This is a genomic window from Segatella copri (assembly GCF_026015295.1).
Lineage (GTDB): Bacteria > Bacteroidota > Bacteroidia > Bacteroidales > Bacteroidaceae > Prevotella > Prevotella copri_C.
On the sequence record NZ_JAPDUW010000001.1, the window covers coordinates 980413 to 1038083 of the forward strand.

At 46.0% G+C, this 57671-nt stretch carries 50 protein-coding genes (2 of these 50 only partly in view); 33 read left to right on the forward strand and 17 right to left on the reverse strand.

The features are described from left to right. The 9 genes from dcm to ONT18_RS04060 form a co-directional block, all read left to right on the forward strand. A protein-coding gene (gene dcm / locus ONT18_RS04020) for a DNA (cytosine-5-)-methyltransferase (RefSeq protein ID WP_217313937.1) crosses the window boundary here: on the forward strand, positions 1 to 1501 show its 3' portion. It extends 230 nt beyond the left edge of the window; only the last 1501 of its 1731 coding nucleotides appear in the window; its start codon lies beyond the left edge, outside the window; it ends in the stop codon at positions 1499 to 1501. Between the two features lie 68 nt (positions 1502 to 1569). Next, positions 1570 to 2559, forward strand: coding sequence for a hypothetical protein (locus ONT18_RS04025; RefSeq protein WP_264904207.1), 990 nt, complete (start codon positions 1570 to 1572; stop codon positions 2557 to 2559). Then, on the forward strand, positions 2525 to 3589 hold the full coding sequence (locus tag ONT18_RS04030) for a hypothetical protein (RefSeq protein WP_264904209.1): 1065 nt from the start codon (positions 2525 to 2527) through the stop codon (positions 3587 to 3589). Before ONT18_RS04025 ends, ONT18_RS04030 begins: the two co-directional genes overlap by 35 nt. Positions 3590 to 3862: 273 nt before the next feature. Beyond that, positions 3863 to 4228 carry a hypothetical protein gene (locus tag ONT18_RS04035; RefSeq protein WP_264904211.1) on the forward strand — a complete coding sequence of 122 codons (366 nt, stop codon included), beginning with the start codon at positions 3863 to 3865 and terminating at the stop codon, positions 4226 to 4228. Positions 4229 to 4519: 291 nt separating this feature from the next. Further along, positions 4520 to 5851, forward strand: coding sequence for a hypothetical protein (locus ONT18_RS04040; protein WP_118255290.1), 1332 nt, complete (start codon positions 4520 to 4522; stop codon positions 5849 to 5851). Continuing rightward, entirely contained in the window at positions 5848 to 6894 is a 1047-nt protein-coding gene (locus tag ONT18_RS04045) for a CHC2 zinc finger domain-containing protein (protein WP_264904214.1), read from the forward strand. Before ONT18_RS04040 ends, ONT18_RS04045 begins: the two co-directional genes overlap by 4 nt. Before the next feature lie 16 nt (positions 6895 to 6910). Continuing rightward, positions 6911 to 7132, forward strand: coding sequence for a DUF4248 domain-containing protein (locus tag ONT18_RS04050; protein WP_117586186.1), 222 nt, complete (start codon positions 6911 to 6913; stop codon positions 7130 to 7132). 341 nt (positions 7133 to 7473) lie between these two features. Further along, on the forward strand, positions 7474 to 7662 hold the full coding sequence (locus ONT18_RS04055) for a hypothetical protein (RefSeq protein ID WP_118065068.1): 189 nt from the start codon (positions 7474 to 7476) through the stop codon (positions 7660 to 7662). Positions 7663 to 7705: 43 nt separating this feature from the next. Beyond that, a complete protein-coding gene (locus ONT18_RS04060) occupies positions 7706 to 8257 on the forward strand; it encodes a hypothetical protein (RefSeq protein ID WP_006846604.1) in 552 nt (183 codons plus the stop codon). Between the two features lie 46 nt (positions 8258 to 8303). On the opposite strand, the gene ONT18_RS04065 is transcribed toward ONT18_RS04060, so the two are convergent. From ONT18_RS04065 to ONT18_RS04085, 5 genes are all read right to left on the reverse strand, one after another. Next, positions 8304 to 8891, reverse strand: a complete 588-nt coding sequence (locus ONT18_RS04065) for an AbgT family transporter (RefSeq protein WP_264904217.1) — start codon at positions 8889 to 8891, stop codon at positions 8304 to 8306. Between the two features lie 27 nt (positions 8892 to 8918). Then, a complete protein-coding gene (locus tag ONT18_RS04070; protein ID WP_264904219.1) occupies positions 8919 to 9644 on the reverse strand; it encodes a DUF5932 domain-containing protein in 726 nt (241 codons plus the stop codon). Between the two features lie 20 nt (positions 9645 to 9664). Next, the gene (locus ONT18_RS04075; protein WP_264904221.1) at positions 9665 to 13012 is read right to left on the reverse strand and encodes a DUF5112 domain-containing protein; all 3348 of its coding nucleotides are present in this window, start codon (positions 13010 to 13012) and stop codon (positions 9665 to 9667) included. A 50-nt stretch (positions 13013 to 13062) separates the two neighbouring features. After that, positions 13063 to 13734 carry a bifunctional 4-hydroxy-2-oxoglutarate aldolase/2-dehydro-3-deoxy-phosphogluconate aldolase gene (locus ONT18_RS04080; protein WP_022121226.1) on the reverse strand — a complete coding sequence of 224 codons (672 nt, stop codon included), beginning with the start codon at positions 13732 to 13734 and terminating at the stop codon, positions 13063 to 13065. A 99-nt stretch (positions 13735 to 13833) separates the two neighbouring features. Continuing rightward, the gene (locus ONT18_RS04085; protein WP_022121227.1) at positions 13834 to 14856 is read right to left on the reverse strand and encodes a sugar kinase; all 1023 of its coding nucleotides are present in this window, start codon (positions 14854 to 14856) and stop codon (positions 13834 to 13836) included. A 394-nt stretch (positions 14857 to 15250) separates the two neighbouring features. Between ONT18_RS04085 and ONT18_RS04090 the strand changes: the two genes are divergently transcribed. The 6 genes from ONT18_RS04090 to ONT18_RS04115 all read left to right on the forward strand — a co-directional run bounded on the left by ONT18_RS04090 (position 15251) and on the right by ONT18_RS04115 (position 22275). Further along, a complete protein-coding gene (locus ONT18_RS04090; protein ID WP_264904223.1) occupies positions 15251 to 16315 on the forward strand; it encodes a LacI family DNA-binding transcriptional regulator in 1065 nt (354 codons plus the stop codon). A 90-nt stretch (positions 16316 to 16405) separates the two neighbouring features. Beyond that, positions 16406 to 17902, forward strand: coding sequence for a UxaA family hydrolase (locus ONT18_RS04095; RefSeq protein WP_264904225.1), 1497 nt, complete (start codon positions 16406 to 16408; stop codon positions 17900 to 17902). A gap of 19 nt (positions 17903 to 17921) precedes the next feature. Further along, on the forward strand, positions 17922 to 19232 hold the full coding sequence (locus ONT18_RS04100) for a Na+/H+ antiporter NhaC family protein (protein WP_006846596.1): 1311 nt from the start codon (positions 17922 to 17924) through the stop codon (positions 19230 to 19232). 99 nt (positions 19233 to 19331) lie between these two features. Continuing rightward, complete coding sequence (locus tag ONT18_RS04105; RefSeq protein ID WP_118080082.1) at positions 19332 to 20027, forward strand: hypothetical protein; 696 nt, start codon at positions 19332 to 19334, stop codon at positions 20025 to 20027. Positions 20028 to 20143: 116 nt separating this feature from the next. Further along, the gene (locus ONT18_RS04110; protein WP_217326318.1) at positions 20144 to 20830 is read left to right on the forward strand and encodes a GH25 family lysozyme; all 687 of its coding nucleotides are present in this window, start codon (positions 20144 to 20146) and stop codon (positions 20828 to 20830) included. Between the two features lie 116 nt (positions 20831 to 20946). Then, the gene (locus ONT18_RS04115) at positions 20947 to 22275 is read left to right on the forward strand and encodes a zinc ribbon domain-containing protein (protein WP_264904229.1); all 1329 of its coding nucleotides are present in this window, start codon (positions 20947 to 20949) and stop codon (positions 22273 to 22275) included. A gap of 157 nt (positions 22276 to 22432) precedes the next feature. On the opposite strand, the gene ONT18_RS04120 is transcribed toward ONT18_RS04115, so the two are convergent. After that, the gene (locus tag ONT18_RS04120) at positions 22433 to 23248 is read right to left on the reverse strand and encodes a J domain-containing protein (RefSeq protein WP_006846592.1); all 816 of its coding nucleotides are present in this window, start codon (positions 23246 to 23248) and stop codon (positions 22433 to 22435) included. 148 nt (positions 23249 to 23396) lie between these two features. On the opposite strand from ONT18_RS04120, the gene ONT18_RS04125 reads away from it, so the two are divergent. The 3 genes from ONT18_RS04125 (at position 23397) to ONT18_RS04135 (ending at position 27226) form a co-directional block, all read left to right on the forward strand. Continuing rightward, on the forward strand, positions 23397 to 25160 hold the full coding sequence (locus tag ONT18_RS04125; protein WP_264904232.1) for a bifunctional metallophosphatase/5'-nucleotidase: 1764 nt from the start codon (positions 23397 to 23399) through the stop codon (positions 25158 to 25160). 72 nt (positions 25161 to 25232) lie between these two features. Next, a complete protein-coding gene (nudC, locus tag ONT18_RS04130) occupies positions 25233 to 26006 on the forward strand; it encodes an NAD(+) diphosphatase (protein ID WP_217313955.1) in 774 nt (257 codons plus the stop codon). Between the two features lie 41 nt (positions 26007 to 26047). Next, entirely contained in the window at positions 26048 to 27226 is a 1179-nt protein-coding gene (locus tag ONT18_RS04135; protein WP_117727804.1) for an MFS transporter, read from the forward strand. Positions 27227 to 27338: 112 nt separating this feature from the next. On the opposite strand, the gene ONT18_RS04140 is transcribed toward ONT18_RS04135, so the two are convergent. Further along, complete coding sequence (locus ONT18_RS04140) at positions 27339 to 27785, reverse strand: DUF3127 domain-containing protein (protein WP_264904235.1); 447 nt, start codon at positions 27783 to 27785, stop codon at positions 27339 to 27341. A 210-nt stretch (positions 27786 to 27995) separates the two neighbouring features. Between ONT18_RS04140 and dnaN the strand changes: the two genes are divergently transcribed. From dnaN to ONT18_RS04170, 6 genes are all read left to right on the forward strand, one after another. Next, complete coding sequence (gene dnaN / locus ONT18_RS04145) at positions 27996 to 29123, forward strand: DNA polymerase III subunit beta (protein WP_264904237.1); 1128 nt, start codon at positions 27996 to 27998, stop codon at positions 29121 to 29123. Positions 29124 to 29174: 51 nt separating this feature from the next. Continuing rightward, entirely contained in the window at positions 29175 to 30038 is an 864-nt protein-coding gene (locus ONT18_RS04150; RefSeq protein ID WP_117586197.1) for a 3'-5' exonuclease, read from the forward strand. 81 nt (positions 30039 to 30119) lie between these two features. Further along, complete coding sequence (locus ONT18_RS04155) at positions 30120 to 31376, forward strand: bifunctional phosphopantothenoylcysteine decarboxylase/phosphopantothenate synthase (protein WP_153080250.1); 1257 nt, start codon at positions 30120 to 30122, stop codon at positions 31374 to 31376. Continuing rightward, the gene (locus ONT18_RS04160; protein WP_082231212.1) at positions 31312 to 32241 is read left to right on the forward strand and encodes a DUF4835 family protein; all 930 of its coding nucleotides are present in this window, start codon (positions 31312 to 31314) and stop codon (positions 32239 to 32241) included. Before ONT18_RS04155 ends, ONT18_RS04160 begins: the two co-directional genes overlap by 65 nt. Before the next feature lie 98 nt (positions 32242 to 32339). Beyond that, positions 32340 to 34013 (forward strand): DNA repair protein RecN, encoded by a 1674-nt coding sequence (recN, locus tag ONT18_RS04165; protein ID WP_264904239.1) that lies wholly within the window; start codon positions 32340 to 32342, stop codon positions 34011 to 34013. A 4-nt stretch (positions 34014 to 34017) separates the two neighbouring features. After that, positions 34018 to 35664: a tetratricopeptide repeat protein gene (locus ONT18_RS04170; RefSeq protein WP_264904240.1), complete on the forward strand. Its 1647-nt coding sequence runs from the start codon at positions 34018 to 34020 to the stop codon at positions 35662 to 35664. A gap of 62 nt (positions 35665 to 35726) precedes the next feature. Here the strand turns inward: ONT18_RS04170 and ONT18_RS04175 are convergent, their stop codons facing one another. The 6 genes from ONT18_RS04175 to ONT18_RS04200 all read right to left on the reverse strand — a co-directional run bounded on the left by ONT18_RS04175 (position 35727) and on the right by ONT18_RS04200 (position 41926). Beyond that, positions 35727 to 36263, reverse strand: coding sequence for a hypothetical protein (locus ONT18_RS04175; protein WP_022120659.1), 537 nt, complete (start codon positions 36261 to 36263; stop codon positions 35727 to 35729). A gap of 25 nt (positions 36264 to 36288) precedes the next feature. Further along, entirely contained in the window at positions 36289 to 37149 is an 861-nt protein-coding gene (locus ONT18_RS04180; protein WP_264904243.1) for a DUF1460 domain-containing protein, read from the reverse strand. A gap of 18 nt (positions 37150 to 37167) precedes the next feature. Continuing rightward, entirely contained in the window at positions 37168 to 38241 is a 1074-nt protein-coding gene (locus tag ONT18_RS04185; protein WP_264906789.1) for a DUF4421 domain-containing protein, read from the reverse strand. Between the two features lie 155 nt (positions 38242 to 38396). Next, complete coding sequence (locus ONT18_RS04190) at positions 38397 to 39380, reverse strand: Gfo/Idh/MocA family protein (RefSeq protein ID WP_022120662.1); 984 nt, start codon at positions 39378 to 39380, stop codon at positions 38397 to 38399. Between the two features lie 29 nt (positions 39381 to 39409). After that, complete coding sequence (gene yihA, locus ONT18_RS04195) at positions 39410 to 40015, reverse strand: ribosome biogenesis GTP-binding protein YihA/YsxC (protein ID WP_022120663.1); 606 nt, start codon at positions 40013 to 40015, stop codon at positions 39410 to 39412. Positions 40016 to 40105: 90 nt separating this feature from the next. Next, a complete protein-coding gene (locus ONT18_RS04200; protein WP_264904244.1) occupies positions 40106 to 41926 on the reverse strand; it encodes an ABC-F family ATP-binding cassette domain-containing protein in 1821 nt (606 codons plus the stop codon). Between the two features lie 151 nt (positions 41927 to 42077). Between ONT18_RS04200 and rho the strand changes: the two genes are divergently transcribed. The 9 genes from rho to ONT18_RS04245 all read left to right on the forward strand — a co-directional run bounded on the left by rho (position 42078) and on the right by ONT18_RS04245 (position 53419). Beyond that, entirely contained in the window at positions 42078 to 44297 is a 2220-nt protein-coding gene (gene rho / locus ONT18_RS04205; protein WP_264904245.1) for a transcription termination factor Rho, read from the forward strand. Between the two features lie 260 nt (positions 44298 to 44557). Further along, on the forward strand, positions 44558 to 45430 hold the full coding sequence (locus ONT18_RS04210; protein ID WP_264904247.1) for a nucleoside phosphorylase: 873 nt from the start codon (positions 44558 to 44560) through the stop codon (positions 45428 to 45430). A gap of 123 nt (positions 45431 to 45553) precedes the next feature. After that, on the forward strand, positions 45554 to 46957 hold the full coding sequence (gene mnmE, locus ONT18_RS04215; protein WP_264904249.1) for a tRNA uridine-5-carboxymethylaminomethyl(34) synthesis GTPase MnmE: 1404 nt from the start codon (positions 45554 to 45556) through the stop codon (positions 46955 to 46957). Positions 46958 to 47268: 311 nt separating this feature from the next. Next, positions 47269 to 48201, forward strand: a complete 933-nt coding sequence (locus tag ONT18_RS04220; RefSeq protein ID WP_153082826.1) for a helix-turn-helix domain-containing protein — start codon at positions 47269 to 47271, stop codon at positions 48199 to 48201. A gap of 124 nt (positions 48202 to 48325) precedes the next feature. Further along, positions 48326 to 49432, forward strand: a complete 1107-nt coding sequence (locus ONT18_RS04225) for a site-specific integrase (RefSeq protein WP_089542642.1) — start codon at positions 48326 to 48328, stop codon at positions 49430 to 49432. A 163-nt stretch (positions 49433 to 49595) separates the two neighbouring features. Beyond that, entirely contained in the window at positions 49596 to 50390 is a 795-nt protein-coding gene (locus ONT18_RS04230) for a hypothetical protein (protein WP_264904254.1), read from the forward strand. A gap of 98 nt (positions 50391 to 50488) precedes the next feature. Then, positions 50489 to 50857, forward strand: a complete 369-nt coding sequence (locus ONT18_RS04235; RefSeq protein ID WP_153139956.1) for a helix-turn-helix domain-containing protein — start codon at positions 50489 to 50491, stop codon at positions 50855 to 50857. Positions 50858 to 50868: 11 nt separating this feature from the next. Further along, on the forward strand, positions 50869 to 52263 hold the full coding sequence (locus ONT18_RS04240; RefSeq protein ID WP_264904257.1) for a YfjI family protein: 1395 nt from the start codon (positions 50869 to 50871) through the stop codon (positions 52261 to 52263). Between the two features lie 85 nt (positions 52264 to 52348). Next, positions 52349 to 53419 (forward strand): DUF6371 domain-containing protein, encoded by a 1071-nt coding sequence (locus ONT18_RS04245; protein ID WP_264904259.1) that lies wholly within the window; start codon positions 52349 to 52351, stop codon positions 53417 to 53419. 294 nt (positions 53420 to 53713) lie between these two features. On the opposite strand, the gene ONT18_RS04250 is transcribed toward ONT18_RS04245, so the two are convergent. The 4 genes from ONT18_RS04250 to ONT18_RS04265 form a co-directional block, all read right to left on the reverse strand. Continuing rightward, positions 53714 to 54745, reverse strand: a complete 1032-nt coding sequence (locus ONT18_RS04250) for a hypothetical protein (RefSeq protein ID WP_147344237.1) — start codon at positions 54743 to 54745, stop codon at positions 53714 to 53716. 104 nt (positions 54746 to 54849) lie between these two features. Continuing rightward, positions 54850 to 55491, reverse strand: a complete 642-nt coding sequence (locus ONT18_RS04255; protein WP_264904263.1) for a hypothetical protein — start codon at positions 55489 to 55491, stop codon at positions 54850 to 54852. A 586-nt stretch (positions 55492 to 56077) separates the two neighbouring features. Then, on the reverse strand, positions 56078 to 56707 hold the full coding sequence (locus tag ONT18_RS04260) for an imm11 family protein (protein ID WP_264904265.1): 630 nt from the start codon (positions 56705 to 56707) through the stop codon (positions 56078 to 56080). A 354-nt stretch (positions 56708 to 57061) separates the two neighbouring features. Beyond that, positions 57062 to 57671 carry the 3' portion of an XAC2610-related protein gene (locus ONT18_RS04265; RefSeq protein WP_217326340.1) on the reverse strand. 83 nt of this gene lie beyond the right edge of the window, so 610 of the gene's 693 nt are visible here — the last part of the coding sequence; its start codon lies beyond the right edge, outside the window — the gene reads right to left on this strand; its stop codon occupies positions 57062 to 57064.

Sequence of the window (57671 nt, forward strand, 5' to 3'; positions counted from 1 at the left end):
GTTGGTAGGCGGCTTCCCCTGTCAAGATTATTCTGTAGCTTCAACTCTTAGCCGTTCTGGTGGAATTGAGGGTAAGAAGGGCGTGCTTTGGTGGCAAATCTATCGCATCTTAAACGAGAAGGGTGATAATCGTCCAAGCTACATTTTCTTTGAGAATGTCGACCGTTTGCTCGGTTCGCCTGCCAAGCAACGTGGACGTGATTTTGCAATCATTCTTGCTTCACTCGCAGATTTGGGCTATACGGTAGAATGGCGAGTAATCAACGCAGCAGAATACGGAATGCCTCAGCGCAGACGCCGTACTTATATTGTCGGTTACCGTGAGAATTCAAATGTTTCAAGGCAAGTACAAGAGTTGAAGGATTGGGTGCTTTATGAAGGCGTGCTGGCAAAGGCTTTTCCTTTTAAACCGAAGGACAAAACCCTCTCTGAATTTGAGATTAAAGGAACTATTAAGGAGGTTTCGGATAATTTCAACAAGGAAGGAAAAGACAGTCCATTTGGAAATGCCGGTATCATGCGCAACCGTTGCGTATATTCGGTAGATGCTGAGGCGGTTTATGATGGCCCAGTTATGACACTTGGCGGCAATATCGTTGATGAGTCCCTGGTACCAGAGGAGTTCTTTATTCCGCAAGATGAAGTTGCAAGATGGGAATACGAAAAGGGTGCAAAGAAAATAGAACGCACTACCAAGGAAGGTTTCAAGTATCTTTTCTCTGAGGGCGGAATGGCGTTCCCTGATTCCCTGGATAAGCCTTCACGTACAATCATTACAGGTGAAGGAGGGGCTGGTGCATCACGCTTCAAACATGTCATCAAGACTGCATCAGGTCGCTATCGCCGACTGATACCTATAGAATTGGAGCGTCTGAATATGTTCCCAGACAACCACACCTTGCATCCCGATGTTACGGATGCTCGTCGGGCCTTCCTGATGGGAAATGCTTTGGTGTGCGGAATCATTCAGCAGATTGGCAAGAGCCTTTACCGCTTCATCTATGAGAAGGAACCGGTTTCTACCCATCCGATAGATATTAAGCGTGACTCTCAACCAAAGCTGAATTTTGGCTTATTCTCAGAATTGAATCCTGAGTTGAAAATAAATAAGCCGAAGAAAAGCTACACCTTGGATATGAACAAAAGTCTCTTGGTAGGCTTTGTCAAGGAAGATAATACAGATTATTTCCTAGATGGTGGTCAGACAAAGATTTACTATACCGGTAAGACCAAGTCTTTCCCATCGACTGTTGCGCTCAACAAGCTTTACTATTTCATGCCTTATATCAAGGGCAAGGGTGTCAAGGATTTGTATCTCATCCGCATAGCTCGCATAGGCTGCAAGGCAGAGATTCATCCAGAGTCAAATGATAAAGACCCACGCCTTGTGTTCGAACTGGAATATTTAGAGAGCTTGCCAAACTACATGATGCTGAAGCCTAATATCTTCAACACCTATAGAAACACAGTTCTAGGAAGAGTGATGGGGGAAATAGAATAATTCTATCCCCTATCCTTCTTCAAGGAGAGATATTAATATATTGATAAAATCTTAAAATCTTAAAAAGAATGAGCGAATACATTATTCACAACATAGGTTTAACTGTCGTCCCACAGTTTGATTTTGATGAAAACGAAGAGAAAGATAAGCCAGTATCCTTGTTTCCTAACTTTTACCTGGGCAAAATCATTGGGAAAAAGGGAAGCGAATTGAGTATAAATAGAACCAGACGTGGAGAAGGAGAAGAACATATTCCCAATTGTGTTCTAAGAAACGAAAATGGTATTGCCTTAATAAGAATCCATAATAAGGAAAATCTTACAATCTATGATTTGCCTGATAGTACTGAGAAAGAAGTACAGGATTGTATTGGTACTTCTCAGTATAGTTATCCATATGCTTATGTAATCGTAGATTATCGCAATGAGAGATGCCAAATTGCCATTGAAAAATCATCGGCATGGGACGGAAACACAAAAACCATTAGGAATGGTCTAGAGATTTTTTTTAATGATAAATTATATAGCAGCATGGGCATACATACTACGATAAAAGAAAAAACTATAAGAACTCAATTTGAAGATTTTATTGATTGTAGAACTATTGATTACGGAGATATAATTGAAGAGTTTACATTCAAATATGTAAATACTAAACATTGTCCTACGACAAGAATTCCAAAAGAGTTGACGGAGGAGATGGAAATGCGCTCAAAGATATTAGAAACATATGGAGCTCTAAGTGCCACCACAACTATGAAATTAGGTACAGGCTCTAAAACTGATAAGCTGAAACAACTTTCTGCTGTAGTAGGTTATAGCAGCGATAATGCGTTTGATTTGGTTGTGAAATTTCGCAATTATGGCGAGTATACATGCAACGAAAATATCATAGCCAAATATCCGATGAATGATATAGTTATCAGCAATTATAAGGAATATATGACTCCAGAAATTGAAACTAGCGATTTTGATTTGACCAAATGGCTGGATGAGGTGTTTTACAAAGTAAAAGAAAGAAAAGATGACAAAGAGATTCCAACAAAACCAAAGAGATAAACTGAAAGAACATTTCAAAAATCATATCTTTTACAGGCTATGTCGTGAAGTTCGTGATGTGTTTCTTCAGCAATACCCTGCAATCATTATCTCTACCGAGAATTTGTTTGTTGATGCAGCAAAAGAACTAGACATAATACTAAGTGATGGCGATATCGACGCAGATTATTGTAAAGATATGTGGACCAATTCTTTAACTATTTATCGAGAACAAGATAATACTCTTGCCGAAGTCGCAACAAGTCAAGCAGAGGTTGCTATGTTATTATATACCATTATGTTTGGTATTAATGCTGTCAACCATTCTCATTATAGAGGAAAACTACAAAGGACTCTGCATGAAAGTATTCATAAAATGTGGAAATGTAATAACCAATCAACCTGTATTGCAATAGAAATCAAGTTGAAGGAGTCGGTAAATCAATATACAGAGGAGATGATGGGATGGATGAAAGAGTATTTCGTTTCGCAATCAAATCTAACAGAAGAAATTAATGAAACTTTATCGTCTAAGAAAAATAATCCCCCAAAGAAGAATTGTAAAAGTGCAGAAGAGTATCCTACGTTCCATTATAATTGTAAGAATCAAGAAACAAGAGTGAAACGGATAAATCTTGTTATGAGAAAAATGCAAGAGTGGAAATGGATAGAAGAGCCAAGATATGCAGAAGATTTCGAACATTTGTTTGATGGAGAAAATAGGAATTGTAACATTAGATGGATAGGGAAACCTTTGGCTATTCTAACTGAATTAACCAAGCGTATTCTCGAGCAATCTTATATGGATAAGCAGAAAGGCGTTTCGGCTTCATCTATCGTTAAAAAACAATTTGGGAAAAACCGTAGTAGCAACACCGACAGATTGGATGAGAGTACTGAAAGGAAAATCAATATTATTTTATTTATTTTAGATTACAATAAAGAACTACCAGTCCTACGAAAAGAAAATGATGAAGATATTGACATTAGAGATATAGCTCTTCAAGATGCGTATAAAAAAGAGTTGCGTATAAAAAAGAGTTGCATATAAAAAATCTTCGTAGAATATATAAATGAACAAGGTTACCATTTCGGTTACCATATCGATATTTTTTTTGTTTTTTTATCCCGGAATTCTGTGTGCGTCATACGGAGTTTCGGGTTTGTTTTTTTATGTTACCACTTTTTTGTTACCATTTTATAGTTTTTTGGTAACAAAATCGGCATTCTTTACCCCATTGTCAGAAGCTGAACAATTCAGTTTTTGACCATCTTACGCTATGGGCTAAGCAGATGGTCAAACCGCCCAAATTCTGATAAGCTTATGGCACAGAATTTTAATTTCTATAATTTCTACCCAAACACAGAATTGGGTATCAACCTCAAGTTGATGACTAAGGAGCCAGGGCGCATGGCTGTTGGCGAGTATCTGGATGGAGCCATTACGCACGACGGCGAAGACCACTTCACCTTTGTGCAGAATGACCAGGAGAAGAAACAGCAGAAGATGGTGCTGAGAAATCCGCACGTGTATGAAGGAAAGTACATCAACGTGAACCGCAAGAAAGACGGTACGCTCTACCCTACTTTCAACCGCCCGCAGTTCTCAGAGCGCTTCACCTTCCAGGACTTCTGCCAGGGTGCCGCCAACGAGCTGCGCATCATTAGCGGCAAGAGTGATGACAGATAAACGGAGTCGAGGCTTTCTAGAGGAAATGGGGACTCCGGGGATGCCGGTAACAGGATTATCCCTACCCTCATTTCCTCTTCAAAACAGTCTCAAATCTCAGTCTCAGTTAGGATAAATGTCACAATCCAACTTCAAACCCGCTTCTTAAGTCTTTATAACTTATTGATTATTAATTAGTTATATATAATATATATAGGAAGCGAGACCATAAAAAAACAACTGAGACTCTGAGACTGAGACTGCAAACAAGAAAAAATGAACATGAAATTTGATTTAACTCTCTAAAAAGCAATGGATTATAATATTTTTAGCAACATCGCTCCGGCGATGCCAAAACCCAGCAAGGGTACTGAATTTGTAAAATTTGCCATCTCTCAGGCATCAAAAGACATGCAGGAAGTGCTCATTCCGATGGCAATTCCGGCATTAGCAGCTCATCTCACAGACGTAAGATTCATGTATTCCGACAACAAATATTACGAAATGTGCGGGCAAATGGGCCATCTGATAGGTCCGTCGGGTATCGGAAAGGCACAGTTGGGTCATCTTGTAGAGGCCATCATGAGACCTTTTAGAAAGCATGATGAGACTGAGTTCAAGAAACTGGTTGACTGGCAGCGACAGATGAAAACCAAGGGCGCCAACAAGGAAAAACCGGAGCGCCCGGACGTGAGTTTCTGGTTTCCACCTTCTGATGTTACCAATCCTGCCTTCATCCAGAACGCTATGGCTTGCGAACAGCTGGGCGGAAGAACCCAGTACATCAATCTGCCTGAGGTGGAGATGGCCGACAGAATGTGTGGTGGGCATAAGCAGGTGAGCCAGATGGTAAGAAATATCTTCGACTGTCAGAGGGCTGGAGCCTTGCGAGCCACGGCTGATGGCGTAACGGGCAACCCTCTGCTCCGTGTGAACCTCACCTTTACCTCTACTCCCGAGGCGGCCCGACTCTTCTACAAGAAAGACCTGACCAATGGTTTCTTCGGACGCATACCTTTCGCCTACAAAGCCCGTGGCGAGCGAAGCGGAAAGATTCCGCGACAGGGAACGTACAACAAAGATTTCCTTGAAAAGCTCGATGGCTACCTGCTGAGGCTGGACAACTGCAAAGGCAGTTTTGTGGTGAAGCCACTCAACAAGATAGCCGACAAGCTGGCAGAGGAAATGGCACGCCTTGCCGACCTTGCTGATGATGATACGCTCTGGGAACTCTCCCACCGCAGCATCTTCTCGGCATGGAAGAAGGGAGCCGTGCTGTGGATTCTGAACGACCAGAGCTGGTCGAAATCCATCGGCGACTTCGTTGAATGGTTCTGCTACTACGATTTGTGGTCGAAGGTTAAGGTGTTCGGCGACATGTTTAAAACGGGAGATGGGCAGGAAGAGGCTCAGAGAAGCGGACCGAAAAACATGCTCGACCAGCTGGAGAATTCCTTCAACGAGCTGCAGTTGGAAACCCTGCGCCTGAGTCTGGGCAAGAATCAGGAAGGTACCAAGCATCAGCTCAACGTATGGAAGAACCGCCAGTTTATTACTTATAACAGCCAGACGAAACTCTATACCAAGACTGCTGAATATCTGACGGGTATACCGGCCAAGAAAAAGAAAGGGAAAGGGATATGATGGAGAAATATGAGATTCAGAAACTGCGCGAACTTCCGATAGAGAAGGTTGCGAAAGAGATGGGGATGAAGGTGGAGCACCATAAGGCGCTCTGCCCCTTCCATGACGACCACCACGCCAGCCTTACGTTCAACAAGATCAAGAATAGCTGCAGATGCTATGTCTGCATGAGGAATTCCATCGGCACCATCGACCTGGCGATGCGATACCTGGGGAAGGATTTCCCGGCGGCTTGCCGATGGCTCGCCGAGGAACATCAGATTCAGCTGGAGGAGGATTCTTCCTCGGGCTCTTCATCCGGTGATTCTTCTTCGGGTGACAATTCGGAGAAATCTTCCTTCGATGCAAGCAGGTATGCTAGATTCTTCGAACATCCCTGGCTCAACCAGGCAGCTCGGAGATTTCTTTTCGAGGAGAGGAAGATTGACTGGAGAGTGGTGAAGTGGTGCCGACTGACTTCCTGGACGGATAAGAAGGGCATCAACTGGCTGCAGATTCCTTACTTCGATACCGAAGGGCGGCTTATAGGAATCCAGAACAGAAATCTAGATTACACGAAGAAAAAATCTTCATCGGAAGGTGGTTCTTCTGAGGGGAATGTTTCTTCTGAAGAAAAAAGGCCGGGCGAAGAAAAGGAGCAGGATGCTCCCCGCTTCCGGTTCCCTTACGGCGCAAGATGCAGCATCTATAACCTGCCGGTTGTGAAGAGACTGAAAACGGGCGAGAGTCTGTTTATTACGGAGGGATGTAGCGACTGCTGGGCGATGCTTTCTGCCGGACATAAGGCGATAGCCATCCCTTCTGCCACGCTTCTCAAGCCCGAGGATAAGCAGCTGCTGACGGATATCGGAAGACTGTATCAGGTGGAATTCCACATGTTTCCCGATCAGGATGTGCCGGGCGAAAGCCTCTTCATGCAACTCAGGGAGATGCTCCCCCAGCTGGTTCACCACCAGTTGCCACCGGGCTGCAAGGATTTCAGCGAATACTATCTTTTAGGGCCTGCTGCACCTTCTGGGAGCAAGGAGCCGAAGAACAAATGATTTAAAAATTAAGATTATGGAAGATTTTATAAACCGCACGTATACGAAGAAGGAACTGGGACTGATGTACTTTCCCGAGAGTATGCCACGCACGGCCGTGAATCATCTCATGAGTTGGATTCGGCGTTGCCAGCCGCTCTGGGATGAATTGCAGGAGATGGGGTATGAAAAGACTTGCAAGTCGTTCACGCCCAAGCAGGTGAAGGCTATTATCGATAACCTCGGGGAACCGGGATAAAATGTTCCGCTATCGCATGGTATCGCATGTTATCGCACACCTGATAAATCGGGATTTCGTATCTTTGCATCGTGATTCAGAAAGCGCGCAAAATCACTTGCCCAGTTGGAGAAAAATATCTCCCTAATTGGGGAAATAAAAAAGGCCTGAAGAAGAGAACGAGGAAGCACAGGAAAACAAGACAACAGCCACGATTCTCTCACGGCAAGGCTTTTCAGAAAACAAGAGTAATGAAACCAAGACTCCAAGCCTCGAAACGAGTCGTTTCGCAAAGTACTTCTTCTAAGAGAAATCTGAGGAAAGAGGAAAAAACGAAACTTAGCAGGGGGCAGAAAAAAATCATGAACCAGAACATGAAGGCATTCATCCGGTATCTCATCGTGGCGATTTGCTCAGCCATCGTCACCTTCCTATCCAGCTCCTGCACGGCAGGACTCGTAATCGGAAAGAACCAGCGGCAACATCAGGAGAACAACATCTCCACCAAAGTAGATTCTACCTACTGCGTGCCAACCATCACCATCAGGTAGTTTTAGAGTTGATAGTTTATAACAATTTAAAATTCAAAAGATTATGGCAATTAATTTGAAAGCAAAGGAGACCCTTATCCAAGTAGGCGAAATGAAGGGTCAGTACAGATTCATCCTCGGTACCGAACTTTACAACAAGCTCTCAGAGAGCAAGGTTATCAAGGAGGCTGCTATCAGAAGCGGCGTTAGCGTGGGCGTGATGCAGGTTTGCTGGGATGCAGCAGGCGAGGTTATCAAGGCGTGGTGTACCGAAGGCCATTCCGTAGCCGTTCCGGGATTGGGAACCATGCGATTCGGCGTAAGAGCCAAGAGTGTGCCTACCGTAGGCGAAGTGGCTACCAGTCTGATTACCAACCGCCGTGTTATCTTCACCCCAAGCGTTGACATCAAGCGCGAGCTGCAGGAAACCTCCATCCAGATTACCTGTTACGACCGCAACGGCAAGGTGGTGAAAAACGTTACTTCCGACGATAAGGGCGATGTGGAAGACCCAGACAATAACCCAGGTGGCGGCGGTTCGGATAACACCCCGGGCGGCGGAAATACCGAAGGCGGCGGAACCACCGGCGGTAATGAGGGAGACGGCTTGGAGTAAGAAAAGAGCCCCTGATGCAAGGAAACGAGCATCAGGGGCTTTTATCTTACTCCATTACATAGAGGATGGATGTATAGAGCTGCATCACGAGAATGTAGAAAAGAAAGCAGGGCGAAAGGAGGCGGATGCCTTGATTCATCGCATCATAAACCTGACTGATGCCCTTGATGCTCTCGCTCATGATGCCGTAACTCATGCTCATCACCATGACCGAGAAACAGATGTACGGAATGAGACTATGCGTGAACGGACCCGGAAAGAGGGTTCCTACGGCATTCAGCAGAATGGCATGGGGCAAGAGGGTGAGCGCCAGCATGATACCTGCAGAGATGCACAACTCGATGAGCATCAGGCGCAAGGCTGTGCGCTGGCGATACTGGGTATGGTCGAAATGGAGCACCCTACTCTGCTTTACCACCCCGATGGTGATGCTGATGAGCACCAGCCAGACGAGCCATACAGAGATGAGATGGTCTACAAAATGGCCCGTAAACCAGCGGATGCCCTCGGGGCTGGTTAGAGAATGGGTGAACGACTCGGGCATCGCAGCTGTAAGCAGCCACGAAACCAGAATCACCACTACTTCGGCTATTCCCAACGATAATGCCAGATAGGCCAATACTTTCTTATACATTCTTTAAAAAGCGCTTATTGAAACGGGTTATTCTTCATCTGCCTGCAGATGGTCGATATCGAGGATGCGGAGCTCGCAGGCTTTTACCACCAGGCGGGTGGCGTTGATGCCCATGCCGTGGTTGCCGTCAGGGAAGAGTTTCTGAACCAGTTCTGCCTGTCGCTTCTCCAGACTCTTTACGCCGAAAGGCATTCCGCGCAGGTTGGTTATCTGCTCCTTGGTATAGCCTAGCGCAAGATGGCGCAGGAAACGCTCGTCATACTCATCAATCTCATAATTCACCAGAGCCTCCTGACGCATCAGCTGACTGTTTACGCTCCGCTTGAAACGGTCTACTATCTTCTGAAGGATAGGCTGGTTGAACACCAGTTTCTTACCTCTCATGCAGCTCGCTACATCGCCACGCGTAAGGAGTTCGCCACTCTTCAGAATGATGCCGTCGCAGCCCGCATCGAGCACATCTACCCAGAGTTTTTCGTTCAGAATTTCTCCTGTAAAGATGAGCACCTTCACGTCAGGATACTTCTCCTTGGTCTGGCGGCAGATTTCTACGCCTACCGTGGTGGAACCGCCCAGTCCGAGGTCGAGCAGAACCAGATCAGGCAACTGCTGCTTGATGAGTTTCCAATAGGCTATTTCGCTCTCGGCAGTACCAATGATTTCAGCCTCTGGAATATCATTCTTGAAGATACCCTCTGTGCCCTTCAGTTCCAGGGGCACGTCTTCTACTATGATGACTTTAAAATTTTCCATTTTCTGATATTTTTATTTTCTTATGATTTTAAACTTTTCCATTTGATGCGTGCCGGCAGCACGGCCTCTATCCTGAGGCAACCCTTATCGCCCTGGCAAGCCTTGATGCCGCAGCCGCGCAGATTGGTAATCTCGCCCAGTTCCCTCACAATCTGCCGGCACAGGAGATAGCGCAAATCGCCCGTCAGAGGGGTGAAGAGCTGGGCATGGAGCGCAGCATCATAGACCACATCCTGCTGGTCAATCCAATATCTCACGTAGGCAGAACCCGGAATCTCAGCCACTCCGGTATGGTAATCCTTGGAATTGCCGCGCATCAGAGAAACAAGATAGCGGTTCAGGAAATCATCTGCCTTGATGTTGCCTTCTACCTGCTCCATCGCCTGGGCGCTGAGCAGAGAATAGAGCGATTTATAATAAGCTACCAGTTCCTTGAGCGAATCAACATCATCGGGCTGCGAATCGATAAGCTGGCGGATGCGCGACGGATAATACATCGTTTCGTGCTTGAGCGTAGACAGACAGTTGTCGAGCACGGAATTGGAGATATGAAGCTTATCATTCTCATATTCAGCCCTATGCAGCTCATCAGTCATCAGCTCCAGTTTCAGGGATTCCTGCTCTGCCTCGTCAGTACGCTTAGCCTTGGTCTGCTCAATCATGGCAAACCGGTAGCTCAGCACGTGGCGGTAATAGAGCAGATAATAAGCCAGCGGCAACTGCAGCAGCAACAGGATGAGCAGCACCACGGCCACGGTCTTGGAGTTCTCGCTCTGCTGCATGGTGTGCACGTAATTATCGAGCGTATTATCGGCACTTATCTCGCGGAACAGCTGGGTATAAACCTTGTTGTTGCTCTGGTAGAGCGACCATTGGTGCAACGCCAGGGCAGCCACGGCACACTCGTTTCTCAGGTCCAGGATGACGTGATAATTGGTTGGCAGTCCGGAGCGTATCCAGGAGAGTTCTGCCGCCATTCCCACCTCCGGATGAGCCACCATGAGATACTTGCCGTCGGGATATTTCGACAGATAGAACGCGTTGAGATAATGGCGCGAAGAATCGGCAAAAGCCAGGGTACGCTGGTAGGTACGGTTGATATTGCTGAAGTAGGCACTATCTGCAAAATCGTCGGCACGCTGGAGATTGGCATCTACGTTCGTCTTGTGATGATTGTGGCGCTGGCGGATGTCGTTGGTTTTCTTTGCCTCACAAGGCTGGACCGAAGTCGACAGCAGCACGAAGAGCATGATGAAGATGCCCAGCAGCTGATGGGTTCGGCGGGCGATGCCTTTAGGCAGACGGAAACTGAAGCGGCTCCCCTCGCCCAACTTGCTTTCTGCCTTGATCTGGCAGCCGGCAAAGAGCGAACTCAACTTCTTATATTTCTCGATGATGCCCTTGCAGTTGAGCAGTCCGAAGCCGTGACCGCCCGTATAGGTCCGGTCGAAGACATGCGCCAGCTGCTCCTCGTCCATACCCTTTCCGGTATCAGAGATGCTGATTTCCACGAAGTCAGAAACCTTGGCGCTAATGGTTACCTTTCCGCCTTCGGGTGTAAACTTGCGGGCATTATCGGCTATGGTATTGATCATGAAGAGCGTAAGGATGCGGTCGGCCTTGACCACGGCATCTGTAGGTTCTACATCGAGTTTCACGCCCTGCATCTGGAAGCTCATCTTTCCCTTGCTTACAATATCGAAAAGCTGCTGGAGCGGGAAACTTTCGATACGCAGGTTGAGTGAGCCCTGGCGCATCTGAATCCACTCCGTAAGCACGTTGTTATATTGGTTAATCTTATCCGTGAGTTCGGCGATATACTGGTAACGTTCCTGCCGCACCCCATCGCTTTCGCCCCCTTCGGAAAGTCGGTTTACCTCGTGAATCATGCGGTCGATGAAAGGCGTAATGCTATTTACGAGCGAAATCTTAGCCCGTTGTTCCAGATTGCGTTTCTTGTTTTCTTCGATATGCAGTCGGGTTACGTTCAGTTCATCCTGAACCTCCTCCTGCTTATCTTTTAATTCGTTGATTTTCTTAGTGTTATTCTCGCTCCACTCACGCAAAGGTGCAAGCAGTTCATCCATCGACTGGTTCTTCATCTTCTTGCGCTTCATGTGATCGAAAACGTAGAGCAGAACCACCACGAGCACAATCATCGCCACCACGGCAGCAATCATCAGGTTGAGCTGCTGGGCGTTTTCGTCGAGCGCCGCGGCACGTGCTTCAAGCTGGCGATCCTGACGCGAACGGTCCTGCAAATCCAGATAGATATTGCGGTTGTAATCGCTCTGCTGCTTATCATCTATAGCCGAATAAACCAGGCAGAGTCTTTCACGTATCGACGCTACGAGGTCGGGTGCCTGCTCTATCGCCTTGTTGTCGTTCAGGGCATGATTCAGGCAGTCGAGCGCCGAAGAATAATCATGGATATCCCAGAAACATTCAGCCAGCGTACGGTTGGCTCCGGCAGTCTGATAAACATCTCCGTAGCTCGAAAAGAGGTTGAGGGCACGCTGGGCAAAGTTGCCTGCCAGCAGATTGTTTGGCATCTGCTCGATGTTGAGATACTGGAAGGCAGGCAGGTTGTTGCGTATGAGGAAATCGCTCACCTCTCCTTTTCTGAGGTGCTCGCTTATAGACTGCAGGGCGTTAGCCTGCCAGTAAGGATAAGGATGGGCAGGGTCGCTAGCCAGCATGTAGCAGCTGATCAGCCGGTCGAATTCCGCCTGATTGATTTCGTTTTCGGTTCCCTTGACGATAGCTCCGCCCGAACCTATATTATAAAGATAGTTGAGATATTGTGCCGAATCCTGTTCCAACTCATCTGGGTCCAGACGGTTAAGCTCCTGAAGCATCGGCTCGTCTAAGCCCACATAATAAAAATAGGTGGCGGCAACAATACTGAATTCAGATTTCGCATAAATCACGCGTTTGCTTTCCCTCGGGGGCATGGAATTCACCTCTTCGCGAATTCTGCGCAAACGCCTCATCGCTTTTTCGCGATAAGCATAAAAATCTTTGTTGTGCGATTCTCTCTGGCAGAGTCGCATGTTCTGAACATCGGCAATAGCGAGTTCTATTTGATTATCGCTCTCCTCTTCAACTTTCCTCAGCCATCCCTTGGCACCCTTGTAATCCATCTTGGCTATACAGACGAAGGCAAGGTTGTTATAGGCTTCGGCACGGCCTGAGGAATAATCTTCTGAAAGCTTCAAAGCCCTCTCAGCCAGCACTTTAGTAGAATCAAGATTGCGATAATGATAAGCATAGGATTGCTCGTTCAGCTCATCTACCCTAGCCTTATTCGCAGGAGAACAAGCTGAAAGAAAAAGTGTCGCCACCACCAGAACTGATGATGGCGACATGGAAAAAAAGGATGCTGAAATTTGCATCTAAATGAAAAATAGTCTCTAAATTAAGCGCGAGCCTTCGCGATGTAACCGAGAGCCTCCTGACACTTGGCTGTGATGGCAGCCCAGTCGCCAGCAGCAACAGTTTCCTTAGGGAAGAGCTTAGAGCCCATACCTACGCAGAGAACGCCAGCCTTGATCCAAGGAGTAAGATTCTCCTCTGTTGGCTCTACGGCACCTGTTACCATGATGTTGCTCCAACGCAAAGGTGCCATTACGTTCTTGACGAATGAAGGACCGCCTACGTTACCTGCTGGGAATACCTTGGTTACGTCGCAACCGGCAGCCTGAGCATTATTGATTTCTGTTACAGAACCGCAACCTGGTGAATAAGGAACCAGACGACGGTTGCAAACTGGAGCAATCTCTGGGTTGAAGTTAGGACCTACGATGAAGTTAGCGCCGAGCTGGAGATATAGAGAAGCTGTACCGGCATCAACAACTGTACCTGCACCCAGAATCATCTCAGGACAAGCCTTGTCGGCCCACTTTACCAACTCTCCGAAAATCTCGTGAGCGAAGTCACCACGGTTAGTAAACTCGAAAACACGTACGCCACCCTCGTAACAAGCCTTGATGACGTTCTTGCAGATTTCAACATCCTTATTGAAGAAAACAGGTACCATACCAGTCTCTTTCATGGCTGCCATAACCTGCATTTTGCTAAACTTTGCCATTACCTTATATGAATTAACAATGAATAGTTTATAGTTTATAAGAGCTACGCCGTAAGCAAGACTGCCTATAAACTATCAACTATAAACTTTAAACTATAATTATCTCTGAACTCGACCATTAGCGTTACCGCCAGCCAGGCTCTCTACCTCGTCAGCAGATACCAGGTTGAAGTCGCCTGGGATAGTATGCTTCAAAGCAGAAGCAGCTACCGCAAACTCAAGAGCCTCGCCCTGAGTCTCCTTAGTAAGAAGACCGTGGATCAGACCACCAGAGAAAGAGTCGCCACCACCAACGCGGTCGATGATAGGGTTGATGTCATAGTGCTTGCTCTGATAGAACTCCTTACCATCATAGATAAGAGCCTTCCAGCCGTTGTGTGTAGCAGAGAGAGATTCGCGGAGAGTAGAAACAACATACTTGAATCCGAACTCCTTCATCATGCCCTTGAAGATTCCGTAGTAACCCTCAGCATCAGTCTTACCGCCCTCTACGTCAGCATCTGGCTTGAAGCCCAGGCAGAGCTGAGCATCTTCCTCATTACCGATGCAAACATCAACATACTTCATCAGAGGACGCATAACAGAGATAGCCTTCTCAGAAGTCCAGAGCTTCTTGCGGAAGTTGAGGTCAACAGAAACTGTTACGCCGTGACGCTTAGCAGCCTCACAAGCCAACTTGGTAAGTTCAGCAGCCTTGTCGCTGATAGCTGGAGTAATACCGCTCCAATGGAACCACTGGGCACCCTCCATAATCTTGTCGAAATCGAAATCAGATGGGTCAGCCTCAGCAATTGCGCTGTGTGCACGGTCGTAGATTACCTTGGATGGGCGCATAGAAGCACCAGTCTCGGCATAGTAGAGACCTACGCGGTCGCCACCACGAGCGATGAACTCTGTGTTAACGCCGTAACGACGGAGACCGTTGACAGCAATCTGACCGATCTCGTGCTTAGGGAGCTTAGATACGAAGTAAGCATCATGACCATAGTTAGCCAAGCTTACAGCTACGTTAGCCTCACCACCACCAGGGATGATGCGAAGTGATTCACTCTGAATGAAACGATCATTGCCTTCTGGTGATAAACGAAGCATGATCTCGCCCAATGTTACAATTTTTGCCATGTTTGATAGTTTTAATTTTTTTGTTTTTATTTTGTTTGTTATGAGTAACAAATTAAATTCCACTTTTCAGTAGAGAAATGAAGTTCAATTATCAGTTGTCGTTCAATTTCGAGGGCAAAAATAACCATAATTTCTCGAATAACGAAATAAAATTGCATTTTTTTTTGTTTTTCGTGCAAAAAAGTTGCTGTGTCTTCGCACAATTCAAAAAATTGTTGTATATTTGCGGCAAAATTCGTACTTGTGGTCGCACACAACAGAATTGCTTAATACTAATTGTGGTCTGTGCACAGCTAGGAAGTACCTGCGACGTTTTATCTATCGTAGCCCCCAGGAGAGGCTCCTTATATAATAAGTACACGCGAGGCAACCAGACCCGTAATGCTAAAAAACAATGGCCGAAAAAATCAGAATCAAGGATATTGCCGAGAGAGCTGGCGTATCCGTTGGAACCGTAGACCGAGTTCTGCACGACCGTCCTAACGTGTCGAAAACTGCACGCGACAAGGTCGAGAAAGCCCTCAAGGAAATGAATTACCAGCCTAATGTGTACGCCAGCGCTCTGGCTTACAACAAATCCTATACCTTCTACCTGCTGATTCCGAAACACGAATCGGAGGCTTACTGGGAGGAGATAGAGGAAGGCGCAAGAAAATGTGAAGATACCCGACGTGACTTCCATATCGATGTAGAGATTCGTTTCTATGAGCGTTCCAGCGAGGAATCGTTCCGCGAAGAAGGCAACAAGATTCTTGAGGCCAGTCCGGAAGGAGTTATCGTGGTGCCTTCATCGCTCGATGTAACCCGCGAGTTTACTGAGGCGTTGCACCACAAAAGCATCCCATTCATCCTGCTCGACTCCTACATGCCCGATCTGCGTCCGCTCTCTTTCTTCGGCCAGGATTCGTTCTGTTCCGGTTTCTTCGCAGCCAAGATGCTGATGATGCTTGCTGCAAAGGAAGATGAAATCCTGCTCATGAGGCAGACCAAAGACGGAAGAGTGGTCAGCAAGCAGCAGGATAACCGAGAGGTAGGATTCCGCCATTACATGCACGACCACTTCCCTAACGTGAAGATTACCTTGCTCGACCTGCCGTTGAGCGGCACACGTGCTGAATTCGCCAAAATGCTGGAGAAGTTCTTTGCCGTGCATCCGAACATCCACCATTGCATCACCATGACTTCGAAGGCGCACATCGTGGGCGACTTCCTGCTGAAGACCAACCGCCGCGACGTTCAGATCATGGGCTATGATATGGTAGAGAAAAACGCCCGCTGTCTGCGCGAAGGAAGCATCTCCTTCCTCATCGCCCAGCACGCCTACATGCAGGGGTACTCCTGCGTAGACACGCTCTTCCAGGCCATCGTGCTGAAGAAGAAAGTTACGCCGGTAAACTATATGCCTATCGAGCTGCTGATGAAGGAAAACGTAGATTTCTATCGCAGAACCCAGCTCTAAGGCTATCGGGCAGAACAGGGTTTCCGCATGGAAGACAATTCATACAGGAACATTATAAATTATAAACAATAAATAAAAGACAGACTACGTATGGAACAATCAAGTTTTATCAAGATTAACCCTGCCGACTCGGTAGTGGTTTGCTTGCGCCCTATGAAGAAGGGTGAAACTATTGAAGTAGATGGCAAGACCATCACATTATTGCAGGATACTCCTGCAGGACACAAGGTGCTCATCAACGATGCTGCCGAGGGTACAGACATTCTGAAGTATGGCTACCCTATCGGTCATGCAAAGACCGGTCTCAAAGCGGGCGAATGGGTAAACGAGAACAACCTCAAGACCAATCTTGCCGGTACGCTCGAATATACCTATAACCCGGTTAACGAGCAGCTGAACATCGCTAAGGAAAACCGCACCTTCATGGGCTACGTTCGCAAGAATGGCGAAGTAGGCGTAAGAAACGAAATATGGGTAGTTCCTACCGTGGGCTGCGTTAACGGCGTGGCTGAGAAACTGGTAGATCTCCTCAAGAAAGAAACAGGCTGCGAAGGCATCGACGCCATCCACGCATGGCACCACAACTTCGGTTGCTCACAGCTCTCGGGCGACCATGAGAATACCCGCAAGGTGCTTCGCGATATCTGTCTGCATCCAAACGCAGGTGCCGTGCTCGTTCTCTCGCTCGGCTGCGAGAACAACCAGCCAGATGATTTCATGAAGATGCTCGGCGACTATGATCACGACCGCATCAAACTTCTTGTAACACAGAAGGTTGAAGGCGATGAGCTAGAGGAAGGTATGAAGATTCTGCGCAACCTCTATGCCCAGGCTAAGGAAGACAAGCGCGAGGAAGTTCCGGTAAGCAAACTGCGCGTAGGTTTGAAGTGTGGCGGTTCTGACGGCTTCAGCGGAATTACAGCCAACCCATTGGTAGGTGAATTCAGCGACTGGCTCGTAGCTCAGGGCGGTACAAGCATCCTGACAGAGGTACCGGAAATGTTTGGCGCAGAAACCATTCTGATGAACCGTTGCGAGAACAAGGAACTCTTCGACAAGACCGTTCACCTGATTAACGACTTCAAGGAGTACTTCCTGAGCCATGGTGAACCAGTTGGCGAGAACCCTTCTCCAGGTAACAAGGCAGGTGGTATCTCAACCCTCGAAGATAAGGCTTTGGGTTGCACCCAGAAGTGCGGGCGTGCTCCGGTAAGCGGCGTGCTCCAGTATGGCGACCGTTTGGAGACAACAGGTTTGAACCTGCTTTCAGCTCCGGGTAACGACCTCGTTGCAGCCACAGCTCTGGCTTCAGCAGGTTGCCAGCTCGTTCTCTTCACCACAGGTCGCGGAACCCCATTCGGAACCTTCGTGCCAACGATGAAGATTTCTACCAACAGCAATCTGGCAAAGAACAAGCCAAACTGGATTGACTTCAACGCCGGCGCTCTGGTAGAAGGTGTAGAAATGAAAGACTTGGTAAGCAAGTTTATTGATAAGATTATAGCCGTAGCAAGTGGCGAGGAGGCTCGCAACGAGTATAATGGCTATCGTGAAATCTCCATCTTCAAGAATGGAGTAACTCTTTAATTAAGAAGAAAAAAGAAGTATGAGTAATAAAAAAGGTTTGCTGGCGTTGTCGCCATTATTTTTGCTGATTGTCCTCATCGTGGCTTTTACCGTATATTCGGTAGACAGCAGCCATCAGGACACCAGCCTCTCGCTCACAGTAGCGTTCATGATTTCGAGCATTTATGCCGTGGCTATTTCCGGCGGAATGCCTGTCAGGAAACGAGTGGACACATACAGCAAGGGTGCCGGCGCCAACAACCTGATGCTCATGCTCTGGATTTACGTGCTGGCTGGCTCGTTTGCCGCATCAGCCAAGGCGATGGGAGCCGTTGATGCAACCGTCAACCTGGCGCTCAGCATCCTGCCAGCCAGCATGATTCTGCCAGGACTATTCCTGGCTGCCTGCTTTATCTCCGTATCTATCGGAACAAGTGTGGGAACCGTAGTGGCTCTGGTTCCGATAGCCGCCGGACTTGCCCACTCGATGGATGCTAACGTAGGCATGATGACCGCCATCATCGTAGGTGGCGCTTATTTCGGCGACAACCTCTCGTTCATCTCCGATACGACTGTTGTTGCTACGCAGACGCAGAACTGCAAGATGAGCGATAAGTTCAAGGTCAACTCCATGATTGTGGTTCCGGCCGCCGTACTCGTACTCATCGCCTATTCTGTCATGGGAGTCGGTCTTCAGGCCCCAACCCACATCAACGAGGTAGAATACATGAAAGTATTGCCTTACCTCACCGTCCTCGTTACCGCTATTGCCGGCATGAATGTAATGGCAGTTCTCACTCTGGGCACCCTACTCTGTGGCGCCATCGGCATAGGCAGTCATCTTCTGGGTGCCTCCGGAAGCTACGATCTCTTTGGCTGGTTCTCAGCCATGGGCAACGGCATTATCGGCATGGGCGAACTCATTATCATCGCCATGATGGCAGGTGGTATGCTCGAAATCATCCGCGAAAACGGCGGAATCGATTTCATCATCAACAAGATTACAGCCCACGTAAACAGCAAGCGTGGAGCCGAACTTTCTATCGCCGCCCTCGTTTCGATGGTAAACATCTGTACGGCAAATAATACGGTAGCGATTCTGACAGTAGGAAATATTTCGAAAAAGATAGGCGACCGGTTTGGCGTAGACAACCGCAAGGCAGCCAGCATTCTCGACACCTTCTCATGCATGGTTCAGGGATTGATTCCTTATGGCGTGCAGATGCTCCTGGCAGCCGGTCTGGCCAATCTCAGTCCGATGGACATTCTTCCTTATCTCTACTATCCGCTGGCGATAGGTGTGGCAGCCCTGCTGGCCATCCTCTTGCGCTATCCTAAGAGATACAGTTAGGAAGACTTCTCAAATCAGAGGAGGGGCTCCTTCTGCGTTAGAGATTTCTTGACAGGAAGAACAAAACTTTATTATTGACTATTAATAAGAACAAGGCATATGAATTTTCTTCAGCGCAACCTTTTTACTAAGCTCCGTGCCGACAACTTCGGCATCAAGGAAGAAATGGAACCGATGACTACCTTTAAGAAGAAAAAGATAGCTCAGATGCTCAAAAATGTGAATGATGTTCCTGCCGGAGAGGTGAAGATGAACAACGGTTTTCTGAACCGACGGCTCAGCAAGATTCAGGAAGATGAACGCCACGCCATCGATACCTCTATCGAGACCATTTACCTGCTGCGCATCATCGTGGCAAACGTAAATGGAATGCTGGCTAACGGAATCAATCTCAGAGGAATCATCCAGTTGGGAGACTACCTGAGAACCCGAGGCGACAAGGTAGATTTCGTAAAACTGGAGAAGTGGCTTGCCAAGCTCCGCATCCAGCGCATCGCCCAGCTGGAAGGAAGCGTGCTCATCACCTTCTTCGATTTTGAACAGGACGAAATCCCGTTCGTTCATCACATAGAAAGAGGCGCCTACAAGCTGACGCTCCGTTCGCTCTACTATAACATCATGGACCAGCAGGCCATTCAGTTTGAGCAGACCAGCAGCGGCTTTGTACGCACCACGGGGGGAACCATGCGCAAGAATCTGCGCCGCAGCATGCGCTATCTGCAATACGCTCCGATAGAAACCATGAGCAATTTCATGAATAATTTCTTCCGTTCATTATCTGAGATTGAAGAGTAAATTTCAGTAAGGATTGAAGGGGGTAACCTGGGATTCATCAGGACGAAGAGTAAAATATCTATAAAATTAATCTCTTAGTAGTACGATTTTCATCTGATTTTCGTATCTTTGCATCTATGAAAAAATTATTTATCTCTATTATAGCATCCATTATTGCCTTGGGAGCCCATGCCCAGGTGCAATGCGAAGACACTTGTCGGCACGTTCACGGCATCGACTTGAGTCATTATCAGGGCAACGTGTTCTGGGAAACCGTGGGCGACAACTCTAAGATGGCTTACGTTTATCTGAAAGCTACTGAGGGCGGAACCAACATCGACAGCAAATACAAGAAGAATATCGACCTGGCTCATCGCTACGGAATGAAAGTAGGTTCTTATCATTTCTACAGACCCCGCATCCCACAGCAGACGCAGCTGGAAAATTTCAAGGCCCAATGCCGTCCGGGAGATCAGGACCTCTTGCCTATGATTGATGTGGAGACGAAAAGCGGCATGAATACAGAAGAATTCTGCGATTCGCTCTTTAAGTTTCTGCATCTCGTAGAGAAAGCATATAAGCAGAAACCCCTCATCTATACGGGAGCCAATTTCTATGACAACTATCTTCTGGGCAAGCTAGACAGCTACAAGCTGATGATTGCCCAGTATACGAAGCGCATCCCTGTATTGCGTGATGGTAGAGATTTCGAAATGTGGCAATATACGGGTAAGGGCAGACTCAACGGAATAAACGGCTATGTTGACAAAAGCCGTTTCATGGGGCGCCACAAGCTCAGAGAAATCAGATTCAGACATCGATAGCAATTGGAACCTTGAACTTGGAACTTTATGATTAGCTTCAAGGTAAAGAGTAGATAAGATCTGGAAGTAGAGAAGCATGAATTATATAAGTAAATTAATAAACACAAAATAGAATTATGGCAATTATAAAATGTCCGGAATGCGGACGCCAAATTAGCGATAAAGCACCTACCTGCCCTAGTTGCGGGGTAGAAATAGCAGGCAAAATTACCAAATGCCCAAATTGTGGCGAGATTTATTTCAGCAACCTGGAAATGTGTCCTAACTGCCATGAGCTGAATCCTTCGCTCACAAGAATGACGCCTCCGACAGGAATGAGCCAGCAGACTCCTGCCAGCCAGGCTTCTATGACTCAGCAGCAAGAAGCGGAAAACGCAGCCAGACAGAATGCAATCAGACAAGAAGAAATCCGCCGTCAGGAGGCTCTCAGACAGGAGGCTCTCAGACAGCAGGCTCGTCCTCAGACACCTGTCAGAACAGCAACACCTCCTACTCCACCCGTTCCTCCGGTTCGCCCACAGCAATCTAATTCTCAGAACGGCGGAAACGGCGAGGGAACCCCGGAAAAGAAAAAAAGCAACCGTGGCGTCATCATCATCTCTCTGATTTTCGCCTTCCTCGTTTGTGGCATTTTCTACTATTTCTATGATAGTGCCAATAAGAATAAGGAACTGGAAGCTTACGAGTATGCGATGCAGAGTAGCGACCCGATGGTTCTGCAGAGTTACCTAGATACTTACAAAGATGCTGACGAGGCGCATCGTGATTCCATCATGGCTCACCTCGAACTTCTGAAACAGACCGATCAGGACTGGACCAACGCCGTAGTAAGCGGTTCGAAAGAGGCCCTGCAGGCTTATCTCGACAAATACCCAAACAGTCCACACAAGCAGGAGGTTTTGAACAAGATAGATTCCATCGACTGGAATGTGGCCAAGAATGCTGATAATGCAGAAGCTTACCAGGCTTATCTCGCCGCTCATGCTGACGGTTCACATATCGAAGAGGCTGAGAATGCGATGAAGAAAGCCAAGAGCAGAGATTTGCAGCCAGAAGAGAAAGATATGGTAAGCAGTCTGTTCCGCCATTTCTTCCAAAGCATCAATACCCGCGATGCTGATGGTTTGCAGGCTTCATGCGAGGACATTCTCTCTTCGCTTCTGGGTAAGAATTCTGCTACCAAGGCAGATGTTGTAACCTTTATGAATAAGCTTTATAAGGAAGATGTGACCAACCTGAACTGGTTCCTCACCAACGATTATAAGATTAAGAAGCGCGAGGTGGGTGACGAAGATTATGAATATCAGGTTCAGTTCTCAGCACGTGAGGAAGTTCAGCTTACCGACGGTACTAAGAAAACCAACCATTTCAAAATCAACGCAACCGTTTCGCCAGACGGCAAGGTTTCTGCGTTCAACATGTCGAAGATTAATGCAGCAGAATAGAATAAAAAACGCCCTGCAAGATTAAATAGAATAAAAAACGCCCTGCAAGATCAGGAACTTCATTTCTGAATGTTCCCTTCTTGCAGGGCGTTTCTTTTTACCTTCATGTTTTGGGAAAAGTTCTCATGTCCGAGAACCCGTTCCCTTCTTTTAGAAATTACTTTGCATCCTTCATCTGACGGAGCAAATCTTTCTGCTTATCATTCAACCCGGTTGGCAACTTCACGTTGTAAGTAATCATCAGGTCGCCAAAGGTTCCGTCACCTCGGTCGTATCCTTTTCCGCGAACACGAACCTTCGTGCCATTCTGCGTTTCCGGCTTAATCTTCAGTTTGATTTTAGAACCATTACTCAATTTAATGATTCCTTCGCCGCCCAGCAGAGCCGTATAAAGGTCGATATTCACATTCATGTTCATTTCGCCGTTATTGGCACGACCATTCTGACCGCAACCGCCGCCACAACCACCTGTACCGAAATCAGCACCAGCTCCGTAGCCTGCCCCATTAAAGCCGCTACCATAACCGGCAGAACCATTAAATCCGCCAAAATTGCCGGAACCGAATCCATCAGCAGACTGCTGGCTTCTTCCACGACCTCCGAAGAGATTTTCGAAGAAGCTGGAGAAACCTCCGCCTCCGCCAAACTGGCTGAAGTCGAAACCCTCGAATGGATTTCCACCTGCTCCACCATAGCTTCCGGAACCGCCTGCACCACCAGCTCCGCCGAAACCGCCGAATGCATCAGCATTCTTCCATTGTTCGCCATACTGGTCGTATTTAGCACGCTTATCTGGGTCAGAAATCACCTCATACGCCTCGTTCAGCGCCTGGAACTTAGCCTTCGCCTTCGGGTCGTTAGGGTGCAAATCTGGGTGAAACTGTTTTGCACGTTTACGATACGCAGCTCTCACATCCTTCTGCGGAATGTTCTTGTCTACGCCGAGAATCTTGTAATAATCAACAAATGCCATATTATAAAACCTCCTATTTTTTAGTTTTTAAAAAATATCCAACAAAAAGTATGCCTATTTAAGTTCTTTTTTGTACTTTTGCAGAGAAAATAAGAAACAGAGCTCAACTGATGGGCTTTCATTACTCAAAAGTAATACATTAATTAATATGAAACAATTATTTGCTGCGCTTCTTCTGGCGCTAACTTTCAATTCACAAGCTATGGCACAACAACGTACCGTAAAACTGAGAGTGATAGAGACAAGCGATGTGCACGGCTCTTTCTTCCCTTACGATTTCATCAACCGTAAGCCAAAAGCAGGAACCCTGGCGCGCGTTTCTTCCTACGTCAATAATCTGCGAAAAGACTATAAGGATAACCTCATCCTCTTGGAGAATGGCGATATTCTGCAGGGACAGCCTACCTGCTATTATTATAATTATGTAAACACAGAGGCTAGAAACGTGGCTGCCGATGTGGTCAACTACATGAAGTATGATGCGCAAGTGTTTGGCAATCATGATGTTGAAACGGGTCATCCAGTTTACGACAAATGGATAAAAGAACTCAATTGCCCAGTTCTTGGTTCCAACATCATCAGCACTTCTACAGGCGAGCCTTACGTTAAGCCTTATCTCATCCTGAACCGCGAGGGCGTGAAGGTGGCAGTCTTGGGAATGATTACTCCTGCCATTCCAAACTGGCTCACGGAGAATCTCTGGAGCGGACTGAAATTTGAAAATATGGTAACAAACGCCCGCAAATGGGTGAAGTATCTCCAGGAGAATGAAAAACCGGATGTTATCATCGGCCTCTTCCACAGCGGAAAAGACGGAGGCATCCAGACTGCCGAATATGATGAAGACGCCTCTATCAAGGTGGCAAAAGAAGTGCCGGGCTTCGACCTCATTCTCTTCGGTCACGACCATACGCGCGACAACGAAACCGTAACCAATACTGATGGAAAGCAGGTGGTTTGCCTGGATCCTGCCAACAACGCCATTAGCGTGGCTGATGCAGAAATAACCCTCACCCTCAACAAAAAAAAGGTGAACGGAAAGAAGCAGCTGGTGGTAACTGACAAAAAGGTGACAGGCAAGATTGTGGATGTGACAGATTGTCCTATCGACGAGGATTTCATGAAGACTTTCGAACCTCAGATTGCGGAAGTAAAGAAATATGTGGGCAAGCAGATTGGCAACTTCAAGACTACCATCTACAGCCGCGACCAGTTCTTCGGCAGTTCTGCCTTCAACGATTTCATCCTCAACCTCCAGTTGCAGATTACAAAAGCCGACATTTCGTTCAACGCTCCCCTTCAGTTCAACGCGGTTCTGAAAGCCGGCCCAATCTACGTGAGCGACATGTTCAATCTCTATAAATATGAGAACCAGCTCTACGTAATGCGCATGACGGGCGAAGAAATCAGAAAGCATCTGGAAATGAGTTACGACCTCTGGGTGAACACCATGAAGAGCCCGGACGACCATCTCCTGCTGCTCGATGAGAAGACCGTTGGCGACCAGCAACGCCTCGGTTTCAAGAATCTCTCGTTCAACTTTGATAGTGCTGCGGGAATCGATTACGAAGTTGACGTAACCAAGCCAGATGGCGAGAAGGTGAAGATTCTGCGCATGAGCAACGGCGAACCTTTCGATGAGAAGAAATGGTACAAGGTAGCCGTTAACAGCTATCGTGGAAATGGCGGCGGCGAACTCCTTACCAAGGGTGCCGGAATCCCGAAAGACAGTCTTGAAAGCCGAATCATCTATCGCAGCAAGCGCGACCAGCGCTACTATCTGATGGAAGAAATTGAAAAGATGGGAACGGTTGATGCAAAACCAAATAACAACTGGAAGTTTGTGCCGGAAGCATGGACCAAGCCTGCTGCCCAGCGCGATTTCGAATTGCTGTTCGGTAAGAAGAAATAGTTTCTCGAAACGCTTCTGGAAAAGCATATTATAAAGCTCAAAGTAAAAAAGCAAATAAGTTCAAAATAAAGAATGAAGTATTGGTTTATATTTTGCAAGACTGATCTCTTGCTCGAAAAGAAAGAAGACGGAACCTATACGATTCCTTGTTCAGAAGAGAGTCCAATCCCAACAAAGCCTTGGACTCACATTCTCAATATTACCCCGATGGAAGACGGAACAGAGGTGAAGACCTTCACCATTCCTGAGCCCGTTACCGACAATCCGAAGTACGAAATGTGCGGCTTGCGCCCTAGTTTCTACAAACTCTCTCCTGCCCTTTACCAGAAAGCAGGAAAGTGTCAGGAACTCAACTATTGGGACATGAATACCCAATTCTGCGGCGTTTGCGGAGCTCCGATGAAAATGGCAACCGACATCAGTAAGAAATGTACAGAATGCGGCAAACAGGTCTGGCCTTCGCTTGCCACAGCCATCATCGTTCTGATTAAGAAAGATGATCAGGTCTTGCTGGTACACGCTCGCAATTTCAAGGGAAATTTCGACAGTCTCGTGGCTGGTTTCGTAGAGACTGGCGAGAATCTGGAAGAGGCGGTTCATCGTGAAGTAATGGAAGAAACCGGTCTGACTATCAAGAACTTGAAATATTTCGGTTCCCAGCCTTGGCCTTATCCGAGCGGTCTGATGATTGGCTTTTCGGCAGAATATGTAGATGGAGAAATTCATCTTCAGAAAGAAGAACTCTCTCGTGGTAAATGGTTCACGAAAGAGAATCTCCCTATTCTCCCAGAGAAACTTTCCATCGCCCGAAAACTCATCGACGCCTGGCTGGCGGACAAACTCTAATAATGAGGACAAACTCTAAAAGTGAGGATAAACTCTAAAAAATGATGAAAGAGAAACTTTGGAATGCAAACTACATCAAGGTGATGACTACCAACTTTCTGTTGTATTTCGCCTTCTATCTGCTCACACCTTTGCTCCCTCTCTATCTGAGCGAAAATTTTGGAGCCACGAAAGATGTGATTGGAATTGTGCTGAGCGGCTATACGGTTGCCGCCCTCATCATTCGTCCGTTCAGCGGATATGTGGTTGACAGCTTTTCGCGCAAAAAGGTTCTGATGGTCTGTCTCTCGGCCTTCGCCATCTTCTTTGCCGGCTATATTGCAGCCAGCACCATCCTGATGTTTGCCATCTGCAGAACCCTGCACGGAGGTCCGTTCGGAGCCGTAACGGTTGCCAACAGCACCTGCGCCATCGACGTTCTTCCGGCAAGTAGGAGAAATGAAGGAATCGGACTCTACGGACTGAGCAACAATTTTGCCATGGCAATTGCTCCATCCATCGGAATCTATCTCCATAATGCGGTAGACAGTTACATGATTCTCTTCTGGATAGCTTTCATCGTGGCGATTGCCTCAGTTGTGATTGCAGGAACCATCCGCCTCCCCGAAAAGGAAATCGTTAAGAACAAGGAGAAGCTTTCTCTCGACCGCTTCTTCCTGACGCGTGCCTGGCTCCTTGCCATCAACATCGCCATGTTCGGTTTCTGCTGGGGCGTTCTGAGCAATTATCTTGCGATTTACAGCAAGGAGGAACTCGGAATTACGGGCGGAACGGGCACTTATTTTGCCCTTCTTTCCATGGGCCTGTTCCTGTCAAGATTGCAGGGAAGAAAAGCCTTGAGCCAGGGCAAACTTACCCAGAATGCGGCCGAAGGAATGCTGCTTTCGCTTGTTGGTTTCATCATCTTTGTTGCCGTCAAGCACCCGGTAGCCTATTATCTTTCGGCTTGCCTTATCGGCCTGGGCAACGGTCATCTTTACCCAGCCTTTCTCAACATGTTTATTAATGTGGCTCGTCACAACCAGCGTGGAACGGCAAACAGCAGCATTCTTACAGGTTGGGATTTGGGCTTCGGAATCGGCTGTCTGCTAGGCGGAGTTGTGGCAGAACATTTCGGTTACAACGGAACATTCTGGATGGTTGCTATAGAAAATGCAGCTTCCGTTCTCCTCTTCTTTGCCGCTTCGAAACAATTCTTTGAAAAGAGACGCAGAGAATAGAAAACAGTTGATAAAGAGAAATATAAGATTATGAATAAAAAAAGAGCACTTCATCCGAGACAGAAGAAAGTCTCAGGCGAAGTGCTCTTATTTTTATCTTACTTTTCTGTTTTTAGAAAGGAAGATCATCTGCGCTACCACCCTCTGCTGCAGGAGCTGCAGGCTGAACTGGAGGGAATGCTGCAGTTGCGCCATTAGCAGGAGCTGCTGGCTGAGCAGGAGCTACAGGAGCACCTACTGGAGGAAACGCACCTGGTTGCATTCCGCCCATAGCACCAGCTACGGCGTTAGGGTCAACACGCTGGATGTTCCAGGCACGGATGCTGTTGTACCAACGGCCCTGATACTCATGAGCATCAATATCGAAAGAAACCAGAAGTTCCTCACCACTCTGAATGTTGAACTGAGCCAGACGGTCTGCTCCGAAAACATCAAAGCACAATTTCTTTGGATACTGCTCGTGGGTTTCAATTACGAACGACTGAGCTTTCCACTCTCCTCTTGCAGAGACGCCGCTTCTTTCAGGCAAAACGGCAATAACTTTTCCTTGTAATTCCATATGATAATATTTAAAGTTTTTCCTTTGTTTAAAGGGTGTTTTTTTCTTTCTGACTGCGAAATTACTAAAAATAGTTCAAAAACTAGAACTTTTCTCCAATTATTTTTGCTTATCAGCGATATTTTTTGTATTTTTGTGCTCAATTAGGTGATATTGCCTAATTAAATTAAGGTGAAACAGAAAACAAAATAAAATTTAAATAAAATACTCATGAGATTTACAGTATCAAGTTCTGCATTGAGCAGCAAGCTCAACATGCTCGCAAAAGTGATTGGAAGCAAGAATTCGTTGCCAATCCTCGATTGTTTCCTTTTCCAAGTTGCTAACGGTGAAATGAGCATCACGGCTAGCGATAGTGATAATGTCATCAAGAGTACACTCGCTCTTACCGACCACGATGGAGAAGGTGAGTTTTGTGTGCCTAACCGCGTAATCCTCGATGCGTTGAAGGAACTGCCTGAGCAGCCTCTTCACTTCGATGTGGATGCTGCCGGAGAAGCCATTGCCATCAAGATTGTTTACCAAAACGGTCTTTACAACTTCACAGGTCAGAGCGCAGAGGAATATCCTCGCACACAGAGCATGAACGATGCTTGCACCACCGTTTCTTTGCCTACAGAAATGCTGATCAACAACATTTCACGCTCGCTCTTCGCTACAGCCAACGATGAGTTGCGCCCTGTCATGAACGGTATTTACTTCGACCTGACAGCAGATGCTCTCGCTATCGTAGCAAGCGATGGTCACAAGCTGGTTCGCAGCAAGAACTTCACTATCAAGAGCGAATCTCCTTCAGCATTCAACTTGCCTAAGAAGCCAGCTTCTCTGCTGAAGAACATTCTGAGCAAGGACGGCGACGACGCTATCATCAAGTTTGATGACCGAAGCGCAGAAATCCAGTTTACTGACGGCGTTATGAGATGCAGACTGATTGATGGCCGCTACCCTAACTACAACTCTGTCATTCCAAACAACCCTAACGAGGTTACAGTAGACCGCAGAGGCTTGCAGAGTGCTTTGCGCCGCGTATTGCCATTTGCAAGCGAGAGCAGCCAACTCATCCGTTTCCACATCGAGTCAGCCCGTTTCGAGGTTTCTTCTGAGGATATTGACTTCTCAACATCTGCAAAGGAACAGTTGTCTTGCGAATACAACGGCTCTCCTATCAGCATCGGCTTCAAGGGAAGCAGTCTGATGGAAATCCTGAGCAATCTCACCAGCGACAACATCATCATCCAGCTGGCAGACCCAAGCCGTGCCGGAATCATCGTACCAGCAGAACAGCCTGAGAACGAAGATATTCTGATGCTCATCATGCCTATGCTCCTTAACGACTAAAGGAGCACGGGCTTTCTCTGAAACAACAAAAAGAAAAGTATTTCTACAAAAATGAAACTCAATTTGACAAAGCCTCTGATCGTGTTCGACCTGGAGACAACGGGTCTTGACATGATCAAGGATCGTATTATACAGATTTCTTACATCAAGGTAATGCCTGATGGAACTGAAGACCGCAAGAACCTCTTCGTAAATCCTTGCAAGGAGATTCCTGCCGAAGTAGTTGCCCTTACAGGCATCAGCAACGAAGATGTAAAAGATGCGCCAACCTTCAAGCAGCTGGCTGCCACATTAGAGAAGGAATTTACAGGTTGCGATTTCGCAGGCTACAATTCCAACCACTTCGATGTACCGATGCTCGCAGAAGAATTCCTGCGTGCTGGAATCGACTTCGATTTCAACAAGTGCCGTCTCATCGATGCGCAGACCATCTTCATGAAAATGGAGCGCCGAAACCTGGCTGCTGCTTACAAGTTCTATTGCGGCAGAAAGATGGAGGAAGATTTCGAGGCTCATCGTGCAGATCAGGATACAGAGGCTACTTACCGCGTGCTCATGGGCGAGCTCGACAAGTATGCTCCAGGCGTGCAGGATGAACCTGAGCGCGTGCTCAACAACAACATGGATGAACTTGCCGATTTCTCTAAGCAGAAGGATAATGTAGATTTCGCCGGACGCATCGTTTGGGAAGAGGTAAAAGACGCCCAGGGCAACGTTGTAAACGATGAGAACGGAAATCCTTTGAAGCACGAAGTATTCAACTTCGGCAAATACAAAGGATGGGATGTGGCTGAGATTCTGACCAAAGACCCGGGTTATTTTACATGGGTCTTGGGAAGCGATTTCACCAACAATACCAAGCAGGTGCTTACCCGCATCCGCCTTCGTGAATTCAACAAGAGAATGGGAAAATAATTGTTACCGGACTTTCGCAAGCGGTTGAAGAACAAACCTCTTGCGAAACTCGGATTTATTTCTTAACAGTTAGAAAAATTCATGTTAAAAGGAAAGAAAATCGTATTGGGCATTACGGGCTCTATTGCAGCCTACAAGTCTTGCCTCATCATACGAGGTCTCATCAAGCGCGGAGCCGAAGTGCAAGTAGTCATTACGCCTGCAGGAAAGGAGTTCATCACTCCCATCACCCTTTCGGCTCTTACGCATAAGCCTGTGGTAAGCGAATTCTTCTCACAGCGCGATGGAACCTGGAATTCGCACGTAGACTTAGGTCTGTGGGCCGACGCCATGCTCATCGCTCCTTGCACAGCCTCTACCATGGGAAAGATGGCTCACGGAATTGCTGACAACATGCTCATCACAACCTATCTGTCGATGAAAGCACCTGTTTTCATCGCTCCAGCCATGGACCTCGACATGTATAAGCATCCTTCTACCCAAGCCAACATGAAAACACTTCTGGGCTATGGAAATCACATCATAGAACCCGAAGTGGGATTCCTGGCAAGCGGACTGGAAGGAAAGGGACGCATGGAAGAACCTGATATTATCGTAGAATGCCTCGACAGATTCTTCGATGAACAGGCTCAGCAGAATGCAGAGACAGATGAAGCTGCATCAGAAAACTGCAAGGAAAAAGAAAGCGATAAGCTCGATTTGAAAGGCAAGAAGATCATGATTACAGCCGGACCAACTTACGAAAAGATTGACCCGGTACGTTTCATCGGCAATTATTCTTCCGGCAAAATGGGCTTTGCCCTTGCTGAAGAGTGCTGCCGTCGTGGTGCTGAGGTTACGCTGGTTGCAGGTCCGGTTTCGCTCAGCTGTTCCGAAGCCATTCATCGCATCGATGTAGAAAGTTGCGAGGAAATGTATCAGGCAGCCACTAAAGCTTTTGCCTCAACCGATGCAGCCATTCTCTGTGCTGCTGTTGCTGATTTCAAGCCAAGCGAGATTGCTGACAGGAAAATCAAGCGCGAGAAAGATGATCTGGAACTCCGCCTCGTCCCTACTCACGATATTGCTGCAGCCCTTGGCAAAATGAAACAAAAACATCAGCGAATCGTGGCTTTCGCCCTGGAAACCAACGACGAAGAGGCTAACGCACAAAAAAAGCGCAAAAAGAAAAATGCCGATTTCATCGTGCTTAACTCTACTCGCAATCCGGGAACCACATTCCGTACGGATGATAACCAGATAACGATTATTTCTGAAGAGGGTAAGAAAGAATATGAGAAGAAACCGAAAACTGAAGTGGCTCGCGACATTATCAACGAGCTGGCTCATCTCTTGTAGTCCCATCACATCAGCCGCTCAGGAGTTGCAGGCTAAGATTACCATCAACCATGCCCAGATTCAGGGCACGGAAAACCGGGTATTCGATAATCTGCAGCAAACTCTTGAGCAGTTTGTGAACGACAGGCAATGGACGAATCTTCAATTCAGGAAGAACGAGCGCATCGTGTGCAACTTCAATATCACGGTAAGCAAGTATGATAAAGACCAGAATATCTTTACCTGCAAGGCGCTCATCCAGGCCAACCGTCCCGTCTACAATTCAGCCTATACGTCCACCTTATATAATAATGTGGATGAAAACTTCACGTTCAAGTTTGCCGAGTTCGATCAGCTGGAGTTTACCGAAGAGCGGATTGACAACCAGCTAACGGCTCTGCTCGCCTACTATGCTTACCTCATCATCGGTTTAGATCTTGACAGTTTTGCGCCTAAAGGTGGTGAAGACATTCTGCAACGTTGCATGAACCTCACCAACAACGCCCAGAATCTTGATTTTCCGGGCTGGAAAGCGTTTAGCGACAACAGAAACCGGTTCGCCATCATTTCCGATTATCTCGACGGAGCCATGGAACCTTTCAGAATGCTGCAATACAACTATTACAGAAAAGGGCTCGATGAAATGGCGAATAATGTGGAACGAGGCAGAACTGAAATCACCAACACCCTGCTCCAGGATCTGAAGAAGGCACGTACGGACAGACCGCTCAGTCTGCTGCCACAAATCTGGACCGACTATAAGAAGGACGAGCTTGCTAACATCTATCAGAAACATGGCACTCAGAAAGAGAAAGAAAGCATTTATGAGCTGCTCTTCTCCATCAATCCTTCTCAAAACTCATATTGGGACAAAATCAAGGAATAAGGCTACATGCAGAATGATTCGAGGCAACTTCTCGGATGATAAAGGAAAGATTCTTCCTAGGTAGGTTAAGTTCCTTTAAAACAATAAGATAAGAAATTATGCTCAAGCAATTATACATCAAGAATTTCACGTTGATTGACGAGTTGGACATTCCTCTTTATCCAGGATTCTCTGTCATCACGGGCGAGACGGGTGCCGGAAAGAGCATCATTCTCGGAGCCATCGGACTGCTTCTGGGCAACCGTGCTGACAGCAAGGCCATCAAGGCAGGAAGAGACCGATGCGTGATTGAAGCCCACTTCGATCTGTCAAAATACGGAATGCAGGATTTCTTCGATGCTAACGATATTGATTATGATGCAGAAGACACCATCATCCGCCGCGAACTGACAGCTGCCGGAAAGAGCCGTGCCTTCATCAACGACACGCCCGTCCCCCTGAGCAAGATGAGAGAACTGGGCGAACAGCTTGTCGATATTCATTCGCAGCACCAGAACCTCCTACTGCAGAAGGAAGACTTCCAGCTCAGCGTGGTCGACATTATTGCCCACGATGAAAAGCAGAAGAAGGCTTATCTTGCCGAATACAAGAACTATAAAAAGGCTAAGCAGCAGCTGGAAGACCTGAAAGCGGAAATCGCAAAGAACAGGGAGAACGAGGAATTCATGCGCTTCCAGTTTAAGGAACTGGATGATGCAAACCTGCAGGAAGGCGAACTTGAGCAACTGGAACAGGAAGCAGAAACCCTGAGCCATTCTGAAGACATCAAGACTGCGCTCTATGAGGCAGATAATGCACTCTCGGGCGAAGACGCCAGTATTCTCGACAAGCTGAAGAATGCAGCCCAGCAGATTGACAACATCAAGGAGGTTTATCCGGATGTGAAAGAGGTGGCTGAGCGAATGCAGAGCAGCTATATAGAACTCAAGGATATTGCCCAGGAAATAAGCGGAAGCGTTGACAATATAGAGTTCGACCCGAACCGGCTTGAAACCATCAATTCCCGGCTTGACCAGCTCTACTCGCTCCAGCAGAAATTCCATGTGGAAAATGTAGAAGAACTCATCGCCACTCGCGAGCGAATCAACGAACAGTTGCAGCACATAGATAATGGAGATGAAGACATAGAAGAGCTGGAAAAGCAAGTTGCCCTTCTGCTTGCCAAGGCTGAAAAGCTGGCTGGTGATCTGACTGCCATCCGAACGAAATCGGCAAGAAAGATAGAAGAAGAAATGAAGAAACGTCTCATTCCTCTGGGAATTCCAAACGTCCGCTTCGAAATTTCATTCTCAGCCAAGCCGCTCAGTTCTGATGGTGTTGACAAGGTCAATTTCCTGTTCAGCGCCAACAAGAGCACGCTTCTCCAGCCGGTGAGTCAGGTTGCTTCCGGTGGAGAAATCGCCCGCGTCATGCTTTCTCTGAAGGCCATGATCAGCGGCGCCGTAAAACTGCCAACCATCATCTTCGATGAAATCGACACGGGAGTAAGCGGTAAGATTGCTGAAAAGATGGCGGAAATCATGACAGAGATGGGCAACCTGAACCGTCAGGTTATTTCCATCACCCACCTGCCTCAGATTGCTTCCATGGGAACCCATCATTACAAGGTTCTGAAAGAAGAAACCGAAGAGGGAACTCTTTCTCACATGAAGGAACTCAACGAGCAGCAGCGCATAGAAGAAATCGCCCAAATGCTCAGCGGAAGCGACATTACGCCTGCTGCCCTGGCAAATGCTAAGGAGTTGCTCAATAAACACAAGCAACACAAATAAGATTATGAAAAAAATAAATATGATCATGATGGGACTGATGCTCGGAGCATCGTCCCTCTATGCCCAGCCGGGTTCGGTCCAGAAACTGGCTAAGAGCGTTTTCACCTTGACTACTTTCAATCAGAAAGGCGACATTATCGCCTCTACCCAAGGTGTTTTTATCGACAACAAGGGAACGGCAATCAGCACCTTCAAGCCATTTGTCGGAGCTGTAAAGGCTAGCGTTGTTGACGCTTCCGGCAAATCGATTCCTGTTGAGGCTATCATGGGAGCCGACGAGCTCTACGATGTGGCTAAATTCCGCATCAACGCCTCTACCGTTGCTGCCCCTATCGCAACCAAGGAATCGGCTGCTGGCGACAAGGTCTGGCTGGTTCCTTATTCTATCAAGAAGCCGGCTTACCAGCAGGAGGACATCAGCAGCGTAGAGAAGTTCAAGACTACGTACAACTATTACATCTTCTCGAATAGTGCTCCCGAAAATGCAGTAGGTTGTCCGTTTGCCAACAAGAACGGACAGGTCATCGGTCTGATGCACAGCAATGGTCAGGTTACGGCCATCGACGCCAACTACGCCAAGCAGTTGAAGGTAACCGGTCTTTCGAGTCTTGACGCAGCTCTTCGCGAAACCACCATCCGTACAGCTCTTCCTGATACAGAGAACGAAGCGATGACGATGATGACTCTGAAGAAAGGCCAGACTACAGCTGATGTGTATGCGAAATATAGCGATGAGTTTATCAGCAAATTCCCTACTTCAGCCTTCGGTTACAAGGAGAAAGCCGCTTATCTGACGGATAAGGCAGAATATGATGCAGCTGCCAAACTGATGGAAGAAGGCATTAAGAAATCGGCTGCCAAGGATGAGGCTCATTCCAACTATGCCGACCTGATTTATCAGAAGATTATTTACAAGGGCGATTCTGCTTATAAGGACTGGACGCTTGATAAGGCCATAGCTGAGGCTCAGAAGGCATACGAAATCAAGGCTCAGCCTATTTACCGCCATCAGGAAGCGCAGATTAATTTTGTAAAGGGTGAGTATCAGAAAGCTTACGATACTTTCATGGATTTGACCAATACTTCACTTCTCAGCGGCGAACTCTATTTTGAGGCTGCCCAGGCTAAGAAGAATCTCAAGGCTCCTGCCAAGGAGATTGAAGTTTTGCTCGATAGTGCGATAAGCGTTGGAAGCAAGACCGGAATGGTTGCGAATTATTATCTGGCACGTGGAGAATTTCTGAAGGAGCAGGGTGAATTCCGCCGCGCTATTCAGGATTATAATATGTACGATTCCATTGCCCGTCCTGTTTCGCCAGCCTTCTTCTACACCCGTTACCAATGCGAAACCAAGTTACGCATGTGGCAGCCAGCCCTGCTTGATATTGCCCGCACCTGTTACCTGGCTCCTAAAGAGCCTACATATTTTGCAGAATGGGCAAGTCTCGACTTGCGTGTAAAGCGTTATGATGAAGGAATCAGCGCAGCCACCCATTGCATAGAGTTGGCTCCTGAATATGCTGACGGCTACCTTCTCTTAGGTCTGCTCCAGAAGGAGAAAGGAAATAAGGAAGAGGCCATCAAGAACCTGAAGAAAGCCCAGGAACTCGGCGATTCCCGCGCTGGAGAATATCTCAAGAAAATGAAGTAATTATTTTAGTAATAAATAAGAAAGTCCGTAGGCATTTTAACAGAACGCTTACGGACTTTCTTTTACATTTTAGTCATGTGGTAACCCAGCATTTTTAGCTCTACGGCTATTCCCATGAGGAACATCTGGTGAAGGGCGGCAACGAAACCACGGAAGGCTTCCTCGCTTCCAGGCTGCAGATTCAGATGAATCAGCTTGCTGTAAGAGCGCGAAGCACATTCTGCCACTACATTCGTAACAGCCTTATGCGCTTCCTCATTCAGCAGCAGAACCTTTTCGCAGATGTAATCGTCCATGTGGTCGAAATCTATTCTGTCACGAAGATATTCATAATGATTCTCTACCTTGCTGTAGAGTTCCCAATCCTCATCCCAATACTTGGCAAGCGCCATTCCTACATACATGATCCAACCCAATGAAACCGTAGGATATTTGGCAAACTCGCGAATCGCATCAGGCAGATAACTCTCGCCTACTTTCTGCCACAGCTCTTCCAAATCCGGAGCTTCCGGCAAATGAGCATCTACCTTATCAATACTCAGCAGATATTGATAAAGATCTTCCTTGAAGATCGCTTCAAAATTCTTTTTCTCTTCCATTTATCTTTTCTTTTTCTAATATTTTTTACTGAACTCTGCAAACCCTGATTCCTATCTGCACCGGATGTTTATGCATGTAAGTATAAAGCGTCATCGGTTCATCAATCACTTTCTTGTGAATGCTGCTGGCATTGAGCAGATGCAATCCGTCTTTGTGCCAGGAAGCAATACCGATGTGGGTCGTGTCGAGACCCTTCTTGTTGGTAATGATGGCGATAATGTCACCATCGTGAATAGCGTTGCGGAAAACTGCCGTGTTGGCAATCTTACCCTTCGGAACATAACGGTAACGCTTGCCGTTCACACTCTGTTCCAGCTTTCTGATTCCCGATTTCCATTCCGGATGAGCCTTAAGCATCTTATAGTTCGAAACATGTGTACTCATCCAGTTGATGTTCACGGTCTGAACGGCCGAGAAAGGAGGATTGGGTGCAATATTCTTCACGATTCCCTCGCGCTCGTTTGCATCCATCCAAATCGTGAAATAATGCTGGCGCTTCACATAGGAAATCTCTCCGTTCACATAACGCACATTTCGGAGATGTTCACAGAAAGCCAAGAAAGAAGTCTCGTTCTTCTTGGCGCACAGGGTGAGCGCCGTAACCATCTCTACGTATGTGGTGCAGTCCAGCTCACGGGTGTTCACGATGAGCACCTCTTCCTTCGTCCGGTCCAACGTGCCGCCCACATAAGGAACGCCCGCCATCTGCTTGCCAAACCAGAGCATCCAACTGGCTGGTTTCTTCTTCATCGCCCTTGCCTGCTGCAGCAGTCCTACAATCCGCAGACTGTCCTGCCGCTGATAAACCACATTCACCCTGGCTTCTCCCGGAACAGCCAGCACGCAAGCCAGCACGACAGCTGCCATTTTCGTAAATATTTTCATCTCTTCTCTTTTTATATGTTAATGATGACGTTTCCTGCCGAAGTTCACACCCACATAAATATTGAGTGAGCCAAACGAATTGTTGGTAGAAAACTGTTTTTTCTTATAGTTGTAGGAATGGATGATGGTGCTGGCGCCCGCGTACCAATGCGTGTTGTTCCACACAATACCGAAGCGGCCTATTCCATCCAGGTTCACATTCTTGAAACTGAAGTTGGTAATGTCCAGATGTTCCCTTTCATTATCCGATTTCGAGCTGTTGTAAGCCACACCTACCGAGAGCGAAGCGTTGAAGAGCCAGTTCTTGGCGAAAACCCAGTTGTAAGCATAGCCGCAGGTTACGTTCACATCGCTGTATTTCACCTTGCTGAACATCAGCGAACTGTCTATCTTGGCTTCCGGAGTTCCCCCGTTTGTCAGATTTTTGTTCAGCCGTTCATCTACAAGATTGGTCAGTTTATCCCAGTCCACCTCCAGTTCATGCTCCGTGTAACCGATTCCCAGAAGCATGGAGCCGGCACTTCTCCGCTGCACCGTACTCTGCGAATAGGCGGCAGGATAAGAGAAGCGGCGATGGTTGAAGATGTAATAAAGATTGAATCCCTTGATGCTCGATTTGAAACCATCGAAAGGAGCCTTGCGGATAGGGTCACAATCGATGTGCTCACCCAGATTCATCCGCAGAACATGATAGTCATTTCCCGTCTGTCGCCAGAACAGGTCTATTCCCAGCAGACTACTGTAGAGGCTCAGGTCAAACTCCTTTTTATTAGTGTGGTTATTCCTGAAATTAATGTGCTTCAGGTCGAACGTATAACCCAGAAACACCCATCGCCAGCCCAGATAAGGCCCCAGGCGGTAAGAAGGATCAGGCGAGAAGGAAATGCTCTGTCCTTCGCTGTTCCTGAGCGTATATTCCTCGTAGGTATTGGTGTTCTGCAGCATCACCGTATAATTGTAATGCTGGTCTTCGATATAAGCCGAATCCGTACTGTTGAATTCTCTGAAGAACCGGGTGAACACATCTCCCACCTGATGGAAGAAGGTTTTGCGATGGCGCTCTTTCACGAGGCTGTCCCGGGAATTAGACATGAACATCGTCTTGTTGAAGAGCGTTCCCAGCATGGTAGAATCCACGGGCTCCCCTGCCCTTGCCGAAGTGCAGGCAAGAGAACAGATAAATCCTACTATACAGAAACATCTCTTCATAACTTACGCTCTAATCCAGATGATGATTTTGTAAAAAATCAGTTCTTCCACAATACTCGGTCCAGCACCCAGTTCACAGCTGTAGCCGAAACACTGGTGCAGTCGCATTTTCCTATTCCCTGCAGATGCTGAATCACACTCTTGATGAGCGGCAGCTGCACATAAGGCGGATTCGGAACCGTAATCAAGTTCTTTCCTTCGCTCGTAATCACTTCTATCGGCTGGTAAGTGAACACCGAGAATGAGAGCGAACCTTTCTCGCCAATCACCTCGATGCAGTCTTCCTTCGCACTCTCATGTCCCACGAAGCACCAGCTTCCGCTGCCCGGAATTCCGCTCTCAAAGAAGAAGCACGCCGAGAGCGTATCTTCAGCCTGATAAAGATGCGCTCTGTTGGCAGGATAGCCGTGCGCACGGGTAATCACACCAAACAGATTCTGGAGCAAATCTATCTGATGAGGAGCCAGGTCGTAGAAATAGCCGCCGCCCGCAATATCCGGCTGCAGTCGCCAAGGCATTTCCTTGCCGCTCTGAAAGTCGAGATCGCGCGGAGGAACCGAGAAGCGCACCTGAACATTCACCACGTTACCGATGGTTCCGCTCTCGATAATCTCCTTTACCTTCTGGAAGTAAGGAAGATAACGGCGATAGTAAGCTACGAAGCAGGGAACACCCGTCTGCTCGCTGATGCGGTTGATGCGGATGCAGTCGTTGTAGCTCGCTGCCAGCGGTTTCTCTATGTAGCAGGGTTTGCCCGCACGCATCGCCATGATAGCGAAGGTGGCGTGAGAAGAAGGTGGCGTGGCGATGTAAACAGCATTCACATCGGGATCTTCTATCAATTCCGATGCATCCGTGTACCATTTGCGCACATGATGGCGCTCAGCATAGCTGCGTGCCTTGTTCTCGCTTCGGCTCATCACAGCCACCACCTGCGAACCCTCCACTTCGTTGAAAGCCGGTCCGCTTTTCTTTTCGGTTACTTCTCCGCAGCCGATAAATCCCCAATTAATCTGTTTCATTCTCTGTTGGTTTATTCTCTCCCGAAAGATTATTCTCCGGCGAGCGATTTGTTGATTTCGTCAATATAGTCGAGCACCTCATCACGTCCCATCTTCTTTTCACTACTGGTAATGAAATAAGGTGGAAGTGCTTCCCAGCGGTCTTCCAGCGCATGCATCCATTTCTCCGCATTCATGCGAGCCTTGACCGGACCCAACTTGTCGGCCTTGGTAAAGACGATGCAGAAAGGAACGCCGCTCTCGCCCAGCCAGTCTACAAACTCGCGGTCTATCTTCTGCTGGTCGTGGCGCACGTCGATGAGCACAAAGACATTAGCCAACTGCTGGCGCTGCAGAATATAACTGCTTATCATTTGTTCCAGCTGCTTCTGTACGGTCTTCGAACGCTTGGCGAAACCATAGCCAGGAAGGTCAACCAGATACCATTCGTTGTTGATGATGAAGTGGTTGATAAGCAGCGTCTTACCCGGTGTAGCTGAAGTCTTAGCCAAACCCTTGTGGTTGCAGAGCATATTGATGAGGCTCGATTTTCCCACATTACTTCTGCCGATGAAAGCATATTCAGCCTTCGTATCTTTCGGACACATGCTCACTCGTGGAGCCGATATTGTAAATTCTGATTTCTTAATTTCCATTCTTTCTATTTTCTTTTATAAATGTTTATTATTAACGGCCGCACATCAACTAATCATAAAGTTCAATGTTCAACGCTCAAAGTTCAAAGTCTAGAGCATTTCAGCCAGTTCCAGCCATCTCATTTCCTTCTCATCAAGTTCATCCTTGATTTCAGGCAGGCGTTTGCTTTTCTCCGTCAGTTCCTCAACCGATAGATTTCCGCTGCAGAGTTCCTCTTCCAGCTTCTTCTGTTCCTCGGTCAGCGCATCTATTTCCTGGGTCAGCTGCTCATATTCGCGCTTCTCCTTGTAGCTCATCTTGCGCTTGTTCTCAAAATTGGCGTCGCGCTTGGCCGTGCCAGCTCCGTCGCTTTCTGCCGTAGCATTTCCGTTCTTTGCCGGTTTCGCCTGTTCCGCCTCGTCCTTCGCCTGCATCCGGCTCCATTCCCTGTACTGCGTATAGTTGCCTGGGAAATCCTGTATTTCGCCTTCGCCCTTGAAAACCAGCAGATGGTCTACTACCTTGTCCATGAAATAGCGGTCGTGGCTCACCACGATGACGCAACCCGCAAAATCCTGAAGATATTCTTCCAGTACCTGCAGCGTCTGGATGTCGAGGTCGTTGGTCGGCTCGTCCAGCACCAGGAAGTTCGGATTCCTCATCAGCACCGTACAGAGGTAAAGCTTGCGCTTCTCGCCGCCGCTCAGCTTGTAAACGTAGTTGTGCTGCTCCTCGGGCGTAAAGAGGAAGAACTGCAGAAACTGCGAAGCCGTCATGTGCTTGCCGCCCAGATCTATGTAATCGGCAATCTCCGTAATCACGTCAATCACCTTCTGGTCTTCACGGAATTTCAGTCCCTCCTGCGAGAAATAGCCGAAGCGAACCGTCTCACCGATGTCAAACTTGCCGCTGTCGGGCTGAACCTCGCCCAGCAGCATCTTGATGAAGGTCGATTTTCCCGTTCCGTTATTACCCACAATGCCCATCTTCTCGAAGCGGGCAAAGTTGTAGTAGAAGTTGTCGAGAATCACCTTTTTCTGTCCCCTGTCGTCGAAAGCCTTGCTCACATACTGGCATTCAAAAATCTTCGAACCTATATAAACGGTAGAAGCCTTCAGCCTTACCTGCCGGTCTTCGATGCGCTGCTTCGCCACCTTCTCCAACTCGTAGAAAGCATCCTCGCGATATTTCGCCTTGTGTCCGCGCGCCTGAGGCTGACGGCGCATCCAGTCGAGTTCCCTGCGGTAGAGATTCTTCGAATGCTGAATTTCGGCTCTCAGATTGTCCATTCTCTCCTGCCTCTTCTCCAGATAATAGGCATAATTGCCGCGGTAGGTGTAGATGGTGCGATCGTCGAGTTCCAGAATCGTATTGCACACCTTGTCCAGGAAGAATCGGTCGTGCGTAACCATGAAGATGGTCTTGTTGCCGCGGTTCAGATAACCTTCCAGCCACTCTATCATCTCCAGGTCCAGGTGGTTGGTCGGCTCGTCCAGCATCAGGAAGTCGGGTTCCGTAATCAGCACATTCGCCAGCGCCACTCGCTTCTGCTGTCCGCCGCTGAGCTGTCCCATCGGCTGTTCCAGGTTGGTAATGTGCAGCTGTGTGAGAATCTGTTTCGCCTTCAGCACCTTCTCCGGATCATCCTCATGATTGAAGCACGCCTGCAGCACACTTTCCTCCGGATCAAACTGCGGCGACTGCTCCAGATAGCCCACCTTCAAGTCGCGTCGGTAGATGATGTCTCCGCTCTCGTGTCCCTCTTTATCCATCAGCACCGACATGAGTGTAGACTTTCCCGTGCCGTTTCTCGCCACGAGTCCCACTTTCTGTCCTTCAGCGATAGAGAAGGAAATATTATCAAAAAGAACCTGTGCACCAAAGCGTTTGGTGAGGTTTTGAACGTCTAAATAGGGTATTTGACTAGCCATTTTTATTTTTTTTGTGCAAAGATAGGCAAAATATTTGGCAGAAACAAATTTTTTAATTATCTTTGCACACGAATTTATCAATCAATACCGTGTTTCCATTCAGAAACGCGACATTTCAGAAAGAAAATCATTAATATACAATATATAATATATGTATAGCAAAGAAGAATTACAAGCAAAGAGTGTCGTTCAGTTGAAGGACATTGCCAAGGAACTTGGAGCCAAGGTAAAGAAGAGCGATAACAAGGGAACTATCGTCTACGCCATTCTCGACGCCCAGGCAGAACAGCCAGCTCCTGAAGCAGCCCCTAAGCGCAAGCGCACCCGCATTGCAACCAAGAAAGAAGACCGTGTTTATTCCGTACACGGCAATGAAGGAGAGAATTTCGACGTGCAGAAGAACCAGGTATTGGGTCCTAACGGCGGCGAGACTGCTCCTCAGGCTATGAGCGAAACTGCCCCAGCCCCAGCGGTTGAGGAAGAAATCCGGTTCAGCCCGGCAGAGCAGAGTTTACAATCATCTGCCCAGAAGCAGACTCTAAACCAATCAGGCGAAGACATCGAGGCTCAGGTACTTGCCAACTTCCCGAAACACCGCGGCAGAAGAAGCAAGGCTGAACTCGAAGCTATTGCAGAAGCCAGAGCAGCTGCCATCAGAAAGCATCAGGCGGTAAAAGCCGAGCTAGAAGCGCAGATGGCGAAAGATGCACAGGAGACGGCTAACCAGCAGGCTGCTACTGAGGCAGAACAGCCGGAAGAGGCAACAGCCGATAACCAGCAGACTGCTCCTGAGCAGGCAGCACCTGAGCAAGCTGCCGTTCCTGAAGAGCAGTTCTCTGCCGGAAACGCTGAGAGCGCTAACATCAGCGGCGATTTGCAGGCGATGCTCCAGGCTAAGATGAATGCACAGAACGCAGCAGCAGCTCCAGCTCCGGCAGCAGCTCCGGCTCCAGCTGAGGAGGCAAAGGAAGAAGCTACTGAAAAAACTGCAACCGATAAGAAACAGGAGTCAGCTCCTATCCACTATACTGAAGGTATGAAGGTAGAACTCGATGCAGACGGAACCTGGAAGGGTGATCCGGGCGATGGAACCGATTTCATCCCGGTAGTCGACATTCCTATCGAAGACCAGGCTGCCATTCCTACTGTCGACATCTTCGACCGTCCTACCACTCCGCAGACTTCTCACCAGCACACACCTGCTGCTGCCCCTGCAGCCAAGAACAAGCAGGAAGCACCAGCCTACGATTTCAGCAATCTCGTGAAATCCAACGGTGTGCTCGAAGTGATTTCAGAGGGCTACGGATTCCTGCGCAGCAGCGATTACAATTACCTTTCTTCACCGGACGATGTTTATGTAGCATCCAGCTTCGTCAAGAAGTTCGGTCTGAAGACTGGCGATGTCATCGAGTGCAAGGTGCGTCCGCCTCACGAGGGCGAGAAATACTTCCCGCTCACCAGCATCATCAAGATCAATGGCCGTGACCCGTCAGAGGTTCGTGACCGTGTTCCTTTCGAGCACCTCACCCCACTCTTCCCTGATGAGAAGTTCAATCTCTGTGGCGACCGCCGCACCACCAATCTCAGCACCCGCATCGTAGACCTCTTCTCGCCAATCGGTAAGGGTCAGCGTGCGCTCATCGTGGCTCAGCCTAAGACCGGTAAGACCATCCTCATGAAGGATATTGCCAACGCCATCGCAGCCAACCATCCTGAGGCTTACCTCATGATGCTGCTCATCGACGAGCGTCCTGAGGAGGTTACCGACATGGCACGCACCGTGAATGCAGAGGTTATCGCCTCTACCTTCGACGAGCCAGCAGAGCGCCATGTCAAGATTGCCGGAATCGTGCTCGAGAAGGCTAAGAGAATGGTAGAATGCGGACACGATGTTGTCATCTTCCTCGATTCCATCACCCGTCTCGCCCGTGCCTACAACACCACAGCTCCTGCATCTGGTAAGGTGCTTACCGGTGGTGTAGATGCAAACGCCCTCCAGAAGCCTAAGCGTTTCTTCGGTGCTGCGCGTAACATCGAAGGCGGCGGTTCGCTCACCATCATCGCTACTGCCCTCATCGATACAGGTAGTAAGATGGATGAAGTCATCTTCGAGGAGTTCAAGGGAACAGGTAACATGGAGTTGCAGCTCGACCGCTCACTCAGCAACAAGCGCATCTTCCCTGCTGTCAACCTCATTTCTTCGTCTACCCGTCGCGACGATCTGCTGCAGGACAAGACAACGCTTGACCGCATGTGGATTCTGCGCAAGTATCTGTCAGATATGAACGCTATCGAGGCGATGAGCACCATCCACAAGAACATGCAGCATACTCGCAACAACGACGAGTTCCTGCTCTCTATGAATTCATAACCCCTCATCCGGGTTTAACCATACTAGAATATCCGGCAAAAGGCTCCGTTCATCGGCAGTCTTTACTAGATATAAATGAAGAGAGATTTGAAAGAGAAGGGCAAGTTCCATTTCCGGGATTTGCCCTTCGTGCTTTTTTACTGTTTAAAATCATTAAAAAAATATTCCATTTCATTTTTTATTCGTATCTTTGCTTACCTAAACACAGAGGGTCGCAAAGCCCCAATATAAATAATGTATAACTTAAAATCAAAAGAACCATGAGCAAATATTTTGCAGAATCAGAATTGATTATCAATGAAGACGGAAGCTGCTTCCACCTTCATCTTCGCCCGGAACAAGTGGCTGATAAAGTAATCCTCGTTGGCGACCCAGGTCGCGTAGCCCTCGTAGCCTCCCATTTCGATGAGAAGGAATGCGAAGTTTCAAGTCGGGAATTCCACGCCATCACCGGCACATATAAAGGCAAGCGAATCACCGTGCAGAGCACCGGAATAGGATGCGATAATATCGATATCGTAGTCAACGAGCTCGATGCGCTGAAGAACATCGATTTCAAAACCCGCACCGAGAAACCCGAGCACACCACGCTCACCCTCGTGCGCATCGGAACCTGCGGCGGCCTGCAGCTCAACTGCCCTGCCGGAACCTTCGTAGCCTCGCAGAAGAGCATCGGTTTCGACGGACTCATCAACTTCTATGCCCGTCGCAACGAAATCTGCGACCTCGAAACAGAGGCAGAATTCAAGCGCCAGGTAAAATGGAACGACCAGATTGGCAACCCATACTGTGTAGACAACAATCCGGAACTGCTCAACCAGATAGCCGGCGATGATATGGTACGCGGAATCACCATAGCCTGTGGCGGTTTCTACGGACCTCAGGGCCGCGAACTCCGTGCCCCACTTGCCGACCCGGAACTTAATCAGAAGATTGAAGCTTTCGAGTATAACGGTCTGCGCGTCAACAACTTCGAGATGGAGAGTTCAGCCCTTGCCGGTCTTTCCCTTCTCCTCGGGCATAAGGCATTAACCTGCTGCATGGTCATCGCCAACCGCCGTGCCCTCAGCGCCAACACCGGCTACAAGAGCACCATCGACAAATTGATAAAAGTTGTATTAGATAGAATCTAGCTCCATTGCAGCAATACGCCCTGAAAGGGCAGAAGCTCCTAGCCCAGGGCAACACCCTGGGTTAAAACAGCAAACAACCCTGTCGCCCTGAAAGGGCAAAAGCTTTAAAATACGAATCAATAAATGAAGAATCAAGAAGAATGTATCTGCGCCCTGGCAACCCCAGCCGGCGGTGCCATCGGAATCATCCGACTCAGTGGCTCTAACGCCATTACCATCACCGACAAAATCTTCCAGTCTGCCAACGGCAAATCCCTGGAAGAAGCCAAGCCCTACACGCTGCATTATGGCGAAATCAAGGATAAGGATGGCAACACCATCGATGATGTACTGGTGAGCGTGTTCCGTGCACCCCACAGTTATACAGGCGAGAACTCCACCGAGATTTCCTGTCATGGCAGCCGATACATTCTTCAGCAGGTTCTCCATCGCTTTACGGAGGTAGGATGTCGCCAGGCAGAACCGGGCGAATACACCCGTCGTGCCTATCTCAACGGAAAGATGGACCTCTCTCAGGCAGAAGCCGTAGCTGATCTCATCGCCTCTACCAACAAGGCAACCCACAAGATGGCGCTCAGCCAACTGAAAGGTCATTTCAGCAACGAGCTCTCCCTCCTTCGCGAAAAATTATTAAAGATGACTTCGCTCCTGGAGTTGGAGCTCGACTTCAGCGACCACGAAGAACTGGAGTTTGCCGACCGCAGCGAACTCCAGGCACTAGCCGAAGAAATCAATCACAAGATTACCACCCTCGCCCACTCCTTCGAAACCGGCAATGCCCTAAAGCAGGGAGTAGCCGTAGCCATCGTAGGCAAGACGAATGTGGGCAAGAGCACCCTGCTCAACCGTCTGCTCCACGAGGAGAAGGCAATCGTGAGCGACATTCACGGAACCACCCGAGACGTAATCGAAGACACCACCCTCATCGACGGAATCACCTTCCGCTTTATTGACACAGCCGGAATCCGCAAGACGGATGATGTGGTAGAAAACATCGGAATAGAGCGCACTTTCCAGAAGATGGAAGAGGCGAAGATAGTAATCTGGCTATTGGATGAGCAGCCGTCAGCCTCAGAAATCAAGGAGATGAAGCTGAAGAACCAGGGCAAGAAGCTGCTGGTAGTATTTAATAAGATGGATAAACTTGAGAATGATAAACTTGCGTTCGATAAGTTCACCCATTCCTGCGGCTCAGATTCCAGCGAACCAGAAGCCCCACTCTTCATCAGTGCCCGCACAGGCGAGAACGTTTCATCCCTGGAGCAGGCATTAGTAAGAGCCGCTGATATTCCAGAGATTACCGAGAACGACGTCATCATAACGAGTGCCCGCCACTACGAGGCCCTACTCCGTGCCCATGATTCCCTCTCCCGAGTATTGGAGTCGATGGAAATGGGCATGAGCGGCGACATCATCGCCGAAGACCTGAAAATGGTATTGGAAGAATTGGGTGAAATCACTGGCGGACAGATCAGTAGCCAGGAAACGCTAAATAATATCTTCAAGCACTTTTGCATCGGAAAGTAAGTCGTGATAAACAACGATTAATATCGACAACAAATGATAGTTAAGGTGCTCAAAATGAGCACCTTTCTTTTTAGCCTTACTATTTGGTTATAATCAATGGTAAGGCTTTTTTAGCACCTTTTTGTACCGCTCTTGTACCTCCACTTTTCAAAAGTAATAATTTGAGACTCCATTTTTGGCAAATGAGTGCAAGATTGCCGAGAGTTTTGGACAATGATGGACGATGATATAAGACTATTGAAAATAAACGGAGTAATGACAGACGACTTTTTCTACAATAAATTAAGTAAAAAAGTATAAAAAGCGTACAAATGACAGCAAGCAAAGAAAGAATTCTAAAAATTTGCGAGTATTGTGGGAAGAGCTTCTATGCATCAAAATCCACAACTCGTTATTGCTCCAAGCAATGCAACAGTTATGCCTATAAGGCAGCAAGACGTGAGGAGAAAGTAAAGATGGCTGAGACAATGAGCCACCGAAAAGCTTCCGAGAAATCCATGTCTGAAATCCTCGTTAAAGAATACCTCACTATTCAAGAGGTCGCTATACTTTTGGGACTAAGCAGACAGACCATATATAATATGGTGTATAGTGGTAAGTTGCGAGCATCCAAGATTACTTCTCGTTTATCTTTAATCAGAAAGCGAGATATAGATTATCTTGTTGATAGTTTGCCATACACCACAAAAAAAAGTGCTTCAAAAGAAGCAGTTCATGCAAACCGAGAGCTACCTGTTCCAGAATATTACTCTGCCAAGGAAATTGCAGAAGTCCACAACACTTATGAGACCGCCATCTATGAGATAGTCAAGAAAGTCAAGATTTCAAGAATATCCATACAAGGAAGAGTATATTGGAACAAGAAAGAGGTGGATGATTATTTTGCACACCTGTCTCCAGATCCAACCATCAGTGAATGGATGACTGTTATGGACATTCAACAGAAATATTGTATGACGAAAACAGCCGTATATAGTTTCGTTAGTCACAATGCTATTCCAAGAAAAATGGAAGGTAACAATGTCCTGTATTCCAAACGTCATGTACAAATGGCAAAAGGTGAATCCGTAGAAGACCAGCTTTATTATACAATACCGGAGGCCATGAAGTTGTATGGTTTAAGTCAGGACCAGATTTATAAGCGTATCAAGAAATACGCTATTGAAAAGGTGAAGATTGGCAAGTATATCAAGATTTCCAAGCGAGATTTAGAGAAAGCTATCGGCAAGCCTAAGGTTATTTAGCGGTTATCAAAAGGTTAAGTTGTACCCCATTACATAACTCTATTATTTTGCAATCGATTTCAAAGATCTCTTAATACGGGATCATATATGAAACATAAGTATCACATTATAAAAAGTAAACATCATGGTAAATACATGTACAAGAGTTTCTCTTCGCCAAAGAGCGATTAAAAACGACCGTATTTCTCTTTATTTGGATTTCTATCCACCAGTACGCAACCCTGAGACTATGCAAATGAGTCGCAGGGAATATTTAGGTATCTATATCTATGCTCATCCAAAGAATGAGATGGAACGTGAGTTTAATACAGATATGCTCAACAAAGCAGAGGCCATCCGTTGTATCAGAACCCAATCACTCATCAATGAAGAATTTGGTTTTTTGGACAAAACACGACAGAAAGCTGATTTTTTGGCATACTTTGAGAAGATGACACATAAGAAAGATGACAAGTGGACATGTGTCTACAAGCATTTCTTCAAATTTGTTCAAGGTCATTGTACATTTGGGGATGTGACAGTGGAACTTTGCAAAAAGTTCAGAGAGTATCTTCTGAATGCAAATCAGTTGAATCGAACAAAACAAAAGGTATCTCTCAACTCTGCAGCAGGTTACTACTCTACTTTCCGTGGTCTCTTAAAAATCGCCTATCGTGACAAGTGGCTGCGTGAGAACATCAATGACTATCTGGACAAGATTGAGCCACAAGATGTAAAGAAGGAGTTTCTTACCCTCGATGAAGTAAAGCAGTTGGCAGCTACTCCTTGCGATATACCTGTACTGAAGTCTGCCTCCCTCTTTGCTTGCCTCACAGGATTGCGAATCAGCGACATCTTAAAATTGCGTTGGGAAGACTTCGAGATAGCTCCCGACCAAGGCTATTGCTTGCGTATTCGTACCCAGAAAACTCAGACCGAGGCAACCTTACCTATCAGCAACGAGGCATACGAACTATGTGGTGAACCAAGCACGGGTATCGTGTTCAAGGGATTGAAGCGCAGCATGATTAACCATCCCCTTAAAGCATGGTTGAAGAAGGCAGGAATCACCAAGCCATTTTCATTCCATTGCTTCCGGCACTCGTATGCAACAATCCAAATCGCCTTAGGCACAGATATTTACACGGTTTCGAAGATGCTCACCCATAAGAATGTAAGCACAACACAGATATATGCCGACCTCGTGAACGCAAAGAAAAGAGAGACAGCAAATAAGATTTCTCTTAAATAAATCCATTGCATTCATTTCATGGTGCCCGATATTGAAAAAATGTTCAATATCGGGCTTTTTAGTTAAAGGCTCCTAAAAGTTTTACGTGAGTCACGCGTGACTCACGTGTCTGTTTCTGCAGTTTTTCCTATTTTTGCACCACAAATGATTAATAATACGCAATATGAAACAGTTTAAAAAAGAATTTTTGACACAGCATTTATTGGTTTTGTGTGCAATGTCTATCATTGGTGCACTTGTTCGCAACGAAGCTATGCAATATGGTGTAGACACCTTTAGCTGCAACTTGACGTTCGTTATCTCAACCACCGTACTGATGGTTGTTTATCTCCATGCATTAGATAGTATCGTACGATTGCTTGCCCCATGGTTTAAGCATATCTTTTGTAATACAGTAAACAATACAGAAAGAAAGCGTCTGTCTTCTATTGTCATCAATGAAACAAATACATATGATGAGGGAGAAAAGCTAAATCTGGAAGATGTAACTTTCGTCTATGCAGACGAAGCCTCTTCTTGTATTACAAGCTATGAACAGTTGAGACAGGAAGCATTGGAAGACAAAGCCAAAAAGGAAAAGGTCTTGTTAAACTCAGCTATCGATTATACCAGAAGAACTTTTGCTGCCTACATGAAAGAGGAGCATTTGAACCAACTTTGTGACAACATCGCTATTTTCCAATGTTGTGCCTCTACACACATGAGACATCATTCATTGATTGTTGATAAGGCTATTCGTACTATAGACTTAATGCATTATGCTTGGAATATAGGAAACCTTTTCAAGAAGAAAGGCATTGATACAGCAACCTTTATAAAACAAGTTTTTGCTGATGCGCTGGTTGATGTGGAAATATCCACTATTATAAGGAAGTTAAGAATGGAAGGTACCTGCATCATAGAATTACTACCAAGCTTAGATGTTCAAGGCGGAATCAAGACACATTATTGTTACTGATAAGCATTGAGCGGTTTTTCAGAGGTTATATCTCAGTGATATTTATCTCCATTACATAACTCATTTACTTTGTACCCGAATAATAAAAATGAACAGATATGATAAATGAAAGTATCACCTTTGATAAGTTACCACAAGCGGTATCTTATTTAACAGAACAAGTTATCGAGTTGAAGCAAATGGTATCAGCACTTCAACCTATATCATCAGCAAATAACCATATATTGGTTGAGATTGATGAGGCTGCTATTATTATTATGAAGTCGAAGCCAACCATTTATCGATTGGTTAACCAAGGCATTCTGCCATCCTATAAAAAAGGTAAGAAGCTATATTTCTATAAGGATGAGCTGCTTGCATGGATTGAGAATGGTCGAAAAGCTACCAAGGAGCAGAACCATTCTGAAATGCTAAAAGCCATGCAAGGAGGAATGAAGCGCAAACCCAAGTCAATGTATAATTTTTAACTCTATGCCAAATGACAGCTTTAAATAACAATAAGGAAACTTCCATCAATCCAATGATTATCATGGATAAGGCTATTGATATGAGTACTCGCCTATCAGGAAGCCAGTTTCCCGTAAGCATCTTTCCTGCCAAGATTCAGAGAATCATCAAGGAGGTACACGAATGCCACAGTTTTCCTACCGACTATATATCAGCAGCCATACTCACTGCATTGGCTGTTGGTATCGGCAACACGCACTTGGCACAGATGAAACAAGGTTGGCTTGAAAGTCCTATCTTATACATGGCTCTTATCGGAAGACCAGGAGCCAACAAGAGCCACCCACTTAGCTTCGCTATGAAGCCATTCCTCGATTACGACTATGAGCAAAACAAGTTGTTCGAGGAGCAATACAGTAAGTTTGAGGAAAAAATGTGCATGTCTCGCAAGGAACGCATTGAAAATGGAGAGGATGGATTTCCGCAAGAACCTGTACGCAAACGTTTCTTGGTCTCTGATGTCACACCAGAAGGCTTGAGCTATATTCATGCGCAGAACAAGAGGGGTTTGTGCCTATGGACAGACGAGCTATCTGCATGGTTCAAGAACTTCAACCGCTATAACAATGGTTCAGAGGAACAGTTCTGGCTATCTGTCTTTAGCGCCAAGACAACCATATCAGACAGAAGAAGTTCCAAGAGTTCCATTTTCATTAAACGCCCCTATATCTCAGTAATCGGAACCATCCAAAAGAAGATACTTAGTGAGTTGGCGAAAGGCGAACGCTCCAACAACGGCTTCATCGATCGCATTTTGTTCGTCATGCCTAACCTTCAGCAGAAAGCGAGATGGAGTGACCGAGAGTTGCCCGATAATATAGAGCGAGATTGGCAAACCATCATTCAACACCTTATTGATATGGAGTGTCCAATAAATGAGCAACAGGAAATCGAGCCTCATGTCTTATCATTCACTGAAGAAGCTAAGGCAAGGCTCTATGAATGGCAGCATCATTTCTCCGAGCAATGCGACAATGAAACAAATGATACCATTGTCAGCATCTATTGCAAATTGGAGATATACATCATCCGTTTCTGTCTGATTATTCAATTGGCACGATGGACATGTGGAGAATGTGATAAGGAAGCCATCGACCTGCTGAGTGTAGAGCGAGCCATCCGATTGACAGATTATTTCAAGAACTCTGCCATATCAGTACAAAATATCCTCAACGAGAATATGCTCACCGCTCAACAACAAGCAATCGTCAACCATCTTCCTGCAACATTCACCACGGCCCAGGCTCATGATGTCGCCAAAGAGAACGACATGAAGTCAAGGACATTGGAAAGATTTCTGAATGATAACATCGGAGTCCTATTTCGCAAAGAGAAGCATGGGGAATATTCAAAGATTAACTCGTGACGGTATTGTCGGTTTTGTCGCTTTTGGCGGTTTTAATACCAAAAGCGACAAAACCGACAGAACCGCCACATAAAAAAGAAATGAAATGAGTACACATAGATTCATATTAGAGCCATACAAAGGCATCGCTACCCGACATACATGTCCAGAATGTCATAAGAAACGTAGCTTCGCCCGATATATTGACACAGAAGGGAAGATTGAGTTTCCTCCCTACGTGGGTCGTTGCAACCATGAGCAAAGTTGTGGTTATCACTTCACTCCCAAGGATTTTTTTGAGAAGAATCCTGAGAAGAATGAGACATTCACAAAGGATGAGACTATTTCATATAAGAAGAGAGAAATGCTGAAGCCATTACCCACTTCTTATATAGACGAGAACATCATGCGAAGTTCTCAGAAATGTTATGAGGCAAACAACCTTTTCTTGTTTTTATCTTCTCAATTCGGTGAAACAGCTACTCTTTCTTTGATGGAGAAATATCATATCGGAACTTCCAAACACTGGACTGGTGCCACGGTATTTTGGCAAGTTGACAATCAAGGCAAGGTGAGAACTGGTAAGGTAATGCTCTATAATCCTGAGACAGGTAAGCGAGTAAAAGAACCATACAGCCATATTTCATGGGTACACTCGCTTATCCCCCACAAGGATTTCAATCTCTGTCAATGCTTCTTTGGTGAGCATCTTATCAATGTAGCCAAGACCAAGCCTATAGCATTGGTTGAAAGTGAGAAGACAGCCTTGATAGCCTCCTACTATCTTCCTCAATTCTTATGGATAGCAAGTGGTGGTAAGAATGGTTGCTTTAACACGAAGTCGTTATCTGTTCTGAAAAACAGAGATGTGGTCTTATTCCCTGATTTGGGAGCGACAACAGTTTGGCAAGATAAGCTGCCAATGATGCAAGCTCTCGGCATCCGTGCAACGCTTTTCGACTTTTTAGAGCATCAAGCCTGTGAAGAAGATAAAGCTAAAGGCTTGGACATTGCTGATTATTTGCTCAAAATCAAGCCTGCAGAAGCAAAACTTCAAGCCCTCATCAAACAGAATCCTGCCATTCGGAAGTTGATAGATGTCTTCAAACTCGAAATTGTTGACGAGCCTCAACCACGTTTCCGCACTCCTAAAAGTCAACGTGGTTTCAGACTCTGAGATGATTTGAAAAATCGAGGTATCTGACGATAGCAAGTTATGTTTTGAGTTACTCAAAACCTTTCGAGTTACTCTCGAAAGCACTTGCCTATCGGTAGATACCTCTCCAAAGTCGAGTATCTGAATCAACCTATCGGTAAGCAGAGAATTGCATATATGATGACTTACTGTCGTATAGATTCATTGATTTACTGTCGTATATATATGCATGTCATATGATAAAACGTTTTACATGGAATGAGTAGAAAAAGCCAATTTTTTCTTTCTACTATATATGTCATCGATTAATGATTCCTATTCTTGCGACAACTCCCAAGGCATACACCTACTATATGAAGATAAAGGCATTTGCTTGCCATCATACTCTTGTACGATTTGTTTGCGAAATAAAAGTCCAGAGTCATGTTCTTCCCACTTTATGCCCGTCACATAAGCCTTACCTTCTATCATTTTGATACCTATTGTATAATAAATCTTGTACCCATTACCATCACCATATGAAAGAATGAAGTCACTGCGTTCTACAAAATCCGTAGTTTTGTCTTTCCATGGTTTAACCAGCATTTCATATGGTAACCACCCTCCAGTAGGCTCTCCATTGCCTATCACATTATCATAAACCTCCTGTTTATTTTTATACTCAACAAGCAAGAGACGATCAGAGCAAATCGGAGGTATAGGAGCATCTTTCCAACTATCAAAATTAGGAGACAAAATTGCCACCCTAAAATCTTTAGCGAGCTTTAAGCTATCAACTACATCATAATTGGTTGAGATAGCAACTCCATGCCATTTATTAAATTCATCAATACATTGAGGACAATCCTTTATCCATAATGTGTCATTACAAAATACCATGGGAAGTTTGCGTTTGCCAATGGCAGAGATTTTCATTTTTCCACCCTGTTTGGTAAGTGTATATGGTCTTTGAATATGTAGGGAATCTGTTTGCAGATGCACTATATAAACATTCTTGTCATATTTCATCTTTTCCACATACAAAGAACCAAATACACTATCATTAAGGGTATCTATATCGCACCCATATATATCAAAATTCATCCTATTAACGTCAGCAACAATATCATCACAGCAGAAGTTTTTGAGGAATGATACAAAATCGTCTTGCAAAGCTTGACAGTAGGCTTTGCCTTTAGAATCATCGACATTAACTCTTTGAGCATAATAGTCATTACAGCCAACATAAAACTTCCTGAAAAATTCCGCTATGCTGTCATTCTCAGAGGTTTCTGTGCATTGGACTTTTTGATTGCAACCACAAAGGGGCAAAATGACCACCAATAATAAAATTATCTTTTTTACCATATTTTCCACCAAATAATGATTATACACAAATAAATTTCGTGCCATTAAAAGGCACATAAAGTCAAAAACAGATATAGAATCTTTACTAATTGTCCTTACGACTGTCAATCCGCAGGGACAACTTCAGTTTTCAAATCCTTGACAATAGGTATGCCATAAAGACCTTTACACAAAGTTACATTCACGGTATCACCCTGGTCACATGTTTTATAAATATCAGAATCATCCAATCTAAAGTATTCTTTATTATCTAAAAATATTAAACTCACATTAAACTTTGAAAACCAATGTCTATAACCATTGTTTGTTATATGTTTCTTCCCCATAACATACGCTTCTCTATGATAGGATTCCGAATTAGCAAACCAATAGTTAGTTGATTGAACCAGCATAATCAGCAATCCAGTAATAAAAATACCGACACAGCACCCGAAAAATATAGCAAATGGAACTTCTTTTCCCTTAGCTCCAACAACGAACAACAATACAAAAATAGCTATGGCAGGTATGATTCCCCACACCCAAAATGGAAATTCAAGGATTGTATGTGCAGAGATGTAACTGTAATAAAGACCAATCCTCGTTACAATAAAGATAAAAGCAATATTTGCTACCCACCTCATAATCTTATTCTTTCTCATGCGTTTAACAAAGCACACAAGTTTCTTGAACCATTCTTTTTTTATGAACGGTTCGAGAAATTTTAGACATTCAATCTTGCTACTTTGTTTTGTTGATACTTTCATACGTCTTTATTTTATGTTTTATGAAATGAACGATTGACATTTGATTTTATTGCATAGAATTGCAGCATTATCTCAAAATACTGATCTATCAATGGTTTTATACGTATTACGCTATATTTTAATAATCATAGAAAACTTGGCGACATGCATATATTTCAATTAAAATCGAATGATATGCTTTATAAAATAGAGCCAGCTTGGATTCTATTACTGGAACATATTACGGTGTATTACCGTCTGATGTTGAAACAACACTCACGTTAAATGCTGATGGCACCTATTTGTTGATACAGTCATACAATGAAAAGTAGAACAAACAGGAAAGGTTAAGAGGTACTTTCCAAGTGCTTGACTACAACATCCTGATGCTTGTGCGTCCTTAAAGCGGTGAGCATACCTTCTACAAGGTGAAGGATGCCAACCATATTATTCTGATAGATTCGTTTGGCAATGAACCCCAAATAGAGGAAAGAAAGAATTACATTCTGAGGAAGGAAAGATAAAATGCAAATAAACTGTGTTAAGCCATAATTATTTATAGCCTAACACAGTTTATTTCACACGCTCAATGACAAGAATAACAGTGTTAAAATGTAATCGAATTAGAAAAAGAAATTCCTGTTACACCACTGCTTTCTAATTTATCCTTTAAACCCTCCGACACATAGATATTAAAATCGAAAGGCAGTAAAAAAAATAAATCTAAAGACCTATCAAAATTTTCTTTTAATACGATTTTATTTAATGAAACACCAAATGAACCATCTTCGTCTTTCGCTTTTAACTCCATATAGTGCTCATACGACTTTATTTTTATTGGCCCTTTATTTAGAAATTCCCATTCTGTTTGGTAAAACTCTGATTCTTCGTAATTTAAAGCATCTACAAGATTTGGTTGTGATAAGTGCAGCCAATAGTACTCATATTCTTGGTCATTTGTTTTAATAGATGCTTCAAAAAACTGATGTTGCATGACATGTGAACTATCAATTATCTCTTTGACTTTGGAACTGATTAAAAAATCAGTAAATGGACCTGCTGTAGAACTTAAGACATCTGTAAACTTTGCTTTCTTTTTCAAACGAAAACTTAACTTTGGCTTTATGCCCGAAAATATTTTCCAAGAACTGATTTGTTGTGCTTGGAATACAGACAAGCAATCGACTTGCGGATATATGCTGTATGCCTCTTTCTGTAAAATATAATATTTTTTCATCTTTTTGAACCCCTTTCTTTGAAAAGAACGTAAAATCAATAGTTTTATTGCTATGATTGTACTTTTATTAATCGCTTCACTCGTTGTACGGTATTTACCCCTTAAACAGATGATTTCCCGACAACAGGAGTCGATAACATTACAATAAGCCCACAAAAGGAAGACCAGATATATGATTTGTCTGGAAAAAAGGTAACAAGCATAGAGAACGGACGCATATATATTATTAATGAGAAAAAGGTAATATCTACAACTCATTAAAAAGAAAAATATTAGAAAGGAATTATGGAAAGCGATATTTGCCCATAATTCCTTTTATTTTTATATGCCCCCACCAACTCCAATTGGATATAATCAAAACGGTACGACCGGTTTCCAGAAATCGCTAATTTGATTTAGTTTCAAGTTTCTCTTCCAAACATTAGCTTTAATAAAATGCTCTTCATAAACAGCCCTGTCTCGCTCTGGATAAATGTTCCCTTTCCAATATTGTCTCAATTCGGCAACCTTAATGAGATGTCCATTGGTGCATACATATTTTGCATATTCGTTCTCTGCGGAAGAAACATACACTCTTGAAAGAATACACTTGTATTTGTCGCTGATTTTGGGGTTTGGAATATCTTTGAATTCTTCAATTTTGTCATAATGTTCAGTATTAGGATTCCAAACACATGCATCAAAATGTTTAGTGCCAGAAGCACCAAAGCTACCCAAATAAAACAGCACATCTTCTTTTATACCGTCAAAATTCAAGTCAGTCAACAGACAACTATCAATACGTTCTTCATTTGGTACAAGATCATCATCTTCAGGATATTTGTATCCGAAGCGATGAATGGTCTTGTCGCCACGTTTTATAATCACTCCATAATCAACATCGTCAACCTCATGCTCTATCATAAGGCTTAGAGTGTCGTCATTACTTCTCATAGAAGAATCAGAAGTTGCTTCTTTCTGTGGA

Bases quoted from the DNA above. Each gene is read 5' to 3' on its own strand.
- ONT18_RS04025 (WP_264904207.1), top strand. From the start codon at position 1,570: ATGAGCGAATACATTATTCACAACATAGGTTTAACTGTCGTCCCACAG.
- ONT18_RS04030 (WP_264904209.1), top strand. From the start codon at position 2,525: ATGACAAAGAGATTCCAACAAAACCAAAGAGATAAACTGAAAGAACAT.
- ONT18_RS04035 (WP_264904211.1), top strand. From the start codon at position 3,863: ATGGCACAGAATTTTAATTTCTATAATTTCTACCCAAACACAGAATTG.
- ONT18_RS04040 (WP_118255290.1), top strand. From the start codon at position 4,520: ATGGATTATAATATTTTTAGCAACATCGCTCCGGCGATGCCAAAACCC.
- ONT18_RS04045 (WP_264904214.1), top strand. From the start codon at position 5,848: ATGATGGAGAAATATGAGATTCAGAAACTGCGCGAACTTCCGATAGAG.
- ONT18_RS04050 (WP_117586186.1), top strand. From the start codon at position 6,911: ATGGAAGATTTTATAAACCGCACGTATACGAAGAAGGAACTGGGACTG.
- ONT18_RS04055 (WP_118065068.1), top strand. From the start codon at position 7,474: ATGAACCAGAACATGAAGGCATTCATCCGGTATCTCATCGTGGCGATT.
- ONT18_RS04060 (WP_006846604.1), top strand. From the start codon at position 7,706: ATGGCAATTAATTTGAAAGCAAAGGAGACCCTTATCCAAGTAGGCGAA.
- ONT18_RS04065 (WP_264904217.1), bottom strand. From the start codon at position 8,891: ATGTATAAGAAAGTATTGGCCTATCTGGCATTATCGTTGGGAATAGCC.
- ONT18_RS04070 (WP_264904219.1), bottom strand. From the start codon at position 9,644: ATGGAAAATTTTAAAGTCATCATAGTAGAAGACGTGCCCCTGGAACTG.
- ONT18_RS04075 (WP_264904221.1), bottom strand. From the start codon at position 13,012: ATGTCGCCATCATCAGTTCTGGTGGTGGCGACACTTTTTCTTTCAGCT.
- ONT18_RS04080 (WP_022121226.1), bottom strand. From the start codon at position 13,734: ATGGCAAAGTTTAGCAAAATGCAGGTTATGGCAGCCATGAAAGAGACT.
- ONT18_RS04085 (WP_022121227.1), bottom strand. From the start codon at position 14,856: ATGGCAAAAATTGTAACATTGGGCGAGATCATGCTTCGTTTATCACCA.
- ONT18_RS04090 (WP_264904223.1), top strand. From the start codon at position 15,251: ATGGCCGAAAAAATCAGAATCAAGGATATTGCCGAGAGAGCTGGCGTA.
- ONT18_RS04095 (WP_264904225.1), top strand. From the start codon at position 16,406: ATGGAACAATCAAGTTTTATCAAGATTAACCCTGCCGACTCGGTAGTG.
- ONT18_RS04100 (WP_006846596.1), top strand. From the start codon at position 17,922: ATGAGTAATAAAAAAGGTTTGCTGGCGTTGTCGCCATTATTTTTGCTG.
- ONT18_RS04105 (WP_118080082.1), top strand. From the start codon at position 19,332: ATGAATTTTCTTCAGCGCAACCTTTTTACTAAGCTCCGTGCCGACAAC.
- ONT18_RS04110 (WP_217326318.1), top strand. From the start codon at position 20,144: ATGAAAAAATTATTTATCTCTATTATAGCATCCATTATTGCCTTGGGA.
- ONT18_RS04115 (WP_264904229.1), top strand. From the start codon at position 20,947: ATGGCAATTATAAAATGTCCGGAATGCGGACGCCAAATTAGCGATAAA.
- ONT18_RS04120 (WP_006846592.1), bottom strand. From the start codon at position 23,248: ATGGCATTTGTTGATTATTACAAGATTCTCGGCGTAGACAAGAACATT.
- ONT18_RS04125 (WP_264904232.1), top strand. From the start codon at position 23,397: ATGAAACAATTATTTGCTGCGCTTCTTCTGGCGCTAACTTTCAATTCA.
- nudC (WP_217313955.1), top strand. From the start codon at position 25,233: ATGAAGTATTGGTTTATATTTTGCAAGACTGATCTCTTGCTCGAAAAG.
- ONT18_RS04135 (WP_117727804.1), top strand. From the start codon at position 26,048: ATGATGAAAGAGAAACTTTGGAATGCAAACTACATCAAGGTGATGACT.
- ONT18_RS04140 (WP_264904235.1), bottom strand. From the start codon at position 27,785: ATGGAATTACAAGGAAAAGTTATTGCCGTTTTGCCTGAAAGAAGCGGC.
- dnaN (WP_264904237.1), top strand. From the start codon at position 27,996: ATGAGATTTACAGTATCAAGTTCTGCATTGAGCAGCAAGCTCAACATG.
- ONT18_RS04150 (WP_117586197.1), top strand. From the start codon at position 29,175: ATGAAACTCAATTTGACAAAGCCTCTGATCGTGTTCGACCTGGAGACA.
- ONT18_RS04155 (WP_153080250.1), top strand. From the start codon at position 30,120: ATGTTAAAAGGAAAGAAAATCGTATTGGGCATTACGGGCTCTATTGCA.
- ONT18_RS04160 (WP_082231212.1), top strand. From the start codon at position 31,312: ATGAGAAGAAACCGAAAACTGAAGTGGCTCGCGACATTATCAACGAGC.
- recN (WP_264904239.1), top strand. From the start codon at position 32,340: ATGCTCAAGCAATTATACATCAAGAATTTCACGTTGATTGACGAGTTG.
- ONT18_RS04170 (WP_264904240.1), top strand. From the start codon at position 34,018: ATGAAAAAAATAAATATGATCATGATGGGACTGATGCTCGGAGCATCG.
- ONT18_RS04175 (WP_022120659.1), bottom strand. From the start codon at position 36,263: ATGGAAGAGAAAAAGAATTTTGAAGCGATCTTCAAGGAAGATCTTTAT.
- ONT18_RS04180 (WP_264904243.1), bottom strand. From the start codon at position 37,149: ATGAAAATATTTACGAAAATGGCAGCTGTCGTGCTGGCTTGCGTGCTG.
- ONT18_RS04185 (WP_264906789.1), bottom strand. From the start codon at position 38,241: ATGTCTAATTCCCGGGACAGCCTCGTGAAAGAGCGCCATCGCAAAACC.
- ONT18_RS04190 (WP_022120662.1), bottom strand. From the start codon at position 39,380: ATGAAACAGATTAATTGGGGATTTATCGGCTGCGGAGAAGTAACCGAA.
- yihA (WP_022120663.1), bottom strand. From the start codon at position 40,015: ATGGAAATTAAGAAATCAGAATTTACAATATCGGCTCCACGAGTGAGC.
- ONT18_RS04200 (WP_264904244.1), bottom strand. From the start codon at position 41,926: ATGGCTAGTCAAATACCCTATTTAGACGTTCAAAACCTCACCAAACGC.
- rho (WP_264904245.1), top strand. From the start codon at position 42,078: ATGTATAGCAAAGAAGAATTACAAGCAAAGAGTGTCGTTCAGTTGAAG.
- ONT18_RS04210 (WP_264904247.1), top strand. From the start codon at position 44,558: ATGAGCAAATATTTTGCAGAATCAGAATTGATTATCAATGAAGACGGA.
- mnmE (WP_264904249.1), top strand. From the start codon at position 45,554: ATGAAGAATCAAGAAGAATGTATCTGCGCCCTGGCAACCCCAGCCGGC.
- ONT18_RS04220 (WP_153082826.1), top strand. From the start codon at position 47,269: ATGACAGCAAGCAAAGAAAGAATTCTAAAAATTTGCGAGTATTGTGGG.
- ONT18_RS04225 (WP_089542642.1), top strand. From the start codon at position 48,326: ATGGTAAATACATGTACAAGAGTTTCTCTTCGCCAAAGAGCGATTAAA.
- ONT18_RS04230 (WP_264904254.1), top strand. From the start codon at position 49,596: ATGAAACAGTTTAAAAAAGAATTTTTGACACAGCATTTATTGGTTTTG.
- ONT18_RS04235 (WP_153139956.1), top strand. From the start codon at position 50,489: ATGATAAATGAAAGTATCACCTTTGATAAGTTACCACAAGCGGTATCT.
- ONT18_RS04240 (WP_264904257.1), top strand. From the start codon at position 50,869: ATGACAGCTTTAAATAACAATAAGGAAACTTCCATCAATCCAATGATT.
- ONT18_RS04245 (WP_264904259.1), top strand. From the start codon at position 52,349: ATGAGTACACATAGATTCATATTAGAGCCATACAAAGGCATCGCTACC.
- ONT18_RS04250 (WP_147344237.1), bottom strand. From the start codon at position 54,745: ATGGTAAAAAAGATAATTTTATTATTGGTGGTCATTTTGCCCCTTTGT.
- ONT18_RS04255 (WP_264904263.1), bottom strand. From the start codon at position 55,491: ATGAAAGTATCAACAAAACAAAGTAGCAAGATTGAATGTCTAAAATTT.
- ONT18_RS04260 (WP_264904265.1), bottom strand. From the start codon at position 56,707: ATGAAAAAATATTATATTTTACAGAAAGAGGCATACAGCATATATCCG.